The 48,686-nt window shown below is 62.5% G+C and carries 44 protein-coding genes, 1 tRNA gene and 5 pseudogenes; 24 read left to right on the forward strand and 26 right to left on the reverse strand.

What is annotated here, in order from left to right:
* From Q0379_RS13030 to Q0379_RS13050, 5 genes and pseudogenes are all read right to left on the reverse strand, one after another.
* A pseudogene (locus tag Q0379_RS13030) lies at positions 1-262 on the reverse strand (metal ABC transporter permease); the annotation flags it as partial.
* A complete protein-coding gene (locus Q0379_RS13035; RefSeq protein WP_299009321.1) occupies positions 259-1,257 on the reverse strand; it encodes a methionine ABC transporter ATP-binding protein in 999 nt (332 codons plus the stop codon). The pseudogene Q0379_RS13030 and the gene Q0379_RS13035, both read right to left, overlap by 4 nt.
* A 93-nt stretch (positions 1,258-1,350) precedes the next feature.
* On the reverse strand, positions 1,351-3,441 hold the full coding sequence (locus Q0379_RS13040; RefSeq protein ID WP_299009323.1) for an ATP-binding protein: 2,091 nt from the start codon (positions 3,439-3,441) through the stop codon (positions 1,351-1,353).
* Positions 3,442-3,592: 151 nt separating this feature from the next.
* On the reverse strand, positions 3,593-6,052 hold the full coding sequence (locus Q0379_RS13045; RefSeq protein ID WP_299009326.1) for a prolyl oligopeptidase family serine peptidase: 2,460 nt from the start codon (positions 6,050-6,052) through the stop codon (positions 3,593-3,595).
* Positions 6,053-6,247: 195 nt separating this feature from the next.
* On the reverse strand, positions 6,248-7,531 hold the full coding sequence (locus Q0379_RS13050) for an amidohydrolase family protein (protein WP_299009329.1): 1,284 nt from the start codon (positions 7,529-7,531) through the stop codon (positions 6,248-6,250).
* A 224-nt stretch (positions 7,532-7,755) separates the two neighbouring features.
* Between Q0379_RS13050 and Q0379_RS13055 the strand changes: the two genes are divergently transcribed.
* Positions 7,756-7,840 (forward strand) — tRNA-Leu (locus Q0379_RS13055).
* A 311-nt stretch (positions 7,841-8,151) separates the two neighbouring features.
* Positions 8,152-8,550 carry a helix-turn-helix domain-containing protein gene (locus Q0379_RS13060; RefSeq protein ID WP_299009332.1) on the forward strand — a complete coding sequence of 133 codons (399 nt, stop codon included), beginning with the start codon at positions 8,152-8,154 and terminating at the stop codon, positions 8,548-8,550.
* Between the two features lie 6 nt (positions 8,551-8,556).
* Here the strand turns inward: Q0379_RS13060 and Q0379_RS13065 are convergent, their stop codons facing one another.
* Complete coding sequence (locus Q0379_RS13065) at positions 8,557-9,327, reverse strand: competence/damage-inducible protein A (protein WP_299009335.1); 771 nt, start codon at positions 9,325-9,327, stop codon at positions 8,557-8,559.
* Positions 9,328-9,380: 53 nt separating this feature from the next.
* Here Q0379_RS13065 and sfsA point away from each other — a divergent pair, with 53 nt between their 5' ends.
* From sfsA to Q0379_RS13105, 8 genes are all read left to right on the forward strand, one after another.
* Positions 9,381-10,145, forward strand: a complete 765-nt coding sequence (gene sfsA, locus Q0379_RS13070) for a DNA/RNA nuclease SfsA (RefSeq protein WP_299009338.1) — start codon at positions 9,381-9,383, stop codon at positions 10,143-10,145.
* An 82-nt stretch (positions 10,146-10,227) separates the two neighbouring features.
* Complete coding sequence (locus Q0379_RS13075) at positions 10,228-10,680, forward strand: hypothetical protein (RefSeq protein ID WP_299009341.1); 453 nt, start codon at positions 10,228-10,230, stop codon at positions 10,678-10,680.
* A gap of 50 nt (positions 10,681-10,730) precedes the next feature.
* The gene (locus tag Q0379_RS13080; protein ID WP_299009344.1) at positions 10,731-11,135 is read left to right on the forward strand and encodes a hypothetical protein; all 405 of its coding nucleotides are present in this window, start codon (positions 10,731-10,733) and stop codon (positions 11,133-11,135) included.
* A gap of 22 nt (positions 11,136-11,157) precedes the next feature.
* Positions 11,158-12,660 (forward strand): DUF2779 domain-containing protein, encoded by a 1,503-nt coding sequence (locus tag Q0379_RS13085; protein ID WP_299009346.1) that lies wholly within the window; start codon positions 11,158-11,160, stop codon positions 12,658-12,660.
* Positions 12,661-12,894: 234 nt separating this feature from the next.
* Positions 12,895-13,131 (forward strand): hypothetical protein, encoded by a 237-nt coding sequence (locus tag Q0379_RS13090; protein WP_299009348.1) that lies wholly within the window; start codon positions 12,895-12,897, stop codon positions 13,129-13,131.
* A gap of 341 nt (positions 13,132-13,472) precedes the next feature.
* The gene (locus tag Q0379_RS13095) at positions 13,473-14,303 is read left to right on the forward strand and encodes a hypothetical protein (RefSeq protein WP_299009351.1); all 831 of its coding nucleotides are present in this window, start codon (positions 13,473-13,475) and stop codon (positions 14,301-14,303) included.
* Complete coding sequence (locus Q0379_RS13100; protein WP_299009354.1) at positions 14,303-15,073, forward strand: hypothetical protein; 771 nt, start codon at positions 14,303-14,305, stop codon at positions 15,071-15,073. Before Q0379_RS13095 ends, Q0379_RS13100 begins: the two co-directional genes overlap by 1 nt.
* A gap of 639 nt (positions 15,074-15,712) precedes the next feature.
* Positions 15,713-16,294: a hypothetical protein gene (locus Q0379_RS13105; RefSeq protein WP_299009356.1), complete on the forward strand. Its 582-nt coding sequence runs from the start codon at positions 15,713-15,715 to the stop codon at positions 16,292-16,294.
* Here the strand turns inward: Q0379_RS13105 and Q0379_RS13110 are convergent.
* Positions 16,233-16,814 carry a response regulator gene (locus Q0379_RS13110; protein WP_299009359.1) on the reverse strand — a complete coding sequence of 194 codons (582 nt, stop codon included), beginning with the start codon at positions 16,812-16,814 and terminating at the stop codon, positions 16,233-16,235. The two genes, Q0379_RS13105 and Q0379_RS13110, sit on opposite strands and share 62 nt — an antisense overlap.
* The gene (locus Q0379_RS13115) at positions 16,807-18,591 is read right to left on the reverse strand and encodes a HAMP domain-containing sensor histidine kinase (RefSeq protein ID WP_299009362.1); all 1,785 of its coding nucleotides are present in this window, start codon (positions 18,589-18,591) and stop codon (positions 16,807-16,809) included. Before Q0379_RS13115 ends, Q0379_RS13110 begins: the two co-directional genes overlap by 8 nt.
* Here Q0379_RS13115 and Q0379_RS13120 point away from each other — a divergent pair.
* Together Q0379_RS13120 and Q0379_RS24220 are read left to right on the forward strand one after the other, a co-directional pair.
* Positions 18,556-18,915, forward strand: a pseudogene (locus Q0379_RS13120) (flagellin); the annotation flags it as partial. The gene Q0379_RS13115 and the pseudogene Q0379_RS13120 overlap by 36 nt on opposite strands.
* A gap of 582 nt (positions 18,916-19,497) precedes the next feature.
* A complete protein-coding gene (locus Q0379_RS24220) occupies positions 19,498-19,821 on the forward strand; it encodes a flagellin (RefSeq protein WP_366519324.1) in 324 nt (107 codons plus the stop codon).
* On the opposite strand, the gene Q0379_RS13130 is transcribed toward Q0379_RS24220, so the two are convergent.
* Positions 19,811-20,377, reverse strand: a complete 567-nt coding sequence (locus Q0379_RS13130) for a recombinase family protein (RefSeq protein ID WP_299009365.1) — start codon at positions 20,375-20,377, stop codon at positions 19,811-19,813. The genes Q0379_RS24220 and Q0379_RS13130 overlap by 11 nt on opposite strands.
* A gap of 340 nt (positions 20,378-20,717) precedes the next feature.
* On the opposite strand from Q0379_RS13130, the gene Q0379_RS13135 reads away from it, so the two are divergent.
* Positions 20,718-21,230: a hypothetical protein gene (locus tag Q0379_RS13135; protein ID WP_299009368.1), complete on the forward strand. Its 513-nt coding sequence runs from the start codon at positions 20,718-20,720 to the stop codon at positions 21,228-21,230.
* A gap of 313 nt (positions 21,231-21,543) precedes the next feature.
* Here the strand turns inward: Q0379_RS13135 and Q0379_RS13140 are convergent, their stop codons facing one another.
* The 5 genes from Q0379_RS13140 to Q0379_RS13160 form a co-directional block, all read right to left on the reverse strand.
* The gene (locus Q0379_RS13140) at positions 21,544-22,443 is read right to left on the reverse strand and encodes a DUF5677 domain-containing protein (protein WP_299009371.1); all 900 of its coding nucleotides are present in this window, start codon (positions 22,441-22,443) and stop codon (positions 21,544-21,546) included.
* Positions 22,444-23,031: a hypothetical protein gene (locus Q0379_RS13145; protein WP_299009374.1), complete on the reverse strand. Its 588-nt coding sequence runs from the start codon at positions 23,029-23,031 to the stop codon at positions 22,444-22,446.
* 78 nt (positions 23,032-23,109) lie between these two features.
* Positions 23,110-24,282 carry a hypothetical protein gene (locus Q0379_RS13150; RefSeq protein ID WP_299009377.1) on the reverse strand — a complete coding sequence of 391 codons (1,173 nt, stop codon included), beginning with the start codon at positions 24,280-24,282 and terminating at the stop codon, positions 23,110-23,112.
* 341 nt (positions 24,283-24,623) lie between these two features.
* The gene (locus tag Q0379_RS13155; protein ID WP_299009379.1) at positions 24,624-25,769 is read right to left on the reverse strand and encodes a ribonuclease E inhibitor RraB; all 1,146 of its coding nucleotides are present in this window, start codon (positions 25,767-25,769) and stop codon (positions 24,624-24,626) included.
* A 514-nt stretch (positions 25,770-26,283) separates the two neighbouring features.
* Positions 26,284-28,029 (reverse strand): recombinase family protein, encoded by a 1,746-nt coding sequence (locus Q0379_RS13160; protein ID WP_299009382.1) that lies wholly within the window; start codon positions 28,027-28,029, stop codon positions 26,284-26,286.
* Positions 28,030-28,083: 54 nt separating this feature from the next.
* Between Q0379_RS13160 and Q0379_RS13165 the strand changes: the two are divergent.
* A pseudogene (locus Q0379_RS13165) lies at positions 28,084-28,392 on the forward strand (DNA/RNA nuclease SfsA); the annotation flags it as partial.
* Here Q0379_RS13165 and Q0379_RS13170 read toward each other — a convergent pair.
* A complete protein-coding gene (locus tag Q0379_RS13170) occupies positions 28,389-29,003 on the reverse strand; it encodes a Vps62-related protein (protein ID WP_299009385.1) in 615 nt (204 codons plus the stop codon). The pseudogene Q0379_RS13165 and the gene Q0379_RS13170 overlap by 4 nt on opposite strands.
* A 296-nt stretch (positions 29,004-29,299) precedes the next feature.
* Between Q0379_RS13170 and Q0379_RS13175 the strand changes: the two genes are divergently transcribed.
* From Q0379_RS13175 to Q0379_RS13195, 5 genes and pseudogenes are all read left to right on the forward strand, one after another.
* On the forward strand, positions 29,300-29,686 hold the full coding sequence (locus tag Q0379_RS13175) for a hypothetical protein (protein WP_299009388.1): 387 nt from the start codon (positions 29,300-29,302) through the stop codon (positions 29,684-29,686).
* 335 nt (positions 29,687-30,021) lie between these two features.
* Positions 30,022-30,852: a type I methionyl aminopeptidase gene (gene map, locus Q0379_RS13180; protein ID WP_299009391.1), complete on the forward strand. Its 831-nt coding sequence runs from the start codon at positions 30,022-30,024 to the stop codon at positions 30,850-30,852.
* An 81-nt stretch (positions 30,853-30,933) separates the two neighbouring features.
* Positions 30,934-31,179 carry a hypothetical protein gene (locus Q0379_RS13185; protein WP_299009395.1) on the forward strand — a complete coding sequence of 82 codons (246 nt, stop codon included), beginning with the start codon at positions 30,934-30,936 and terminating at the stop codon, positions 31,177-31,179.
* A gap of 8 nt (positions 31,180-31,187) precedes the next feature.
* Positions 31,188-31,664 (forward strand): annotated as a pseudogene (locus Q0379_RS13190) (UPF0758 domain-containing protein); the annotation flags it as partial.
* Positions 31,665-31,699: 35 nt separating this feature from the next.
* A complete protein-coding gene (locus tag Q0379_RS13195; RefSeq protein ID WP_299009397.1) occupies positions 31,700-33,376 on the forward strand; it encodes a recombinase family protein in 1,677 nt (558 codons plus the stop codon).
* A gap of 344 nt (positions 33,377-33,720) precedes the next feature.
* Here Q0379_RS13195 and Q0379_RS13200 read toward each other — a convergent pair whose 3' ends face one another.
* Positions 33,721-34,317 carry a hypothetical protein gene (locus Q0379_RS13200; protein WP_299009399.1) on the reverse strand — a complete coding sequence of 199 codons (597 nt, stop codon included), beginning with the start codon at positions 34,315-34,317 and terminating at the stop codon, positions 33,721-33,723.
* A 162-nt stretch (positions 34,318-34,479) separates the two neighbouring features.
* Between Q0379_RS13200 and Q0379_RS13205 the strand changes: the two genes are divergently transcribed.
* The gene (locus Q0379_RS13205) at positions 34,480-35,175 is read left to right on the forward strand and encodes a hypothetical protein (protein ID WP_299009401.1); all 696 of its coding nucleotides are present in this window, start codon (positions 34,480-34,482) and stop codon (positions 35,173-35,175) included.
* Between the two features lie 128 nt (positions 35,176-35,303).
* Here Q0379_RS13205 and Q0379_RS13210 read toward each other — a convergent pair whose 3' ends face one another.
* Both Q0379_RS13210 and Q0379_RS13215 read right to left on the reverse strand, forming a co-directional pair.
* The gene (locus tag Q0379_RS13210) at positions 35,304-35,906 is read right to left on the reverse strand and encodes a recombinase family protein (RefSeq protein ID WP_299009403.1); all 603 of its coding nucleotides are present in this window, start codon (positions 35,904-35,906) and stop codon (positions 35,304-35,306) included.
* A 1,595-nt stretch (positions 35,907-37,501) separates the two neighbouring features.
* Positions 37,502-37,660 (reverse strand): hypothetical protein, encoded by a 159-nt coding sequence (locus Q0379_RS13215; RefSeq protein ID WP_299009405.1) that lies wholly within the window; start codon positions 37,658-37,660, stop codon positions 37,502-37,504.
* Between the two features lie 453 nt (positions 37,661-38,113).
* Here Q0379_RS13215 and Q0379_RS13220 point away from each other — a divergent pair, with 453 nt between their 5' ends.
* From Q0379_RS13220 to Q0379_RS13235, 4 genes and pseudogenes are all read left to right on the forward strand, one after another.
* On the forward strand, positions 38,114-38,317 hold the full coding sequence (locus tag Q0379_RS13220; RefSeq protein ID WP_299009407.1) for a helix-turn-helix transcriptional regulator: 204 nt from the start codon (positions 38,114-38,116) through the stop codon (positions 38,315-38,317).
* Positions 38,318-38,460: 143 nt separating this feature from the next.
* Positions 38,461-39,564 carry a flagellin gene (locus Q0379_RS13225; protein ID WP_299009410.1) on the forward strand — a complete coding sequence of 368 codons (1,104 nt, stop codon included), beginning with the start codon at positions 38,461-38,463 and terminating at the stop codon, positions 39,562-39,564.
* A 39-nt stretch (positions 39,565-39,603) separates the two neighbouring features.
* Positions 39,604-39,795, forward strand: a pseudogene (locus Q0379_RS13230) (JAB domain-containing protein); the annotation flags it as partial.
* A gap of 146 nt (positions 39,796-39,941) precedes the next feature.
* Complete coding sequence (locus tag Q0379_RS13235) at positions 39,942-41,183, forward strand: site-specific integrase (protein WP_062093984.1); 1,242 nt, start codon at positions 39,942-39,944, stop codon at positions 41,181-41,183.
* On the opposite strand, the gene Q0379_RS13240 is transcribed toward Q0379_RS13235, so the two are convergent.
* From Q0379_RS13240 to Q0379_RS13275, 8 genes are all read right to left on the reverse strand, one after another.
* Positions 41,166-41,546 carry a DUF736 family protein gene (locus Q0379_RS13240; RefSeq protein ID WP_062093985.1) on the reverse strand — a complete coding sequence of 127 codons (381 nt, stop codon included), beginning with the start codon at positions 41,544-41,546 and terminating at the stop codon, positions 41,166-41,168. The genes Q0379_RS13235 and Q0379_RS13240 overlap by 18 nt on opposite strands.
* Positions 41,543-41,821 (reverse strand): DUF2274 domain-containing protein, encoded by a 279-nt coding sequence (locus Q0379_RS13245; protein WP_062093986.1) that lies wholly within the window; start codon positions 41,819-41,821, stop codon positions 41,543-41,545. The genes Q0379_RS13240 and Q0379_RS13245 overlap by 4 nt, the downstream gene beginning before the upstream one ends.
* An 11-nt stretch (positions 41,822-41,832) precedes the next feature.
* On the reverse strand, positions 41,833-42,966 hold the full coding sequence (locus Q0379_RS13250; protein ID WP_299009427.1) for a TrbI/VirB10 family protein: 1,134 nt from the start codon (positions 42,964-42,966) through the stop codon (positions 41,833-41,835).
* 119 nt (positions 42,967-43,085) lie between these two features.
* Positions 43,086-44,069 (reverse strand): P-type conjugative transfer protein TrbG, encoded by a 984-nt coding sequence (trbG, locus tag Q0379_RS13255; protein WP_062093988.1) that lies wholly within the window; start codon positions 44,067-44,069, stop codon positions 43,086-43,088.
* Positions 44,066-44,839 carry a conjugal transfer protein TrbF gene (gene trbF, locus Q0379_RS13260; protein WP_062093989.1) on the reverse strand — a complete coding sequence of 258 codons (774 nt, stop codon included), beginning with the start codon at positions 44,837-44,839 and terminating at the stop codon, positions 44,066-44,068. The genes trbG and trbF overlap by 4 nt, the downstream gene beginning before the upstream one ends.
* A 3-nt stretch (positions 44,840-44,842) precedes the next feature.
* Positions 44,843-46,180: a P-type conjugative transfer protein TrbL gene (gene trbL / locus Q0379_RS13265; RefSeq protein ID WP_255357738.1), complete on the reverse strand. Its 1,338-nt coding sequence runs from the start codon at positions 46,178-46,180 to the stop codon at positions 44,843-44,845.
* A gap of 58 nt (positions 46,181-46,238) precedes the next feature.
* Positions 46,239-47,009, reverse strand: a complete 771-nt coding sequence (gene trbJ / locus Q0379_RS13270) for a P-type conjugative transfer protein TrbJ (protein WP_062093990.1) — start codon at positions 47,007-47,009, stop codon at positions 46,239-46,241.
* Positions 47,006-48,686: conjugal transfer protein TrbE (locus Q0379_RS13275; protein WP_299009435.1), on the reverse strand; the 1,681-nt coding region annotated here is incomplete at its 5' end. The genes trbJ and Q0379_RS13275, both read right to left, overlap by 4 nt.

Here is a 48,686-nt window from a genome sequence, read left to right on the forward strand (position 1 = left end):
CCACGGTCAGCGGGATCATCACGATCAGCAGGATCACGAACGGCACCGAGCGCAGGATGTTGACCAGCAGCGACAGCGCTCCGTTGGCCAGGCGGTTCTCCAGCATCTGGCCCTTGCCGGTCAGGAACAGGATCACGCCCAGCGGCAGGCCGAGCACGATGGTCAGCGCCATGGAGCCGCCCAGCATGGCCAGGGTGTCCAGCGTGGCCTGCCCGATCTCGGCCCAGTCCACGTTCGAGAAGTCGAAGGTTCCGGCGCTCATCGGGCGGCCTCCTCGGTCAGCTCGTCGACCCGCACGCCCGACGCCTCGAAGGTCTTGATCGCCGCCGCCACGTCGCCGCCGGTCAGGGCCAGGGTCAGTTGGCCGTAAGGCGTTTCGCGAAGGCGATGGATGCGACCGCCCAGGATCGAATAATCGACGCCGGTGGCGCGGGCGACCTCGCCCAGCACCGGCTTGTAGGTCGCCTCGCCCTTGAAAGTCAGGCGCGCCAGGCGGCCGCCGACGCCGGGCGCGGCGGCGGCTTCGCCGTCGGCCTCGCGCACGAAGCGACGGGCGGTGTCGCTGGCCGGATGCAGGAAGACGTCCTCGACGGCGCCCTCCTCCACGACCCGGCCGGCCTCCAGCACGGCGACGCGATCGCAGACGCGGCGGACCACGTCCATCTCGTGGGTGATCAGCACGATGGTCAGGCCCAGCTCGCGGTTCAGGCCCGAGATCAGGTCGAGGATCTGCTCGGTGGTCTCCGGATCAAGCGCGCTGGTGGCTTCGTCGCAGAGCAGCACCTTGGGCCCTGTCGCCAGGGCGCGCGCGATGCCGACGCGCTGCTTCTGGCCGCCCGACAGCTGGGCCGGATACTTGCCGGCATGGGCGGTGAGGCCCACGCGCTCCAGCAGCTCGGCCGTGCGCGCCTTGACTTCGGCGGCGGGGCGACCGGCCAGCTTCAGCGGGAAGGCCACGTTCTGGGCGACCGTCTTGCCCGACAGCAGGTTGAAGTGCTGGAAGATCATCCCAACCCGGCGGCGCAGGGCGCGCAGGCCTTCGACGCCCAGGGCCGCGACGTCGTCGCCGTCGACGATCACCCGGCCGCCGGTCGGCGTCTCCAGGCCGTTGATCAGGCGGATCAAGGTGGACTTGCCCGCGCCCGAAGCGCCGATGACCCCGAACACCTCGCCGGCGGCGACGGACAGGGTCACCCCGCTCAGCGCGGCGTGCCCGCCCTGGGCATAGGTTTTCGAGACGTCCTGGAAGGTGATCACGCGGCCAAGTCCAACGGGGTTTCGGGCGGCCCAGGGCCGCAAGCCGCCCGATTTAGGCGTTTGGCCAGCAAAGGTGAAGGGAAACCGCCGTCATCAGCCCGCGCAGCGCGTGTCGGCCGCGATCACCTGGCCGATTCCGTCCAGCAGCGCCGCGATCGTCACCGGCTTGGCGAGATGCAGATCCGCGCCGGCGGTCAACGCGTCCTGCCGGTGGCCGGCCATGGCGTTGGCGCTGAGCATGATGATCGGGGTGCGCCGCCCGCCCGCCTCCTGGGCCCGGATCGCGCGGGTGGCCGCCAAGCCGTCCATCACCGGCATCTGCATGTCCATCAGCACCACGTCGTAGCGCTTGGCGGCCACGGCCTCGACCGCCTGGGCGCCGTTCTCCACCACCGTGACGGCCGCCCCGCAGGGCTCGAGCATCAGCTGCACGACGCGCTGATTGATCGGATGGTCTTCGGCCAGCAGGACCCTTAGCCCCTCGGCCTGCACGCACGGCAGGAGCGGGGCGGCTTCGGCGCCAGACCCGGCCTCCGTCCGGTGCACGGGCAGGACCACCCGGAACAGGCTGCCCGCGCCCGGATTGGACCGCGCGGTGATCTCGCCGCCCATCATCTCGACCAGGGTCTTGCTGATCGAAAGGCCCAGGCCCGACCCGCCGAAGCGGCGCGTGATCGTGCTGTCGGCCTGGCTGAAGCGCTGAAAGATCATCTCGACCTTCGTCGCGTCAAAGCCCACGCCGGTGTCCTCGACCTCGACGCACAGACGCGGGGTCTGGCCATCGCCCGGGTCCTCGACATCGACGCGCACCGTGACCTCGCCGCGATCGGTGAATTTGACGGCGTTGGACAGCAGATTGCTCAGCACTTGGCCGATCCGCACGCTGTCGCCCAGGAAGCCGCCCCGGGCCGCGGCGCCACGCTCCACCCGGAAACCGATTCCCTTTTCCTTGGCCCTGAGGCGGGTGACGTCCAGCAGGCCGTCCAGCACCGCGCCCAGATCGAAGGCCTCTGACTGGATCGTCATCTGCCCGGCTTCGATCTTCGAGACGTCCAGGATGTCCGAAACCAGCCGCTCCAGGGTCTCGCCGGATCGCCGGATCAGTTCCACCATCTCGGCCTGTTTCGGCGAGAGGTCCGTCTCGCCCAGCGCCGCGGCGACGCCCAGGACGCCGTTCAGAGGCGTACGGATCTCGTGGCTCATATTGGCCAGGAAGTCGTTCTTGGCCTTGTTGGCCGCCTCGGCCGCGTGACGGGCTTCGGCCATCTCGGCCTCGATCCGCAGACGCTCGGTGACGTCTCTCGCCACGCCGAACACCAGGTCGCCGCGGCGGCGCGCCCGCCATTCCAGCTGACAATAGGAGCCGTCCGCGCGCCGATAGCGATTGACGAGGCCGTTGACGTCGCCTTCGCTCTCGGCGCGGTTCATGTTGCGGCGCGTGATCGCGATATCGTCGGGATGCAGCAGCGACAGCAACGGCGTTCCCTGCAACGTCTCGGGCGGATAGCCCAGCACGGTCTCCCAGGCGCGATTGACCCGGACGAAGCGCCCGTCCATGTCGCGGATGCACATCAGGTCCGCCGAGACGTCGAAAAAGCTCGACAAGTTCTGCGCCGTCTCGAGAGCCTGCTGGGCCGAAAGCCGCGCGCGCGCCTCGCTGGCCGCCAGCTCCTCCTCGGCGCGGCGCCGGTCGATGGCGATCGCCGCCAGCTGCGCGGCCTCCTCGATGAAGGCGATGTCCTCCTTGTTCGGCTTGCTGATCTGGCGATGGTAGATCGCGAAGGTGCCCACCACCGTGCCGTCCAGCGCCCGGATCGGCTCGGACCAGCACGCCGCCAGCCCCGCCTCCGCCGCGAGATCTCGGTAGTCCGCCCAGAGCGGGCTCGACTGGATATCGTCGACGGTCACCCGCCGCCCCAGATAGGCCGCCGTGCCGCAGGAGCCGACCGAGGGGCCGATCTCAATGCCCTCTATGGCCTTGTTGTAGACATCGGGCAGGCTGGGCGCGGCGCCCATGGTCAAGCGACGGCGCTCGGCGTCGAGCAGCAGAATGCTGCAGAGGATTTCGGGGTCCTCGGCCTCGACGGCCTGGACGATGGCCTTCAACGCCAGCGCCAGGGGTTTGCCCCCGGCGATCAGGTTCATCGTTCGCCGGAAGGCGCGATGCGCGGTTGTTCGGCTCATGGTACTGTCTCCGACCGCCGACATTGCCATCAGCCGCCAAGGCGGGCGATCCGGTCGAACCACACCAAGGCGCAGAAAACAGCGTGGCATATTGGCGCGGAGGCGGTCCCGGGGAGCTCTCGCATCGCCAAGCCGCCGCCGACCACCACGCCTACTTCGCGTCGCGTTTAGGCGCGTTCTTCACGTACTTGTTCATCCACTCGACCATTTCCCAGAGGGTGTGCTTGGTCGACTCCATCGCTCGGTAGCCGTGCGGTTCGTTGGGCAAGGTCACGTAGCGGACAGTGGCGCCCGCGCCCTTCAGCGCCGCGTAGAAGCGCTCGCTCTGGATCGGGAAGGTGCCCTGGTTGTCGTCCGCCTCGCCGTGGATCAGCAGGATCGGGTCCTTGATGTTCGGCGCGTAGGTGAACGGGCTCATCTTCGTATAGGTGTCGGTCGCCTCCCAGTAGGTGCGCTGCTCGGCCTGGAAGCCGAACGGCGTCAGGGTGCGGTTGTAGGCGCCCGAGCGGGCGATGCCGGCTCGGAACAGGCGCGTGTGGGCCAGCAGGTTGGCGGTCATGAACGCGCCATAGCTGTGGCCGCCCACGGCGATCCGGTCGCGATCGGCCACGCCCATGGCGACCACAGCGTCGACCGCGGCCTGGGCGTCGGCGACCAGTTGCTCGACATAGGTGTCGTTCGGCTCGGCGCCGTTGCGGCCGATGATCGGGAAGGCCGGATTGTCGAGGATCGCGTAGCCCTGGGTCAGCAGGAACAGGTGGCTGACGCCGCCCGGACGGGTGAAGCGGTTGCCCTCGTCCACCGTCTGGCTGGCGACGCTCGCATCGGTGAACTCGGCCGGATAGGCCCACATCAGAAGCGGCAGCGGACCGTCCTTGGCCTTGTCGTAGCCGGCCGGCAGGTAGAGCACGCCCGACAGGGTCACGCCGTCGGCCCGCTTATAGGTGATGGTCTGCTTGCTGACGCCGGCGAACTGCGGCGCGCGGTCGGCGAAGCTGGTCAAGGCCTTGGCCTTGGATCCCTTGGCGGCCGCGCGCACGAAATAGTTCGGCGCGTCCTTGGCGCTTTCGCGGCGCGTAATCACCGTCTTGCCGGCCTCGTCGGCGAGGGCGACCGGGGCTTCGTAGTACGGCGCCTGGGCTTCCCACAGCTTGGTGGTCTTGCCGTCGGCCAGCGCCATGCGGCCCACGAACGGGAACTCGCCCTTGGCCGAGGCGCCGTCGCCGAACACGAAGACGGCCTTTCCGTCAGGCGTGAAGTGCAGCAGGTCCTCGCCTCGCGCGTCGCGACGGGTCACGGGGCGGCCCGGATCGTTGTAGCGGTCCTGGTAGTTGCGCTCGACCAGCACGCGCCCAGCGCCGGGCTTGCTGGGGTCGATGGCGATGCGCTTTTCCTTGCGGGTCTGCCACCAGCGGCTGGTCAGCAGAGCAAAGTCGCTCCTGCCCCAGGTGACGCCGCGATAGCGCTGGTCAAGGTCGATCAGCTTGGTTGGCGTAGCCGAGAACGGGGCGGCCAGCATGAAGACGCTGTCGTGCACGGCGAGTTTCTTGCGCGGGTCGCCGCCGTCCTGGGCCTCGGCCCAGACCAGGGTCGCCGGGGCGTCGGCGCGCCAATCCACCGAGCGCGGGCCCGGCGAGGTCGCGTCGAACGCCGGCGGCAAGGTGTCGGCCAGCGGACGATCGACCAGGGTCTTCACCGGCTGGCCGTCGATCGTGGAGACGGCGATCTCGGTCGGGAACAGGCTGGCCGGGACCAGATAGCTATAGGGACGCTTCAGGCGCGTGGTCAGCAGATATTGGCCATCCGGCGAGATCGACGCGCCGGCGATGACGCCAGGCTGGCCCACCGGCGTGGTCTTGCCGTCGGCCAGGCTGACGCGGGTCAGCTGCGAGGTGAAGTAGTAGTCGAACAGCGCCTCGTCATGGGCGTTGGCCAGCAGGTCCTGGTAGGTGCGGATCGCAGAAGAGCGCCCCTTGGACTCCTGGATGGTCGGACCGGTGGGCGTCTCGTCCGCGACAGGCGGCGCGCCGCGGCCGGCGATGATCGTCTGGACCAGCAGGCCCGAGCCGTCCGGCAGCCAGTCGTAGCCGCCGCCGAAGACGGCGTTGACCACCGGTTCGGTCACCTTGCGGGCGGTGGCGGTCTTCACGTCGGCGACCCACAGCTCCAGGCCGGTCTTGGCGTCCAGCACGAAAGCGACCTTGGAACCGTCGGGCGACCAGCTGGGCGCGATGAAGCGCGCGCCGGCCGGGAGGCTCACGGACCGGACCTTGGCGGTCGCGACGTCCTCGAACGCCAGACTGTTCAGCCAGTTGGCGCGGGCCTCGATCGGGCCATTGGTGCGCGGATTGATCCGATAGCCGCCCAGCCGCAGGATCGGCTCGGAGACCGCCGCGATCGACGGCAGGTTCTCGCGGCCCAACTGGGCCAGCACCTTGCGGTCGGGGCTGACGGCGACGCTGGGCGTCTGGGGGGACTCGAGGATTTGGGCGATCGGGGCCGGCGGGGTCCGATAGCCGTCGGCCGCGAGGGTCGCGCCCGCCGACAAGGCCATGAAAGCCGCCGAAGCGGCCAAGGCGATCGCCCGCCGCCGGAACGAAGTGTGCAACATCGAGAGCCCCTCCCCTGGAAAGCGCCGCCCCAGCAGACGCGCTTTCAGAGAGGCACGATTATGCACAAAGCACGGCCATAAGAACCCATTTTCACCGCCATCGCCCCGCGACGGGGGCGATGGCGCACTTATCTTCGAAGAAATCGCGAGATTTGATGTCAGCGACGAAACTTCGTTTCTCGCAAGAAACCTTTCTCAGGGCCGCCGTATCACCGCGCCGCCTTTCATCACGAAGACCGGCTTTTCCAGCACGGTGACGTCCGTCAAAGGGTCACCCGCCACGGCGATCATGTCGCCGTAGTGGCCGGCCGAGACCTGGCCCACATCCTTGCTCTGGCCAAGGGCCTCGGCGGCGGTGATCGTAGCGGCTTGGATCGCCTGCAGGGGCGTGGCGCCATAGCGGACCATCACGGCGAACTGCTTGGCGTTGTCGCCGTGCGGATAGATGCCGGCGTCCGTGCCGTAGACCATCTTCACCCCAGCCTTGAGCGCCTTCTTGAAGTTCTGCCGTTGGATCTCGCCGATGTCGCGGTCCTTGCGCAGATTGTCCTCCAGCACGCCGTTCTTCTTGCCCTCGGCCTGGGTGTAGTCGGTGTTGTAGATGTCCATCGAGAAGTAGGCGCCCTTCTGGACCGCCAGCTTGACGCCCTCGTCGTCGACGAGGCTGGCGTGCTCGATGGTGTCCACCCCGGCCCGGACGGCCTCGCGAATGCCCGAAGCCCCATGGGCGTGCGCGGCGACCTTGAGGCCGGCCATGTGGGCCTCGTCGACCACCGCCTTCATCTCTTCGTAGGTCAGCTGCTGCTGGCCGGGCTCGTTGCCACGCGAAAAGACCCCGCCCGTGGCGCAGATCTTGATCACCTGGGCGCCGTACTTCTTGAGCGTCCGCACAACCTTGCGCGCCTCGTCGGGGCTGTCGCTGTTGAAAGGACTCTTCTCGTCCATCGATGGCGGGAAGAAGGTCGAGTCGCAATGGCCGCCAGTGGCGCCGAACGAGATGGCGGCGGTCACCACGCGCGGCCCAAGCACATAGCCGGCGTCGATCGCCTCGCGCAGGCCCACGTCGTCATAGTCGGCCGCGCCGACGTTGCGGACCGTCGTGAAACCCGCCTCCAGCGTCTTCCGCGCGTTGGCGGTCTGCACCACGCTCCAGAAGCGGTCGCTGTACTGCAAGCTGTTGTAGCCGCCGATCTCCGCCAGGCTGTCGAGGTGCACGTGCATGTCGATCAGGCCCGGCAGCAGGGTCGCGCCCGGCAGGTCGACCACCTTCGCTCCGGCCGGAACGGCGTCGCCCTTCTTGCCGACCGCCGTGATCCGCCCGTCGGTGACGATGACCAGCGGATTGTCGACATACTTGCCCGAGGCCACGTCCAGCAGACGCGCGGCGCTGACCGCCGTCACCTCGGCCGCGCTGGCCGCGCCGCCGACCAAAAGTCCCATGGCGACCGCCAGAGCCGCAGCCTCACTCATTCCACGCATCTAAGAACGTCCCCTCCGATAAACGGAGGGGACGCTAGCACGCCAAAACCTGGCGTCGAGACTCAGTTGGGGATGGTCGGCGACGGCGCCTGCATCGTCTCCGGGGCGCGGCGCTCTGCGCCTTCCTCTGCCCGGCGGTCGTGCAGACCTCCAAGGACAACCAAGCCCCATCTCGCCCCCCTTCTCGACCCCGAAGCCGGGATGGCTTAAGGGGTCGGGAAGACGGGGACGTGGCGGAATCGGTAGACGCGCCGGACTTAAAATCCGTTGGAGCAATCCGTGTGGGTTCGAGTCCCACCGTCCCTACCAGTCGCGGCCGACGCAAGTCTCTGCAAGAAAACGATTTCTCGGCGCAAAAGCAGCTACCCCCGGCAGAGTTGACAACCCGACTTCTCGCGTCGGCTGAATCGACAGCCTAGACTGTAATAGTCATTTCTAGATCGCTCGACTCCCGCCAGAATTGCGCCGGTTTCTGGGAGAGGCGGCGACAAGCGCGACAAGGCGGGCTCTGGCCCGGTCCGTTCGCGCATGTCCTTAAGCGCTCCTGGCGCGACGAACGGCTTGCCCGATCGTCGGGCACGACTATCGTCCGTCCTCTGTTGCGTTCGAGTGCTTGACCCATGGCTGAAGACAAAACCCCCGATCCCGTCGACGTCCACGTCGGGCGCCGGCTGCGTATGAGACGCAAGGATCTCGGTTACTCCCAGCAAGCGCTGGCCGACGCCCTGGGACTGACGTTCCAGCAGGTGCAGAAGTACGAGGGCGGCGCCAACCGCATCAGCGCCAGCAAGCTGCACGCCACGGCGATGTTCCTGAAGACGCCGATCGGCTTCTTCTTCGAGGGCCTGGACGATCCGGAAGGCGCCGACACCACCGCCGCCGACCTCGCCAACGAGATGGCCGAGTTCTGGTCGACGCCCGGCGGTCCCGAACTGGCCCGCGCCTATGTGGCGATCGAATCCGCCGGCATGCGCCGCCACCTCGCCGACCTCGCCAAGGCCATCGCCGACGACGAATAGATCCCGCTAGGCGGGGTTCGCCACGCGCTCGATGTTGTTCGCCCCGGCCTCCTCCAGCGCCGCGACCAGTTCGCGCTCGGCGGCGTCCAGCTCGGCGGCGTCGCGTCCGCGCAGCACCAGGTTCGCGCCGTAGACATCCGGCGGGCTAAAGAACGGATAGCTGCCCAACGACATGTCCGGATGGGCCTTGGCCACCCCCTCCAGCGGCGCGGCGATGACGCCCTCGCCCGTGCCGGTCACCCGCACGGTCTTGCTCAGCACCACCGCCCCGGTCCGCAGGCGCGGGCCGACGTCCTCGAGCATGCCGCGCATGATCGCCGGCACGCCCGCCAGGACGAAGACATTCTCCTTCTGGAAGCCCGGCGGCCCCTGCACCGGGTTCTTCACCAGGCTGCCGCCTTCGGGCACGTGAGCCATCCGACGGCGGGCGGCGTTGGGTTCGCCCCAGCGCTCACGCAGCATGGTCATGATCTCGGGATGCTCGGGCGCCGTCACGCCAAAGGCCTTGGCGATCGAGTCGGCGGTGATGTCGTCGTGGGTGGGGCCGATGCCGCCGGTGGTGATCACGTAGTCGTACCTGGTCCGCAGGGCGTTGACCGCGTCGATGATCTCCTGCTCGACGTCGGGGACCACGCGGGCCTCGCAGAGGTCGACGCCGTAGGTCGCCAGATACTTGGCGATGGCCGCGAGGTTGGTGTCCTGGGTGCGGCCCGAGAGGATCTCGTCGCCGATGATCATCACCGCCGCCGTCACGCGCTCGCTTTTGATGGCCGTCATCGTCTCGATCCCCTACATCGCCGTTGTTCTTCGAGGATCGACTTAGGCTTCGCATGCTGCTCCCGCAACCGCTCGTTCGCGGCCGCCTGGTGTCGCGCTACAAGCGCTTCTTCGCCGATCTCGTCCTGGACGACGGGCAGGCGGTCACGGCCCACTGCCCCAACCCCGGCGCCATGCTGGGCCTAAAGGACCCCGGCCTCGTCGCCTGGGCGTCGTGGTCGGACGATCCCAAGCGCAAGCTGGCCTATACCCTGCAGATGGTCGAGCAGGGAAATTCCCTGGTCGGGATCAACACCCTGCTGCCCAACAAACTGGTGGCCGAGGCCCTGGCGGCCGGCGCGATCCCCGAGCTGACGGGCTACGACACGATCCGGCCCGAGGTGAAGTACGGCGAGGCCAGCCGCGTTGACTTCCTGCTGACCCATCCCGACCGCCCGCCATGCTGGCTGGAGGTCAACAACCAGTTAGATCATTTACAACCCCGCATCTCGAACAGAGAGCGACTTTGGCTGGAAGTAAAAAACTGCCATTTTTCAAGGGCTAAGGGACTCGCCGAGTTCCCCGACTGCAAGGCTGAACGCTCCACAAGGCACTTGGGCGACCTTGCCGCTCAAGTTGCGCTCGGAGACCGGGCTGCAGTGTTGTTTGTTGTCCAGCGGCAGGACTGTGGTGCCTTTAGCGCCTGCGCCGATTACGATCCTTCGTTCGCCCATGCCTTGACCAAGGCCGCCGACGCAGGCGTCGAGGTTCTGGTCTATGCCTGTGAGATGGGAACGGAGACGATAAGGCTCGCTCATCGGATCGAATGGCGACGATAGGCGTGACCGCCGAACCTTTCGGTCGCTCTCCTGGAAGACGGCGTTAGAGCCGCGACACCGCAACCCCGGAGAGGAGTTCCCGATGTCGATGCTCAAGACGCTGAAGTTGGTCGCCGCGAAGCCCGCCCCGGCGAACGCCACGGCCCGCAACCGCGAGAAGTTGGTCCGCTATCTCACCGAACAGAAGGCGCTGGTCGCCGCGCACCTGTCTGGCGAGACCTTCAACGCCACGCGCGTCGTCACCCGCAAGGACGAGGCGGGCAATCGCACCCGTGTCGAAGCTCCGCGCCATGTTCGGCGCGGCTGGTTCAGCGACGCCAATGGCGCTCTGTTCTTCACCCTTCGCTACGGGGCCAAGCCCCTTGAGCTGGCAAAGGGCATGACCGCCATTTCGGTGGACAAGCTGGAAGCCCTGCCCGCCGTCATCGACACCCTGACGAAGGCGGTCGAAGCCGGTGAACTCGACGCCGTGACAGCCGCTGCTGCGGTCGAACGGCAGCGCAACTTCAAGGGCAAGGCCAAGGCCAACGCCTAGAAGCTGAGCGGCATAGAGCGCCCAGACGCTCTATGCCCACTTAGCCTAGAATGCGCCCACGCGCTTACACCTCCGCGACCATCCGCAAGGCGGTATCGCTACTCGCGATCAGCGTGCGCCCAACCGCCGGTAATCCGTTCCGTCCGCGCATCTTCGTTTCATCGCTACCTAGATATGAGCTGCTCGATCAGCACGATCTAGACGCGCCGCATCCGCCAGCCGGGCTTACCCACGCCGACTACGACTGGATGAGGCCGGTTGCTCGGGTGATACGTGAAGCCAGGAAGCGACACCTGCTTTTCCGCACCCTCGGAATATTTCCCCGCCTACAAGATCGCCTTCGCGCCCGCATTGGCCGCATGCCGACCGAGAACGAGATCGCCGAAAGCTACCGTGCCTTTCTGTTGGACGATCTCCTCGCACTCCAAGGCGCGACAGATCCATTTTCCGGTTAAGCTCCGCCCAGCTGGAGGTTTGATGCGAGCACTCTCGAAGTCCAAGCTGCTGTCGTTCGGGCAATGCCGCCGCCGTCTTTGGTTGGAGGTTCATCGCCCGGAGGAGCGAAGCGCATCCGATGCAAGCGTCCAGTTGATCGCCGCTGGAAATCGGGTCGGCGAGATAGCCCGAGAAATCTACGATCCGGAAGGCCGGGGCGTCCTGTTGAATGCCCAATCGGATGGCTACGAGGCGACGTTCTATCGAACCAACGAACTCCTTGCCGACGACCGACCGATCTTCGAAGCGGGCTTCTCCGCCAGTGGTGCGCTATTTTTCGCGGACATCCTCACGCCCGTCAGTTCCAACAATCGCCGCGCATGGCGCCTGATCGAGGTGAAGTCGACGGGCAGCCTCAAGAACTACCACCTCGACGATGTTGGGGTTCAGGTGTTCGTAGCCGCATCGACCGGCTTGGAGCTGGATGCTGTGTCAGTCGCGCACATCGACACGACCTGGATTTATGCTGGCGATGGCGATTACCGTGGCCTGCTAGTCGAGCGGGACGTAACGACCGCTGTTAAGGAGCGCGCGGCGCAAGTGGCTGGATGGGTCGCTGAAGCTGAAAAGGTCCTTACCGGCGACATGCCCGAGGTGCGGCGTGGCCGCCATTGCAAAGACCCCTTCGAATGCGGCTTCGCTGAGTTCTGCGCCAAGCTGGACCCAGATCCGGAATTTCCGTCATCGTGGCTACCCCGCGTCACATCTCGTCCGCTCAAGGCATTGATCGAGGACGACGGGGTCCGTGCGCTCGCGGAAATCCCGGATAACCTCCTCAATCCCAGCCAATTGCGGGTAAAGCGGCACACGCTGTCGCAGACCACATACTTCGACGCCGCTGGCGCGGCAGCGGCGCTGGAGCCCTACACGCTTCCGGCCTACTTCCTCAACTTTGAGACCATCCAGTTCGCCGTTCCGATCTGGGCGGGGACAAAGCCGTTCCAGCAAATACCCTTCCAGTTCAGCCTGCATGTCGTGTGCGCCGATGGTCCACGCCACGTCGGCATCTTGGACACCACAGGCGACAACCCCTCGGAACGCCTAGCTCAAGCCTTGGTCGTCGCGTGTGGCAGCGAGGGCGTAATCTTCGCCTACAACGCGGGTTTCGAGCGCGGGGTTATCCTAGCGCTAGCGGAACAGCTTCCTGCCCTAGCAGGGGCTCTAAGGGGCATCGCGGGGCGCTTGGTGGACTTACTGCCCGTCGCGCGGGAGCATTTCTATCATCCGACCCAAAAGGGAAGCTGGAGCATCAAGGCCGTGCTGCCAGCAATCGCGCCTGACTTACGCTACCAGGACCTGGAAGGCGTGCAGCATGGCGGCATGGCGCAAGAAGCCTATCTTGATGCGATCCGACCGGACACCACGCCGGAGCGGCAAACGATGCTTCGTCAGCAGCTTGAGCGTTACTGCGAGCTAGACACCTGGGCGATGGTGCGCCTGTGGCAGTTCCTCACCGGCCAGACCGGAAATCCTGATCATAAATAATTCTTCCGCCACAGCCACAGATTTTAGCGATTTCAGGGAGCGATTAGATCGGTATTCTCTCCCCTTGCACGAGCGCATCTCGACCTTCGCGCTTTGTCGCGCTACCGGAAAGGCCATGAGACGACGGGGTTCTGAATTGTTCCGTAGCCTGACGAGTTGGGGCTGGGCCGCAGTCCTGTTCAGCGCGGCGCTTTTCGCGCTCGCGATCTTCGTGACCTTCAAGGGCCAGTATTGATGCTCCAGGCTGGTCCGCTGCTCTCGCGCCTTCTCCGCTTCTTCGACGACTACGACCGGAGACGGGTCGATGACGGGGTTCGTCGCGACTACCGGGAGCTTCAGGCTCGCGTCGAGATCGCGACAGCTAACATGGATACGGCCGCGAGTGAGGAAGAGGCGCAGCAGCATTGGGAGCGTGCCGCGAACGACATCCTGCGCTTCCTCCAGCGACTTGATGCGCCGACGCTGCACTAGCAGCATTGATAAGCACGGGCTTATCACCATCGTTAAGTGTTACTCTGGTTTAGTTCAGAAATTAAGCATAGAGATAAAATAGTTTTGGCATTTCGCCAAATTGTACTTGCCACTCCGGATAAGCTGGACCATAAAGGCACCGTTCGCTGTTGACAGGCGCAACGAACGCGGCCCTGACGCAATGGCCGTTCTTTTCTGCGGGCAGGTTGCCACGCTCAGGTCTGGGGTTCGATCTCCAGCGCAGAGCCGATGCCGAATTTCTCCGATCATCTTCGGAGGGCGTGACGTGCTTGAACTAGCCGTCATGTGGATTTCCCCGATTTGGCATCGGGGTCCACGACATGATTCCGATTTCCGTAATCGACACGAGCGCTCCGTTCGCTAACCAGCTTGCTGGTGTCCAAAAGCTAGGCGCGCAAGCAGACCGCGACCACCTGCGTGGCTTGGCTCGCTGCTACGCCGCTTCCTACGGCTTCGGCTGGTATCACTACCAGCACGACCCGGCCGCGCTCACCATCGAACTGACCAAGCGCCAGGTCCCCATAGCCGAGCAGGGGGCCAACCAGTGGCTTCCCATCGCTCGCGTCTGTTTCGGCGACTTCGACCCGAAAGGTACGAAGGTGTCCTACATGGGCGTGTCTGGCCTGACGAAATGGAATTGGGACACCAGCAAGCAGCGCGGTGCTGGCGTGATGCGCCACCTCTTTGAAGAGGACATCCACCCCGACGAAGCCGAAGAGTACATCTTCAACTTCAAGGGAGGCGTGACCGGCATCATCAAGGCCGACACCGAAAAGAACGGCCAGAAGCGCTCTTCGCGCAAGCCGGTGACCAAGCAGCGCAAGACGGAGCTGACGCAGCGCGCCAAGGCGTTGCCGAAACTCCCCGAAGCGCTCATCGACACCTTGCCCGTCACCGGTGCGGCGGGTCACTTTGCCCAAGCCTGGGTCTACATCGAGAACGGTCAAGTCTTCCTTGGCGGCATCGTGCCCAACTCCGAGAACGAAGCGCTGAAGGCTGCGGACACGCACATGACTGCGCTCGACGAGGCGCCGGTCTCGGATACGCTGGAAGGTGTGTTCGAGCATACGCCGGAGATGGCGCGGGCTAGCGCGAAGATGCAGCGCAACTTCTTGGCCAGTACGTCGAGCAAGCGTCGGGGGGATGCGTAATGACCTTTGTCATCCCGAACCTCGCCGATCACCGCAACGCCTTGCTCATGGCCAACCTGACGCGCGATGCGAACTCTTGCCTTCCTGACAAGCAGATGGCGCTGGTCCTTCCTGCCGATAAGCTGGCTGCCTATCAACTCGCTGTGGAGGCCGCGAAGGCACGAGCCGAGGCGGCGAAGCAGGTTCCTGCGACTGTAGGCTCCGAGGCAGCCTACTACTGGTCGGCGGCCGAGAAGTTCATCCGCAAGGTCGTCACAGTGGCTAAGATGGGCGAGCGGACGGCTGAGCAGAAGTCGGCCAAGCGCGGCGCTTCCGCCAAGCTCCAGGGCGAGGCCGACGACTTAGCCGATCTCTGGCGTACCGTCCCAGCGGAAGACCGACCGAGCTTTCGCAAGCTGGCGCTGGACGGAACTCAGGATACCGCGATCATTCCGGGCATCGTGATCACCGGGACGACCAAGGCTGGCAAGAAGGGCAAGGAGCGGCGGGTCAAAGCCAGCCTGGTCCAGCAGTACGCCATCTGGGTCATCCAGTCAGAGTTCGAACAGGACCCGGAGCTGATCCTCATCCCTTGGTTCGAGCAGCTTGCAGCGCTGGAAGAGCACCTTGGCAAGGACATCGCCGACACGGCTCCGTGCTTGCTCGACGACGCCGACCAGTTCATCGCCGAGGACTACAAGCCCGATGCTGACCGGAAGCCCCGCCCTGACGACGTAGACGTGACCGCGATGGTTCGCCAGATCGTGGCCCGCACCAAGCCGTCTGCATAGCGGGACTGCCCCCGGCTTCTGCCGGGGGCAGCCTACACGAGCCCCTAGAAGGGCTCACATAGAGCCGAGAAAGCCACGGCGCTGCTTGGTGTCGTTCCGGTCAGCTTCTGCCTTGGGCGAGCCCGAAGAGGCTGGTCGCGCCGTTATTTCTCGACTGGCGTCGCAGACAGATGGCTGTCCGCAGGACGGAGCCGAAGGCGACCCAGTGGAGCGACAGCGACGGCCGAAGGCATCCACCCCGATGAAGGCGAAAGCCTTTGACCAATGGATTTCGCAGAGCGAGCGCTTTAGCGCGGAGCGACAGCGAAATCCGCAGGTCCGATTAACTGGTTAGGTCTTCGTGGTGGAAGGGAAGCTGGGGAGTAATAATCTACTTCGTAGATTGTTCCTATCTAACTACCGCTTTCATCATGAAGGCATAGCCGTTTTTTCGTTAACCTCACATAGATCCTATCTAACTTCGCCTGAATATAGAGGCGATCGGCGATCCTTCATTACACTTCAGCTAAATAGATTTGATGCAGAGCACCCACCTAACGGCATCAACGTAATTCGGTTGGCGATACTGCTAGGTCTCAACCGCAGGACCCTTGGGATTGTGTGGTGCTCTCCCAAGGGTCAATCACTTCGGAGCACCACATGGAATACGACGAATTCATCAACGGCTGGTTTGAGCGCGTTCGCGCCTATCAACTCTCCAAGGGCCGCCAGTTCGAACTCACCGCAGCGCAGTTCGCAGGCATCATCACCCCGCACCAGCAAAAAACGATCAAGAAGCACCTAGCAGCAGGAACCATCGACGGGTTCATGCGCCACCGGGAATTCGGCTACGTCTTATCTTGGGTGTCGAAACAGGCCTGTATCGAGGGTGTCATGAACCGGGACACCGCCAGAGTTATGATCCGCCGCTCCAGCGAGAAGATGAATGGCCTTCGCCTCGGTGATAAGCACTCCGAAAAGGCAAAGGCTAAGATCAGCGCGAAGCTCAAGGGGCGCCGTCAGGACAAGGCGCACGTAGAGGCCCGCGCGGATGCCATGAGAGGCCAAAAGCGCCCACCGCGATCCGAAGATACAAAAGCACAAATAAGGGCGACCATGCTCGCCCGTGCCGAGGCAAGGCGCGCGGCGGCAGCAGGAAGCAGGCCGGATCAATCCGTCGCTACAAGGCCCTCCAGAGCCGCACGTAGTCCTCAAGGAGATGAGCGCCGGTCTTGGCTCTGATCGCCGCCCTATGGTCCTCCACGGTCTTCAAGGACAGGCCAAGCACATTGGCGATGGCCTTGCTGCTCTTGCCGTCGGCGACCAGCCCCAGCACCTCGCGTTCGCGAGCGGACAGCCGCTCAATAGCTCGGGCGGCAAGGGTCCGCTCCCGGCTCCAGACCAAACCTTCGGAAACCGACCGCAGAAGCCTCTCCTCGTCGATCGGCTTCTCAAGATAGTCGATGCCCCCATGCCGCCGGATCGCGTCCACCGCGTCGGCGGTGTGGGGCCAAGCCGTCATGAACAGGACCGCCGCGCTCGGAGCCCAGGCGCGTATGCTTTGGGCGACGTCAAAGCCGTTGTCGTCGCCGAGCATGATGTCCGTAACGATGCAGAGCCCGCCTTCACCGCCCCTTTGCACACTAGGGAGCCCTGCCGGATCCGCGAAAGCGTGCGCTTCCAGTCCGTGACGCCCAAACAGGCGCGCGAGGCTCTGCGCCAGGTCAAGGTCATCGTCGATAACGTAGATGGCGTCAGCCATGCTCGAACGCCTTAATCGGAAAATCGGCGCGATAGATCACCCTTGGGCCGATGTCGCTTCGCCTCAGCTCGCCCCCGGACGCCTCTACGATCGTCCGCGCGATGATGAGCCCGACGCCCATGCCATCAGCCGCGGTGGCTGTTGGCGTATTCTCGACGGCGAAAAACGCCCTCGCAGGCGTGGAGCCCAGACGGACCATCACGCTCGCTCCGGGCGAGGCGGACATCGCGTTGCGCAGCAGATTGACCAAGGCCTGCTGTAGCTCCAGCGCGTTGCCCACGATCTGCTCGCGGGACGCGCCTTCGACTTCTAGCCTGACCTTCAGGGCCTTGGCCTCCGATTGAACAACCGTCACGGCCTCGCTGGCGACCTCCGAAAGCGCGACTAGCGTGGCGGGTTCGGTCGTCCGCGCGCCAAAGCGCCGTAGCGTGCGCACCAGTTCGGCAAGGCCACTGCTCTTGCGCTCGATTAGCTGCGCCGTGAACTTGAGATCTTCGTCCCCGATAGACCCGGCTTGACTGGCTTCCCGCAGATGCTTGGCCTCGACAGCCAGCGTCGAGAGCGGCTGGCTGATCTCGTGGATGATCGCCACGGACATGGCGCGCAGGGTCTTCAGCCGTTCGGCCTGGAACAGCAACCGATCACGCTGGGTGATCTCGGCGGCGTGGCGGATTTCGGCGTCGGAGTAGCCTCCCGCCAGATAGCCCGCGACAGCGATACAGGCGGCCAGGAGGTGCAGTTCCACCCGATCAGCGGTCGGCGTCGCGGCGGGAAGACCAAACAGCACGTAGAGCGCCGTGGACGCCGCCACGCTCCAAGCGGCCCAGGGCCCAAGACGGAGACCAATCCACACGGTCGCCAGAACAAAGGGCTCCAGGCGCACACCCAACTCGGCGCTGTAGGCCACCCATGAGACGAGGAAGGCCAGCACGACCGCCGCCGCCCCCTCGAACACCCGAGGCGTCGTCAGGCGCTTTGGCGCATGACGGCTCTTCGCGCTTCGCAGCGCCAACGCCCAGAGCAACGGCGGCGCGAGCAGAAGAACGCCCAGCACGTCACCGATCAGGAAGGTAAGAATGGCCGCCAGCCGATCCACGACATGCGCGATCAGGGATGCGCGCTGATCGAGGAAGGCCCAAGGCAGACTGAAACTCGCCGCCACCGCTGGCGCGACCGCCATGGCGATCGCCATCGACAAGGCAGTTTCCTTCTCGGGCTTTTCCTTGCGCGCCGCCCGCACCAAACGGATGCCGAGCCCGTAACCCAGCGGCGGCAACACCACGCTCAAACCGAAAACCAGCGCCTCCATCGGCGGCTTGTCCAGACGCCCCCAGAAGGCTTGGACCAGCAGCTCGGCGAGCGCGAACGGCCATGCGAACTTCGCGCCATAGCGCCAAAGGAACGCGAAGCGGACGCCGGCGATCGGATACCAGAGGCTGTAGATCGTGATGCCCCAGGTCCTCGCCAGCGAATGCAGGACCGCGAACAGAACAGCGTAGGTCGCGATCAGGACCATGCCGAACGGAGATAGGACGTAAGTCTTCGGGGGCTGAGCGCGGTCCAAATCCATATTCGGCTTTACTGTAGGGCGGTCAACGAGAGCGCTATCCGGGTTCAGCCCGGATAGCAGAGGTTGTGCGGCGCTGTTTAGCCATGGGGTGTGTTTTTCCCCTCGCGAAGCGCACTTGCCCATCGGCAGGCTGCCGCCTCGCTTAGCCGCTGCGCGCGGTCGAGTTCTTAGATGGCGTCTATCAATACCAACGCCGCCGCGAACCAAGCACGGCAGGCACTCGCCGCATCGCAAAAGGAACTGGCGACGAGCCGCAACCGGATCGCCACCGGAAAGGTTGTCGCCTCGGCCAAAGACAATGGTGCGATCAACTCGATCGCCACCATGATGTCGGCGGAGCGAAGTGGCTGGACCGTCGCCAATGACAGCCTCGCGCGAGGTCAGTCCCTCATCGCGACAGCTTCGGCGGGCTTGGACGCAATTACAGATCTTTTGCAGAAAGCGCGGGAGAAGGCGGTCGCGTATCGGGACACCTCGTTGAGCGCGCAAGCCAAGGCTTCGATCCGCGCAGACATTGAAGCTCTGCTTCGTCAGGTAGATCGCACGGCGATGTTGGCTGAGTTCGACGGCAAGAAGCCGTTGGCGGATATACTGACGCCCACCACGGTGACGCAGACCAGCACCACCTACACCACGGTGACTTCACCCTACACCCCGCCCGCGATGTCCAGCCTGGTCGGTTACACGTCCGGTTCGGGCAGTCGAACCTTTGCGGTGAACGGCGGCGCAGCGCCCGGCCGGATCGACCTTGATATCGACACCTACAGCGCCTTGGATGTCGTCGAGGTCTGGCAGGGGACGCGACGCGTGGCAGCGACCGGTCAGCCTTACGCGCCTGGCGGGGTAGCGGTCGCGCCCGGGACGCCGGTCACATTCCAGAATGTTCTCAGCTTCGATTATGATCCTGCGAACGGCCAGTCATTGGAGTTCCGTTTTAACGAGCATTTCGGCGGTTCCGGGTGGCAGATCAATAACGTCGTTCTGACACCTACCGATCCACTCCCCACGCCGACCACGACGACCACCACCACATCGGTTCTGGCATCGGTCGCGACCAACTATGAGTTCGTCAGGTCTTCGAGCGGCGACCTCGAAGGCGTCGCTGCGCGCCCCATGACGCTGAACGCCTTGAAGCTCGACGCGATCGACTGGAATGAGCCCGCCCAACTGTTCGGCAGTCTCGACGCTGCCCTCGGACAGGCCGTGGACGCCGCAACCTACTACGGCGAGCGCGCGAGTTCGTTCGATCGCCTTATCGAACAAAACGGACGCCTCGCCGACGCCTTGGAGACCGGTGTGGGAAACCTCGTTGACGCCGATCTGGGCAAGGAGAGCGCGAAGCTTCAAGCTGGGCAGATCAAGGAGAGCCTCGCGACCAAAGCGCTCGCGATCGCAAACGCGGCACCTCAGTGGATCTTGGCCCTTTTTAAAGGCTGAAGGCATCGACAGCGGGCCTTCCAGCTAACCGGTAGATGCTGGCTGGCGAACAGCCCAGGCGCTCCGCGATCGACCGCGCCGACATCCCATCCAAGCTCATGCGCTTCACCGCGTTCCTATCTATGGAAGCTTTCCGTCCGCGATAGACGCCCTTTGCTTTGGCGTTCTGGATGCCCTCCCGTTGCCGTTCCTGGCGAATGTCCAGCTCGAACTCAGCGACGGCGGCCAAGATGCCGAGCATCAGTTTGCCGTGGGTGGTCGTGGTGTCGATCCCGCCCTGTTGGAGGCATCGGAAGCCGACACCCTTGGCGGTCAGTTGCTCGACGGTGCGGTGAAGGTCGGCGGCGCTTCGGGCGAAGCGGTCGAGGCGCGTGACCACGAACGTGTCGCCCTCGCGGCAGAAATCCAGAGCCCGTTGCAGCTCCGGCCGATTGGCCGCCCTCCTGCCGCTACGCTGTTCGCTGAAGACCTTCTCGACCCCGGCTTGGGCGAGCTGATCAAGCTGAACCTCAAGGGACTGCTCGGTGGTACTGACGCGGGCGTAACCGACGAGCATGGCCTTCTCCTTTGGGTCTAAGGCCATTCGCGATTGTGTCTTACAGGGCGGAAATCAACCCAATTAAGACGCCTGACAGGGCTTCGGCGCGCGTCGCATAAGGGTGTACCCATAAGTGACACGGGGTTGGGCTGTCGCCCCGCGTCGTGCGCTATCCTCAATTAATTCTTCTACTGTAATATTGGCGCGCGTCTTACGTTAAAATTTCCGCGCCGGATTTGGCGCACCGCATCCAAATATCATCACTTAAACCGACTCCCAGGTTCACGATCAGTCATTCATATATACTTAACCGCATCCTCTTATGATAAACTACATTTTATCGCGGAGGGGGGGGGCTATGAATTGGAATAAGGTAGTCTTCGCAGGTTTGCTCTTGGGACTGGCGCTGACTTCGGCCCCGGTTAGAGCAGAGGTGGTTTACAAATTTACGCGTGAGAAGGGTTTGTATGACGGCCCAATGGCCGTTCTCAACACCGCGCAATGGGACGAAAGCCGCTTCAAGTCGCCCCAAGACAATTTGTATGCTTCCGTACGAATGGATAAGTGGTCACTCTTCGCCTTCGGGTGCGAACAAAAGACCGGAAAGATCTACTATTATAGGGACAGCTTCCCGGCCTTGGGAAATATAGGGCTCAGGTATTGGGCAAATACGACCTGGACGAAGATCGACGACAATGCTTTCATCCTTGAGGGAGAGCAGGGCTCGCCAGAAGCTGACCTCATTTGGAAGCTAATGGTAGACGTTTATCAGACGAAACGGATCTTCGTGGGAGGGCTTCAGGAGCAAGTCACCGATCCGGATGATGCGATCGGCGAAGTTGGCCGCTGCGCGTCAGATAGGCCCAAATAGCACCTTGCAAAGCTTGGCAAATAAACGCGCGCGAACTCGCTAACTGCCTCCCCCCTCCAGTAGCAGCAACGATGTGAGCGACCGATAGCTTGCCGTCAGATTATGATGTGCCGGCTGCGGCTTAGTCCGCCCTCAGGGCGACCGACGCATCCGATATAGTAGCGCGCCAACGTGCCTCATCTGTGTCCAGCATGTCCCAGTCCCACCCAAGAGTCCATCGCAACGCTAACAACTCGCCATTCAGCATCCCCCGCCAAAAGTCGCTCCGAGAAGCCCCGTTACTCAACGAGACACACGGATCCTGAATTTCAGGTCAAGTGGTTGGCCAAGGTCTCCGCTGAAGATAGGCTTCATGGGCTTCATCCACTGCTATAACACGCTCTTGTAGGTCCGCCACGGGTGCCCAAAGACCTTCCATGTTCTCCTCTCCCACCTTGAACGCATAGTAGTCGTACAGGCCCTCGGTAATCAGCCAGCACATGGAGTATATCGGCTGCGGTCTGGGTCGGGTGAATTCGAGCTTGGGAGTGAAGCGTCCGTTGCCATCCCATTCCAGGTGGCTCGCGTACAGCTCTTGCCAGCTTCCGTGGATGTTGTGCGATGGCCCCGAAAAGGCTCCTAGGTAGGCCTCGTTCCAGTCCAGGGCTTTCGCCTTCTCGTAGGTGTTCTTCCCGCCCCAATTCTTCTGCTTCATGTCCACCTGATCGTAGGAGACCCCTGAGGCGTTGGCCGTGCGTTCTAGGGAGCGCTTCATGCGATCCTCAATGTGACGCGCTTCCCCTCCATTGGCGGCAACGTTCCGTTCGATGGTCTCAAGCAGCTTGCGCTCGTGCTTCATCGAATAGGTGACGTAGCTATTCACCAATTCGGGGGAGAAGTGGTGGATCATGAAACGCAGATTTACGACCGTCTCGAACCCAAGTCGAACCATCATCATCATGAGTTCGCCTCGATCTTGGGAGGCCTGATCCAAGATCGCGTGGGTGAGCTTGTAGAGACGGATCATGTTGCCGCCCACGGCTGCTTCGCCCCTGCTCCACGTTCCCGTTTCGTCGGTCATCGACCCCGCATAGCAGGCGTAGGCTCCAGTCTCGGCCAATAGGTCGAGTGCCAGATTGGTGAACTGACGCTCCCGAGTGAATGCGGCCATCGCTTCAGGATCGACGGCCACTCGTTCGATGGGCGGTATCTCGGATATCGGTCGGAGGGCCATTCAGAAGTCCAGCTTGCCCGCCCCGTCGTTCCGAGGCCCCTTGTTCTGGGCTGCTTGGTCCTTCCACATGACGCTGAAGTCCATGAGTTTCATGTTCACCTGAACCTCACCGTTCGGCCCGCCCCCCAGGTACTCCGATAGGCTCTCGACTTCCCTGGGGAGTATCTGCCCGCTGTCCATCCGCACCTTGGCGTAGCCCCTCCAACTCGCCGCGCCGCCAGGGAGGCTGTTCTCGTGCGGAGGGCCGTACTTCTCGGTCAGTTTCGCAGCGAGCTGCTGTCCAAACTGATAGTCGGGGGCGAACCTGCCGAGCGTTTGCGTGTAGTCGATGCGGTAGAGGTGCCCGAGCGACGTGAAGCCCAGATCGAATTCCTTGTTGCCGTTGCGGCCCTGGAACTGGCCAGCACCGATAGAGCGCAGTCGCATCCGTTGAGAGGCTTCTTGGAGGGTCATTCCAAGCTGGAGACCGTCGATATCGCGCGCCTTCAGGACGGAGACGTAGGGCTTCGGGGCTGGCTGGGTTTGCGCGAACGCTTCCGGCGCGCAGATCAGGATGAGGGCCGCAATCGCGCAAGCTATCGGGTTCAACTCGCCCTCCCGTGCTCGTCTGGGGTGCAGACTAGCTTAACAGCACCGCTTAGGGCGAGGCCTCTGGATTGCTTCCATCTACGCCTTACCCTTCTCGATCATTCGAACCACCGCATGGATAGTCGAGAGGTAAAAGTAGAACATCCAGCTCAGCCAGATCGCCGGGTCGTAGTTGGTCATTTGCCCCTGCTTGTGGTGACGGATGCCGAAGTTGTTCGCGATGTTGAACAGCGCATTCTCGTCGTCCTTGACGAGCAGCGTCTTGATTTGCGGTCGCAGCCACTCAAGCACGTCTGCAAGGTCGCGAACCGCGTCTCGCCGGTCGTCCATTGTGGATCGACGCTGGCGGAATTTCTTGATTGCCGCCTCGACCCGGCCCGAGACGTTGCGATCGGCAATAGGCACTTCAGTCTGGAGCAGGTTTGCAGTTCCAGGCGGACCAAGTTCCATCACCTCGCCCGTTGGCGACAGCTCGTAGCCGTTCGCGTAGCGAGCCAACAGGGTGTTCACGCTGGCCCGGTATTCCGCTTGTCCGGTCTCCGCGTCGAATTCGGTCCAGTGCATCCCACAATGGCCGTAGGTGTGGTTTTTGCCTGCGGTCGGCTTGGAGACGTGGTCGAACATGAACTCGATGATGCTGAAGAGGTCGTCTTCGCTGTAGCCGTCAAGCTGATCGCGTATCGGCCAGAGGTCGTCCTTGTTGAGGAGGAAGAGGATTTTGGAGCTGATATCCCGACCCAGCTTCCCAGCGACAAAATCCTCGTCCACGCAGAACATGCCAAAGTGTTCTTGGAGGTAGCCGTCGAGGTCCCATCGATCGTATTCCGACCGATAGAGCGCCTTCAGGGTCTTCAGATCGATCTTCCCGCCCGAAGGGTTCTTCCCCATCCGTTCTGAGTAATAGGGGCGCGAGGGGGCACCGAAACCGGGTAGAGGCGGTGCGGGTGGAGGCTGAGGAGCTTTAGGCTCGACGCTGGCCAGTAGAGCGATCAACTCTTGGTCGCCCTCCTCGCTAGCGACGTTGCGAGCAATTTCGAGCACCCGGTCGTTCGTTAGTTCCAAGAGCCGTGCCGTGGCGTACTTTGCCTTGCCAGAGAACGCTTCGGCCGCTGTACCGTCGCCCAAACCGTATCGGCGGCATAGGCTTGGCACCTCATTGGCGTTGTATCTTGCGATTACGACGGCGACTTGATCGCGCAGCCGTTTGAAGAAGCCTGGAGGGAACGACTGCGCATCAGGAGCGGAACTCAAATCAGCCTCTCAGTGCCCATAGAAGGCGCAGAATAGCTTAACGGCACCGCTAAGCGCGAGAGTTCATTCCGTCCCTGCGTGACCCTTCAAGGGTGGCAGCTTGTTCGAACCTGGAGGACGCCAACCACTTGGACGCCCAGGTAGGCTGGACAGTTCGCGCCATCTAACTGGTTGCGTTGAGAGTCCGCTTCCGGAGCGGGCGCCATTTCCGCCTCCGCCCCGTTTGCCACGTTGAAAGGGTCTACTTTGCGGAAACGGGGAGCGCTGGCTTAAATAGATTATGCTTTGTTTTTCTAGGCACCCAAGCGCACCGGCCTTGAAGTAAGCGCTCATAGGTTCGATCAATGACCTCTATAGATTTCGAACAGCCTCCGAAAGAACTGATCAAATTTTGGCGATCGCGGATCTCGCCGCACCGAGGACCTCAGACAGATTATTCTTTTGCCTGGGACAATTCCCCGGCGACCGCCGCCGGACGATCGAGTCCACCTTTCGCCCCACACCTCACCGATCACAGTAATCTCGTCCATTAATGCTAGATTTTCAATATGTGAGTAGCACCAGAGCTGCGCCCATATATTCGGCCAGAGGTTTTTCGGAATGGGCATTTGCGAGTATTTTATCTCGACAATCGCAGCTCGCGACTCCTGCCTATTGAGAAAGACCAAGTCAGGAGAAACCCGCAACGCCTCCCCTTGAACTCGTAACTGTGGCAGTTCGAAGTGCGTGGGCCGCGCTCCACCTACGTCGTGGAGACCGTTGTGAAGAAGACGCCATGGCGAGCCCACGTCGCGCAGGAACCCGTTGTCAACGCATCCGGGGGTCATCCGCCGACGCTCTGCAACTCGGGCATCCCATATGACGGCCTCAGCGGTCTTGCCCTGATCCCGATCCTCTTGGTTCCCGTGCGCGTCGGCATAGAGAGAGTAAACCCATTGGGAAAACGCTGATGCGGTCGGTTCTGGTCCCGAAGGCTGCATGGATTTGGCTCGGCGCAGAAACTCCGCCGGGACCAGTCTAAACGAAGAACTGCTCGGATTTACAGAATCCGAAACTGGCGCAACGCCGAACAAAACATCAGATCTCGCCTGAACCGCCCTCCCATTTGAACGCGCATCAGGCCCAAACTCCACCTTTCGACTAGGCGGATAGAACCAGCCATCCAGGTACCCGCTCTCGCTCGAGCAGAATGCGTCGAATTGCTCCTCGATCTCTGTGATGATCTCAGCGGTTGGTACAAAGCGCTTCGAGACGTGGACGGTCCAGTCGCCATACTGATCGCCATAGCTATTGCCACCAAAGCCAAGCGTTTGGGCCAAGGCCATGAAGCTGGCCGCACGCTCTTCCGGCGGCGGCCAGCAACCCGGCACTTCATCCTCGCGATCGAGAAACCTGGCGTGAAATGTGACTTGTCGGACCGTCCCTAGGTCGCGCCAATCGCGCTCTAAGACAGCAAGTTTCTCCTGATTTTTCTCGAGACGGGTCATCACGACCCTGTTCGCAGGCGCCGTTCTAAGGTCGATCATCTTGAATGGTTTTACCCCTTAGCCCACAAGCTCCACCAACAGCGTTCAATATTGCTCGCACGTCAAATCGAGACACCCAAAATAGGACAGACAAACCTGGATCTAAATTTCTTCCAGTGGCCCGCCGCTGGAAATTTGAGCCTTATCGGTCCGAAGACCGCCGCGCGTGAGGCCAGTATCAATGGCCGCTATCCACCGAGGCTGTGTGAAAACGCAGGACTGAAGTGTCTCGCGAAAGAAATTTCGTGTCCCGACCGGTTTCCACGAGCACAGAGCGCCTAATCGGCAACTTTGGATATGTGGCTACGGGTGTTTTGTGCCCCCGCAGGAGCTTTCACACAGACTCCACCCTTCTCTGAAGTTGGCGATGTCCGGTCCAAGGTGTCCAGCTCGATGGCGTTGATCACCCAGGTTCGTGGCGCTGGGCGTCCAAGTGGTTGGCGTCGTGCATTCGAACCGAGCCATAACTGCTCCGTTAGTCCCCGTTCAGCACCCGGCGCAGACGTTCTTGAGCCTGCTCGTCGTTGCCCACTACCGCGCTCCGCAGGTCCATCGCGCGTTGCCGATCACCGCCAACATCGCCCTTACGGGCGCGCATCGCTTCTTCGAAGAGCATATCACCCGTGAGGTCCACGTAATCGACGAGGTCCCCATCCCGGAACCGGAAAGCGCGCAACCCGCCAGCCAAGACGAAGTGAACGTCCCCGTTGGGGTAGAAGTCGATCTGGTCCACCACGTCTCGCAAGGCCTGAGCAGTCGCGGCCCGGAGATCATAGAGCCCCTTCCCCTCGGCTGCCGCCAGCTTTCCGACAAGCTCCTCTAGCGCCCTGTGCCGAGCCTCTAGAGGTGCCCTCACCGCGCCCTGCTCGACAGCCGATCTTAGGCGTGAGACCTCAATCTGCTTGGCCTCTAACTGCGCCACCCGCTGGTCATAGCGAGCGCGGATCCGGACATCACCGTTCTCAAGGAGGTCGAGCAGCGCCTCGACCTTCCGCTCCAAGTCCTTTGCGTCGGCCAGAGCAGCTTCAAGCGCGGTTGTGGACCGGACATCCTGACGCGCAGTTGGAATTTGGAAGCTGCTGACATGCGCTAACGCCGCCGCCTCAAGCTTGGGATAGTTGTATCGGACCTTGTTCGTGCAGGGACGGTTGGGGTCCAGAGGACCAGGCGCGTGTCTTGCGCTGTTACCGCACCTCAGCGCGGCACTCTTTCCGGGCCGTCCCTTGTGAGCAACGTGGATGCCGATCGTGCCCCGGCACTCCGCGCATCTTCCAATCCCGACGAAGAGGTTCGTGAACTCGCGAACACCTGCATGGGCGCCACGCGGCTTACGGTTTCGCTCCTCGATGATCGCTTGGACCCGATGGAACTGGCCAACGTCGATGATCGCTGGATAGTAGCCGGAAATCGCCTCTCCGTCGTTTGGGCGGCGGCTGCCTCGCAAACCGGCGGGAGCGAACTTCGGCTGATACTCCCCGATCACCGATCGTGCCCGCGCGATCCCTAGGACCGCCGAGTGCTGCCAAGAGGCTCCATGGCGGAACGTCGGCACCCTCTCTTCGTTGAAGCGCTGCGCGATTATCGTCGTGCCCAGACCTGCTTCCACCATGTCGAAGATGCGCTGCACTACGGCCACGCGAGCAGGGATTGGGGTGAACTCGACCCTACGGGCTTCCTTCTCGCCAATCACCACGCCCTCAAGCCACGCGGGTCCGGTCTTGTGCCAGCGCTGACCGTTGCGAGCTCTCTCCTTGTTGCGCTCGCGAGCCTCCCGGACCTTCCGGCCCTTCTCCTTGCTCTCCTGGTTTGATCGCGCCGCCTGGACGAGGACACGCATGTAGTCGATGACTTCAGCGTTCTCGTCGAGGATGTGGCCTTCAGCGAGATTGACGACCTTGATCCCGGCCCGGGTCAGCCCGGTCAGCAGATAGAGAACTTCTGTTTCGCTCTCCCGACTAAGCCGGTCCATGCTGTCGACAAGCAGAAAGCTGCCACGCTCGATCTCGCCTCTTTCGACCGAAGCGACGAAGCTGCCCAAAGCGCCTTTTACGCGGTTCGCGCCCGTGTAAGCGGAAACGCCAAGGTCGCGGTGGCGAGTATCCAGCTCCAACCCATGCTTGTCAGCGAACTCCTGCGAGGCCTTAAGCTGGCGCTTGAGGCTATCGCCCGAAGCTTGGGCTGCTGACGAGTATCGCGAATAGGCGTAGGCCTTGGCCGGCACGGATTTCACCCCTCTGGGTGCAAGCTACGCCGCTGTTGTAAATGGTCCGTGCATTTGAAGAACTGCCACTTCTCGCGCATCCCAGGCCTCGCCGAATTCCCTGACTGCAAGGCCGAACGCTCGACGCGGCACCTCTCCGAACTCGCCGCCCGCGTGGCGTTGGGCGAGCGGGCCGTCGTGCTGTTCGTGGTGCAACGCGAGGACTGCGAAGCGTTCTGCGCCTGCGCCGATCTCGATCCCGCCTTCGCGCGCGGCCTGGAAGCAGCGGCGAAGGCGGGCGTGGAGGTGCTGGTCTATGCGTGCGGGATGGGGACGGCTCGCATCACGCTAAACGCCCGCATACCCTGGGTGAGGTTGGCTTAGACAGCCTCCTCGCTCTGGAGATCGCCAACGTAAGCGACCTTGTCGGGATCCAGATCCCAGACCGTCGCGGAACCAGGATACCCATTCGCCACGAATGCGGCGGCTATTTGAGCCGTGGGCAGCATGAACACGGTGACGTCGAGCGGAGCGCCAGAGCCTTGGTCGTTCCAAACGACGGTGCTGACCGAGACTTGCTTACACAGGTCTTGGCGCACGCACATAAGGTTTGGGTAGTTGCCAAGCATTGGCGGACTGTTGAAGTCAGGCACGGCGATTGTTCCGAGCCCGATGTAGCCGGGAGGGGCCTGCAGCGAATAGATTCCAAGATTGCTTGGTTGGCCGTCGCCGACGCAAGTCCACACCTGGTTGAACCCCACGGGCGGCGCAAGTAAGGGCCTTGAATAGGCGCCGGCGCTTTTCTCGAGGAAAGTGGCGCCCGATGGAGCAGGATTGTAGTTAGGCACGGCGAACATCCCTAACCAGGAAAATCCTTGAATAGGTTGCGGCGTCCAGAAGGAAACGTCGTCTTTCGCGCGCGACCCTTTGTCAGTCACGGGGTTAAGAAGGAAAGTGCTCTGGCTTTCCAACTGCAGGATTGCACCGGTATTCATCGCCTTCTCCTTAGCTGCGAGCCTTGGCCTCACTCCACCCTCGGGGCGCAACCAGGAATACTCGCATAACGACGTTATGCTAATTTCATCTCGCATTAAGTGCATTTCCTCACGCCGCTTCGACGCGAGGGAGGCGCACGGCATCCGCGGCGACTCGGGCGCAAGGGCCTCGCCCAAACGGGCTGCCGTATTCGTCGCGCCAACGCTCACCTAACAGCGATTTAAGCTGCAATCGCCACGGCTTCGGGTACCCCTTCACACACCCGCGCGAGAGGGGCGCGGATGTGGGGGAGCGTATGAAGAGGACCGTCCTGGCTCTGACCGTCCTGGCCCTGGCCTTGACTGGGTGCGGCCGCTCCGACCCGAGCAAGCCCGAGAGCGGCATGATGACCGGCCTGCGCGCGATCTTCGCGTTCAAGGCCTGCACCTCCGAGCTGGAGCAACGCTTCGGCCTCAAGGAGATCGAGGGCGTCAACTCCAACGACATGGACCCCCAACCCACCGGCCGTCCGGGCGAGTGGGACGTGCGGTTCACCGCCGATGTCACCGAGAAGGGCTCGGGCCGGGTCACGCGCTACAAGGGCGTCTGCCACGTGCGGCGCGACAAGCCAACGACGCTGGACGCGACCTTCGTCAAGGAGGTTCGCGCCGGCGCCGGCGTCGTGCGCCGCGTGGCTCCGTAGCGCGAGCGCTGAACGATCGTGTGAGATCAGATCACGGCGTAAGCTCAAAACCCGCCTTCCTGGGCCTTGTGCCCAGGACCCATGCACAAGGCAGGTTATGACCGTCGCTTTCGCACGGCCGAAAGGCCCTAAGCGTTCACTCCCCCAGCGAGAGCGGCGCCATGGGTCCTGGGCACAAGGCCCAGGAAGGCGTGATATTTTTGGTCTTTGTCATCCCGATGCCGGGCCTGTGACACTCCGGGCGGGCCAAAGGCTTGAAATCCGTGCTAGGATGTCGAGATACGCCTTTTCCAGACAGGATCGCCGCCATGCGCGGCGGTGACGCCGAGTAGAGCATGACCTTGGACAACACCCTCGAGATCGAAGCCGAAACCCGCACCGGCCAGATCAAGATTCACAAGCCGGAAGACTTCGAGGGCATGCGCCGCGCCGGCAAGCTGGCCGCCGAGTGCCTGGACATGCTGGTCCCCCACGTCCAGCCCGGCGTCTCGTCGGACGAGCTGGACCGGCTGGCCCGCGAGTTCATCCTGGACCACAAGGCCCTGCCGGCCTGCCTCTACTATCGCGGCTATCCCAAGACGGTCTGCATCTCGCGCAACCACGTGGTCTGCCACGGCATTCCGGGCGACTGGGCCCTGCGCGAGGGCGACATCGTCAATATCGACGTGACCGTGATCGTCGACGGCTGGCACGGGGACACCTCGCGCATGTACGGCGTCGGCGAGGTGGGCCCGCGCGCCCGCCGCCTGGTCGAGATCACCTATGAAGGCATGAAGCGCGGTCTGGAGGCCGTGAAGCCGGGCGCCACCCTGGGCGACATCGGCTACGCCATCCAGTCGTATGTCGAGGCCCAGCGCTGCAGCGTCGTCCGGGACTTCTGCGGCCACGGCCTGGGCCGCGTGTTCCACGACGCGCCGAACATCCTGCATTTCGGCCGCCCCGGCCAGGGCGCGGTGCTGAAGCCGGGCATGTTCTTCACCGTCGAGCCGATGGTGAACCTGGGCAAGCCGGCCGTGAAGGTGCTGCAGGACGGCTGGACGGCCGTGACCCGCGACAAATCGCTGTCGGCCCAGTGCGAGCATTCGATCGGCGTGACAGAAGACGGCTACGAGATCTTCACCGCCTCGCCGGCCGGGCTGTTCCAGCCGGCCATCCTGGGCGGGTGATCGCGTAAAACGCGTATTTCCGCGATAGACAATCCCAAGGAACTTGGCGAAGCTTCGGCCATGACAGAAGCCGAAAAACGCATGCGTTTTCGCAAGACCCTGGGCCAAATGGTTATGCCCATGATCGTGCTGCCGTTTCTGGTCCTGAAGGCCTTCAGGCTGCACGACGGCGCGATCTCGGCCTCGGACTTCCTTTGGTATGCGGCGATCGTGGTCCCAGCCCTGTTTCTGACAGCCTTCTCGCCGTGGCTTGAAGACCGCCGCCTGCGCCGCCTTAAGCAAGAGCGGCGAGAACAGCGCCGTCCGTTCCTGAACCTGGAAGGCTAGGCCGGCGCATGGTTCAGGCGGTCTCGCTCAGCATCTCGGATCCCGATCCGGAGGCTTCCGCCTCTCCCAAGCCCGCCCGCAGGTCCGCCCACGCCCACCACCTCGGCCACCGCGACCGTTTGCGGCAACGCGCCAAGGCCGGCGGCTTCGTCGCTCTGCCCGACTACGAGCTTCTGGAGCTCTATCTCTTCCGCACCTATCCGCGCGGCGACGTCAAACCCCTGGCCAAGGCGCTGCTGACCCGGTTCGGCTCGTTCGGCGGCGTGCTAGGCGCGACGGTCGAGGAGCTTTGCACGGTGCGCGGCGTCGGCGAAACCGCCGCCATGGACCTCAAGCTCCTGCACGAGGCCACCCTGCGCGCGGGCCGCGACAAGATCGTCAAGCGGCCGGTCATCTCGTCGTGGAGCGCCCTGCTCGGCTATGTCCGCGTGGCGCTCGCCAACGAGTCCCGGGAGCAGTTCCGCGTGCTCTTTCTCGATAGAAAGTGGTGGATAACCGGAGAAAGTGCTATGCGGCTTCCATGACCGCTAATGCCTTGCCCTACTTCCGTTTTTCGACCGACGAACAGGAAGATGGCGACTCCATCGAGCGCCAACGTCGCGTCTGCGAAGCCTTCATTCGCTCTAGAGGTTGGACGCTCGAACCGGCGTTAATCGACCGTGGCAAATCTGCTTTCAAAAACGAGCACCTGAATAGCGGTCAGCTTGGAGTTTTTGCCCGGAAAGCCGAGCGTGGCGAAGTTTCCGCCAAGACCGTTCTCGTCGTGGAAAAGCTCGACCGACTTTCCCGCCGACCGGTCGCCGAAGTTATGACGTGGATTTACAATCTGACACTTCAGGGCGTTCAGATCGCCGTTGCCGACACGAATACGGTCTACGACGCCAATCCCGATCTCGGCACCTTTCTCACGACGGCGATCAACGCCGCGCAAAGCAATATCGAGAGTCAAAAGAAATCCGAGCGTATCACGAGCGCAAAGGAGCGCCTCTGGCGCCTAGCGAAGACTAAGGAAGGTAAATGGACCAATCTCGCCGCTCGCCCGCCCTTATGGCTTAGCCGAAAGCCCTCATCTGACGGCTGGACGGTCAATCAGCCCCGCGCGGACCTCATCCGCCAAATCTACGAATGGTCCGCTGACGGGCTTGGATCGCAGGCTATTTGCCGGCGCCTCAATGACCGTGGCGAAAAGCCCTTTGGTGTCTGGCGGCATCGCGCCGAAGCCATGTGGGGCATCAGCGCAATCAACGCCCTACTGGCGAACCCCGCCGTTGAAGGTGACTTCGTTCCCGAGAAGGGCATGTTCCTCGGCAAGCGCATCACCGGCTTCTATCCCCGGATCGTAGACGCCGACCTCGTTGCCAGGGCGCGAGCCGAAAAGACCAGCCGCACGAAGGTGAAGGACCAGCGCGCCCGTAACGGCACGACCAACTTGTTTTCGGGTCTGACGTTCTGCGGAAACTGCGGTTCCAAAGCCTTCATGACGACCCACAATAAGAAAGGTCGCACCTATCGCTACATCCGGTGCGAGGCATCCCGTGAAGGTCGGAAATGCGAGAACAGCGGCTATTTTGCCTACGATCCCTTCGAGAAAGTCGCCCTGGACACCTTCATTGACCTCGCCCTGGACGATCGCTTTTTCCGCGTTGACGGCGAGCTTCACGAGCTTCGGGTCCGTAAGGCAGAAATCGAGAAAGCCATTGCCGATCAGCGTCAGGCGCGCTCGCGTCTGGTCGCCCTTTTTGAGAACGGTGACGACCAGATTGCCGACCGCATCCGTGCGCTGAAGGTCGAGATTGACGCCCAGGTCTCGACGCTGGCGACAATCGAACAAGAGATTGAAACCGCCACCGGCAAGGTCGGAGCCGCCGAGCATCTGAAGCGCGTGAACGACATTCGGTTTGCCGCTGAAAGCGATGATGCAGACGTTGCCGAACAAGCTCGCGCCAAGCTTGCCAGCGCGTTCAGCGCAGTCGTCCAAGGCGTGGAAATCGAAGAGACCACCACCGGGCGCATTTGGACGCTGATCTTCAAGGGCGGTGCCCTGGCGGTCAGGATCGACCCGAAAGGTCAGGTCCAAAAGGTACTGACGGAAAGCCTCGGCGTTCCGCTACATGCTCAGCTTCCCGACGATCAACAAGAGCAAATTGCACCGCTCATCGAGCGTATCGCCTCACGTATCGCCAAAGGCGCGGCGTAATTTTTGAGGAGTCTCTGAGGGCTAGCGCGTTGTACCGCACGCTTTGCACAACAGAACAAACACAGAATATCCCCGTTGTTCCACAACTAGCCCCCTTGACCCGAATCTTCAAATCCGGGTCACTACCCGAAGGGATTTCTTCTTCTCATCAATGAAGGAATCCGCCCGTGTCCCCGAAAAAGCCGAAGCCGCCAAAGCCCCGAAAGGGCGGACATCACATGTCCGTCGAGTGGGGAAAATTTCGCGCTACCGGTGACGGCTTGGGCGTCGTCGGCATCGTTCTTCTTTACGCCTTGCCGGGGCTCATTGCCCTGCTGGTGAAGGTTCTGGCGAGCTAATGTGACTCAGTCCCCGAATTCATCGGGGCTGCTCTCAAGCCTCTTCCGCAACGCCGCCTTGCGAGCTTCCTGCGCCGCCAGCCCCTTATGCAGATAGTCGCGCAACGACCATTCACCGGTCATCTGCATCGCGTTGAGTCTGAACGCGCGCCGTAGGTCTTCAGCCGTATTAAGCGCCTGTACGCCGACCTCTAGGCATTTCGCCCCCGTGGTGTCGGCAGCGGTGATGTTCCCGCCCATTTCCCAATCCCCACTTATCTCGTTGGAGGCGTTGGCGATGTGGACCTTGATTTGAAGCACCTTCTCCGTCAGCGACGCGCCTAGCGATCGCCAATTGGTCTTTTCCGAAAAATCTGACAGCACGGGCATGTTGGTATGCGCTTGATCGGGATCGGCTCCCCGGTCAGCTAAGTTCTCATTCTCGATGACGTAGCTGGCACACCGCGAGGCGTATTCCTCAAGCGTCAACGCCAGCAACAGGGCGGTAATTTGCCCCTCCTTTTGCAAGGTCGCCTTCGAAAGCCGCCATGTCACGAACTGCGTAAAACCGGACCCCAAGACAGCCCCCGCCACCGGAGCGACCCACTTCACAAAATCGTCCATAAGCCCCCCCTACGCGAGCTTGCTCAGATCGTTTTCACGCGTGGTTCCGTGGACGCTACGCCAAACGCTGGCATGAGCGTTGAAGATGGAAGTCTTCTGACCGCCCAAGAACGCTAGATCAAATGGCGCGTCCCCTGCCCTACACGGCACTAAGACGCCAGCATGAGCGCAGAAATTCAAATACCCACGATCAACACAAGCCATCAAGCAAGCAAATGGCTGTCTTCGCTGACGCCAAAACAGCGATACTCAAAGGCTAAAGATCGGCTCACGCATATAAAGCCGATCCTGAAAGACCTAATAATCCATGAGGGAAACCATCAGCGCGTCGCTTACAGCACTAATCATGCACTAAACATACTCAATCTTCCCGAAGCGATTTCCTTCTCGGCTCTCCAATTGAGCCTTGTCAGCTACAGCGTCGTTCGGATTACCGCGCTCTGGGATAAAGCCAAGGAGGACCGGGCAAGCATCCCGACCATCCTCGCGCTGATCCTGCACGAGCCGACGCTTGAGCTTATCCGAGCGGCGCGAGGCTTCGCCGATATCGCCGATACGGTCACCAAGGTCAGCACCATCCACACCGACTACAAAAAGACGGCAGACAGTAGCTCGCTTGAACGCTTCGTCGCCTACCGCGACCGGTTCGTTGCCCACAACCTGATAGACCTCCCGCAAAAGGGCTCCCCGCTCTACGGCGAAGAAACCATCCTGATGCGCGAGACCGTCAACACGATCGCCGCCCTGGAGGAATTCGTACTCGGGACCACGAACATGGAAGAATACCAACTGACCCACGACGAGGCGTGGATGGCTTCCGAGACGCTGTGGAAAGGCGTCTATTCCAAGAAGGGCTGACTTCCCATCATTCTATACAAAGAGCCTGATGCTGCACCGCTTTGACCCAGCGCACCGGCAGGCGAACTAGGTAGGTCCAATTGGCGCTTTTAATGCCTACGTAGAGCGAACCAAATTCGCCTCCTACGCTAAGGCGCGACGGACACGAGTTCGCTGCAAGCGTTCGATCGGCGATGATCCGCCACAATCCGATAGACGCTAGCGCGGCTTACGCCGGTCTCCCGCTGAATATCGGCAACGCGCTTGCCGGAGTTCAGGAGCGCGATGACTGCGCCAGACTGAGCCTTAGCAGTAGGCTTTCGCCCCTTATACCGCCCCGCTGCTTTCGCCGCAGCGATCCCGGCGCGCTGCCGTTCCAGCATAAGTTCGCGCTCGAAGGCGGCAACGCCTGCCATCATGGTCAGGAACAGCGTACCCGTTGCCGTCGCTGTATCGACGCCCATGGAGAGCAACTTCACGATCACGCCTCGGCTAGTCAGTTCGTTGACCAGCTTGAGCAACTCGATGGTGTTGCGCGCCAAACGATCGGGACGCGTGACCACAAATTGATCGCCCTCCCGCAGAAAGCTCAACGCCGCGCTCAACTGCGCACGGTTGGCATCCAAGCTGGAAACCTGCTCGGCGTAGACGCGACTGCATCCAGCCGCTTTCAATTCCTCGATCTGAGCCGCAAGCCCCGCCTTCTGATCCGAGGTGGAAGTTCTGGCATAACCAACGATTTCGCCAACCATTAAATTATCTCAAATTCTCGTTTAAATCTTAGATTATGAGAGACGCTTCGTCTCAAAATTCAAAATCAATTTAACTGATACAAAATTGTACCGTCAATAAATATCTCACAAGACTATGATCATTTGAGACGTAAATCTACTTCGACAGAATATCTGTTATCCTATCGTGGCACTTGTTTTGTTTGTCGTTGAAGACCCGCTTGGCGTCCTGCTGACTTCTCTCTGCCGCCGCCAAGCGTCGAGCCCTCTCCGGTCCAGGCGCCAATGCTCTCGCAGTCGCAGCCCTATCAGACGCATCCGCCTGACGAGAGCGAAGACGCCTAAGCGCTTCCGCATTCTTAGAGTTCTGATCTATGACCAGTTTCGCTTTGCTCTGATGCTCTATTAATTTTACAATCTCAAAGTACCTCATAATGCCAATCAATCCACCCATAGCTTACGCAATGCGGATCAATTTCGATCCACATTTCTGCATATTTACAAGTCAATATATTGGCGTCGGCTCAACAGCCAATTTTAATTGAGATGATTTTATTACTTAGAATGGAATTCATCCAGCCAAAGGGTGTGTTCAGAATTTGAGTTCTGATGCACGCCTTTTGAGCAATATGCTGCAGCATTCCTTGGGGAAGAATTTTCATTTAAACGATACGATCCGGATTTCCGCACCCTACCCCAAAGCCCGCCCCGATCTTCAGGAAATAGGGCTCTAAATTTTAAATGATATCCGGGCGGCACCCGCAGAAGACCGTGGCAATGCATGTTTGAGCTTATGTGTTCGAAGAAAAATACGCCATGCACACGGCGATCAATGCTCATTTCGTTAAATCGACGACCAAATAACTTTCGTTCAACCCTAAAGAATAGGTTTCCAACTTGCTCACGAGCCGACTTTAGAGAAACGCATCCATGTGAATATAGATCACGCCCTTGGCAAACTTCACCCCGATCCTTTGCGGGGTTCCAATTCAATGTTAGGCAAAAGTTGAAGTTTTGAAAAACCAAGAAATCAATATACGACTCTCTGAATTTATTATATTCTAAATTACTCATAAAATACTCTGGTATATATTTGTACCATATTTATAATAAATACAATTTATGATCAATATTATTATTGGAGCCAAGTTGATAGTAGGAGATTTATTTTGGGAAATGCATAATCGCGGACTAACAAACTCAATGAGGAATTGGTCTGAAGTCTGGTTGCAAAAGTCTCACAATTTTGCGTCTATAAATTGGTATAGACCGTTACCAGCGGATATTCTTGTAAATATTCGCAAGAAATTACTTCAAAGCGGCGCGCATGATATTGCAGCGCGCGTACTGATCGCGCTCTTAGATGAGACGCCCGAATCCTCAAGATGAACGACGAGGAAAGCCCGCCTCTCTTTCGCGAACGGGCACTACCGCCCGGCTTTCTCGATGCATATCTTGAGGGGCAACGCCTGCGCTTTGCAGCGATCCGGCGCGAACTGGAACGATCCTGCGCACCTTCAGCATTGCCGCTAAGGGAATTGCACTCAGTTCCAATAGAAAAGTTGGGGCACCCGACAGCAAGTCGTGGCACCCCAGATGTTAGCTAGCATTGTCGCCTAAATCTCGACTTCGACGAGCCCTTGGTTCAGCAGGGCATTGGCTAGGATGGGCATCAACCGAGCAATATCCACGGTTCCGACGCCATTCTTCTGCTCGAAGCTCCGCTGAAAATCGCCTGGAAATTCCACGCCGTACTGAGCCCGCAGGAAAGCCATGAGTTGCCTTACGGTCGGGCGCCGAATTTCATTCCGCCCAGCATAACGCTTCCAATGCCTCATCAACTCGTCGGAGACCGTTCGGCGAGCAATCCGTCCCGCTGCCCGCTGACTCCCAAGGAAGTACAAGAATCGATCGAATATTCTGCTGAAGATACTCACGATCGCTTGCCTAGTACGAGCGATACCGCCCCACGCTGTTACAGCGAAGGCAGCGACCAGAGTAATTGATCAAAATATTCGAGCACTTTTCGTCTCGACATCCTACGACGCCACAGTCTGTGCAGCGATAGAGATTGCCGCCGTGCTGGCGCCCCTCTTTCTTACCTGGGCACATCGACATGTACACCTCCGTGAATGCGGTTGATGCTTACATACTATAGTTGATGGGTTAATACATATTTTAGTTGATAAACCGCGACGAGCGAACCGGCGAGTTTCCTGCGTATGGATATGCGCGGGCTGGTTGGTAGAAATGTGCGGAAAGCCCGCCTTGCACTTGGATTGACCCAAGAGCAGCTAGCGGACCTCTCCGGCTTCTCGCAGCAATACATCAGCGACCTGGAGCGTGGGCTAAGGAACCCAACAGTCGTGTCTTTGTGGGAGCTATCCCTGGCACTGAAAAGCACACCCACAGACCCGATAAAGCCGGACTGATCCTCCACCGCCCTAGGCAGTCTGTTAGCGGGAATTTGCCGCCATCTAGGAATATCAATTAAAATATGTATGCCTGAGCGCGACGATTCACCTATGTAAGGTGGAGCTAGTGGCTTGCGCTTACTTATGAGGGGAGGGACGCGGTGGCGTCCATCAATACCAACGCATCCGCCAATCAGGCGAGGCAAGCTCTCGCTGCCGTCCAACGCGATCTCGCGACGACCCAAGCGCGCGTCGCGACGGGCAAGAAAATCGCCTCTGCAAAGGACAACGGGTCAACGTGGTCCATCGCCAAGCGAATGGACTCTGACGGCAACAGTTGGACGGCGGTTCGTGATAGTTTGAATCGCGGTCAATCCATCCTAGATGTCGCGGCAAACGGTGCCTCGGATGCGGAAGGAATTTTGGAGAAACTTAAAGAAAAAGCGCTTGCCTATAGCGATACATCCATATCGGACGATAGCCGCAAATCTATTCAATCCGATATGGAGAGCTTAGTTGGTCTTTTAGATCGCTCAATCAATTCCGCGAACTTCGACGGTATAAACATCTTAAATTCCTCCGGTCCTTCCGGCGGGGTTCAGGTTTCTTCATCCTCTGCGGCGACTCTAAGCATCCACTACGCCGGGACGATTGGCGTCATGGGCGTATGGGCTCCCCTCGGGTCGAGCGTAACTGGCGCCTACCACGTCGCGGACTCGAACGGTGCGATCACAAATGTCTCCGTCCCGGCGATGTACCCCGCACCCGCAGGCGATCAACACGCCGATTGGACGCTCGCCACACCATTACCAGCCGGTACCACGTACTTCACCTTCAGCCCTCCAACGGGTTACCACGGCTTCGACGTGGTAGGCACAGGCGCCAAACCTGTGGACGTCCTTTCCGATACGTCGGGCAACACCATCAGCCTCGGCGCCTGGGACCTAAGGTCCACCGCGCTCGGCATCAACCCGCTGGACTGGTCGAACCCGAAAGGCATCGTTGGAGCCATCCAGAACGCCCATCAAACCGTGACCAACGTGGCGACCCGGATAGGGACCCAACAGAACGCCGTCGAGGCGAATTTGACGACGGCTCAGGTCCAGCAGGACAGCCTCTCTACCGGTGTGGGAAATCTTGTAGACGCCGACATGGCGAAGGAGCGCGCGAAGCTTCAAGCTGATCAGGTGAAGGAAAGTTTGGCGACTAAAGCTCTAGCCATCGCCAACGCCGCGCCTCAATGGATCGCCAGCCTGTTTAAGTAAGAAGTCACATTATCGTCGCGCACGGTTCCGGTAATCGACCTCTTTCTGGACAAGAAGAACCAGCTGATCGCCGACGAGGTGATGAACCGCGGCACGGTCGACCACGCCCCGGTCTATCCGCGCGAAGTGATGCGCCGGGCGCTGGAGCTCTCCAGCAGCAACATCATCATCGTCCACAACCATCCCACTCGCGATTTTTCGGTCACGCGCACCCCCATACAACCACGTTGATTTTGCTACATATTTTGCTTTTCAGAGCCGTCAGAATTCGGCATGCTGAGGCCGTTAAGAAGGGTTGATCCAGTCGCTTACGCCACCAATTACCGACCCCAGTAAGTGGCGACGACACCCGACTTACCAGCCATCGGGAGAGTCTCATGCCGAGCCTCACAGACGGCGCGCTCCGTCGCGCGCTCAAGGAAGTTGAACAGTCCCAGAAGGCGGTCGCGCTGGCTGATGGAGAGGGGCGTGGCACCGGCCGGTTGATCATCATGATTAGGCCGATGCCAACTCGCGTCACCGCCGATTGGATGGCGCAACAGTGGCGCGATGGCAGGCGTACTCGGCGAAAGATCGGCACTTATCCGTCGATGTCTCTGCGCGAAGCCAGGGAGGTCTACGAGCGTGACTTTGCCGACAGCATCCAAAAAGGACGCAGCATCAAAGTGGTGGGCGACACGCGCGCCGGCACCGTCGCTGACCTCTTCGAGGCCTATACGGGCCACCTTAAGTCATCGGGGAAGGCATCTTGGAAGGAGACGGAAAAGGGATTGAACAAGATTGCTGACACGCTGGGCCGCCATCGCCCCGCGCGCGACATCACGCCGGTCGAGATCGTCGATGTCATCCGTCCGATATATGATCGTGGGGCCCGTTCGATGGCCGACCACGTCAGAGGATATATCCGGTCGGCGTTCAGTTGGGGCCTCAAGTCAGAACACGACTACCGAAGCACAACGCCGCGGCGCTTCGGTCTAGTGCATAATCCTGCCGCCAGCATTCCAACTGAGCCTTATGTTCCCAGCAACCGATGGCTCGACGAAGAGGAGTTCCGTCGCCTCTATCGTTGGCTGGAATGCCCGGACACGCCGGTGCACCCGCCGTACACGCGTGCAGTTCGCCTGATCATGTTGACAGGTCAGCGCGTCGACGAGATCGCGCGCCTACACGTCGACCAATGGGACGCCAAGGAAAGGATCCTCGATTGGTCGAAGACCAAGAATGGCAAGCCACACGCTATTCCCGTACCCAATGTTGCGGCTGAACTCTTGGACGCGATTAAGCCGAACAGTTACGGCTGGCTCTTTCCCTCGGCGATGGACCCTAGCCGACCTGTCAGCCACCAGACGCTCTACAGCTTCATCTGGCGCCAGCGGGAGCGCGAGGTCATCCCCATAGTGACCAATCGGGACCTACGGCGGACCTGGAAGACGCTTGCCGGGAAAGCGGGTTTATCAAAGGAAATCCGCGATCGCATTCAGAACCACACGCTCCAGGATGTGAGTTCGAAAGCGTACGATCGGTGGAGCTACATGCCTGAGAAACGTGCCGCGATGAAGCAATGGGACAACTTCGTCCGCGGTATTATCAACCCTAAGCGTTCAAAACTGGTCGTGTGACGGGGGCTCGGTCGTGCGCGGGGCCTGGTCCTTGTCTTCGCCCTTCGGCGGCCTCGTCCATACCAACTGTGCGCTGACGCCGTCCTCATCCGGGAACAGCGCGGCCGACACGGGCGCGGGCAAGAACGGGTCGTCCAGACTCACCCTGAAGAAGCTGCGCGCGCGATCGGTGCCCCAGCGGGCTTCCCAGGCGTCGCCGACTCGGGAGCTTCCCACCATGACGCGAAACGCGGGGGCGTTGGGGCTGGCTCGATCGTCATTCGGAACGAACCGCACCTTGGCGTTGGCGACTAGCGTCCGGACTTCTCCTTCCCAGCCACCGCCGCGCGATGGTTTGAAGTTGCCGATGACCAGCTTGATCATGACTTCGCCTCCGGCGCCTTTGCACCGGCCGGTCTTGGGTCGAGCCCTTGGCGCTCGGCTAGCAAGGTCTTTCGGGCGGCGACGAACTCTCGATCGTTCAGCAGGAAGTGCTCGATCATCGAAGCGCCGAGATCCGCCGGGCTGGCCTCGACGCCGTTGCGGGTATTGTAGATGGTCGCGTAGTCCCCCAGAGCGTCTTCGACGTCCGGCATGATGCTGAGCGTGAGCTTGACCGGAGTGCGGTTGGGCAACTTGCCTAGCTTCAGATCGGCCATGATGAACTCCTCTACAAAGCCCGCCAGGGGCGCAGGATCAGGTCCTTGTGGACGATGACGCGTAACGGCCAGCCGGGCCGGATGCGCAGGGTGGGTTGAACGTCGAGCTGTTTGCCGACGATCTGTTGGCCGGCTTGAGAGGCGCTTTGCTGGGTCGACTGCCGGATGGCGCGAACCAGATCGCTCTCGCCGTCACCAAGGTTCAGTTCCGTGCCGACGCCGAGCAAGGTCGAGAGCGCGACGCCCTTGAGAAGCTGCCAGGTGTGGAAATCCACTTGGTCGGCGAGCCCGGCATAACCCGCGGCATCCGTGGCCGGCAGGTTGTCCAGCTGGATCGAGGCGCCGTCGGGCAGAATGATCCTTTGCCAGACGAGCAAGGCGCGCCTCTGGCCGAAAGCGACCACGCTGTCGTAGCTGCCGATCAACCGCGCGCCCTGGGGGATCAGCAAGAAACGGCCCGTGGCGCTGTCGAACACGTTCTCTGTGACCTGCGCGATCACCAAGCCTGGTAGGTCGGAATTGAGACCCGTGATCAGGCTGGCGGCTATGACGCCGCCGGCCATCAGCTGATAGGGCGAGCGCGACGTCTCCAGTTGGTGCGGATTGTAGACGTCGCCGGCGCGCGGAGTGGCCTCCATGAACGCCGCCTTCTGGTCTTGGCCGTTGGGATCTCGGATCGCGGCCGCCGACGGGACCGGCACCGTCGGCACGGCGGAGGGGCCGACGAGATCGCCGGGCGCGATCGCCGCGTCGGTGCGACTGGCGACCTGCACCATGACGCCCGCCTCGCGAGCTTGACGGGCTTGACCAGCCCGTCGCTGACGCTCGGCTTCGACGGCTTGCTGAGCGGCGGTTGGCCGAGCCGATGAAGCGTTCGCGCGATCGCTGCTAACTACAAAACTGTCACGGCGCTGCTGGTCGATCACGGCCCGCCCCAGATCGCCGGGCAATGGCGGCCCCAGGCGAGGCGCCGCGCCAGATTGGGCATAGTCGCTCGGAAGCTGGCGGACGACCTCTGCCGGCGTCCCCCGATCCGCGGCCTGCGGCTCGTCGGCCGCTTTGGTCATCTGAAAGGTGCGCGGGCTAAGAGCGAACCACGCCAGACCCGACAGACCGATCGCGCCGATGGCCGCAGCTCCGATCATCAGCCCGCGCCGAAAGCGAACCACGCGTGGCGGCCGCGCGCGCAAACTCAGGGTGTCGGTCGCCACCTTAGACGGCGACATCGCTTCCGGCGACCCGCCGGGCGAGTCAGGATCCTGGGTCATCGCGCGCCTCCCCGGGACTGGCCGTCTGTCCGGGTAACCCGGACGACTTGCTGAGGCGCCTCGCCCATCCGCAGTTCGGCGGCGGCGAAAAGCCGATCGACGATGTAGCGGTTACCTCGGACGCGATAGTTGACCAGTTGGCTGTCGCCGAGCGGGCCCACGACGAAAAGCGGCGGGGCCTCGCCCTGGTCGAGACGATCGGGGAACTCGATGTAGACCTTCGAGCCATCGTCCCAGGCGCGCAGGGGTCGCCATGCTGGGCTGTCGCCGCTGATCGCATACCGGAAGTGCAGCGAGTCGATCGCGACGTGGTCCGCGACAGGTTCCGCTGCTGAGGCTTCCGCGTTTAGGCGTCGCAAGGCTAGGAGTCGGTCCTGGGGGTAGATCCAGGAAATCGCCGCCATGGCCGTGGCGTCGGTGCTTTCCAGCGCCAGGTGATAGGCGCGACGGTCGGTCGTGACGACCATGTTCGTGGAAAGCCCCGAGGCGAAGGGCTTGATCAGCACGTGCACCCGCTTGGACTGCCCGTCCCCGCTGGTCGTGTCTCCGATCACCCAGCGCACCGTGTCGCCGGCCGACACGGCGGTCAGTTGCTCGCCAGGTTCCAAGACGACATCGCTGACGCGTTCTGGAGCGGTGTAGAGGCGATAGAGCGCGCCCTCGGTCCAGGGATAGACCTGAACGGCGTTGATATAGCCGGCTGCGCTGGGCTCGCGCGTCGCGGCGCGATTGGCGGCCTCGACCCGCGCGCGCGGCGGCTGGGCCTCCGGCCGCGTGCTGGGCGCCGGCAGCAGCTGACCCGGAAGGGGCAGCGGCTTGGGGATCTCAACGATCTCGACAGGCTTCGGCGGTTCGGCCGCGACCTGGGCCGGTTTGAAGTCGGCGGCGTCGAAGGCGATGGTCGGCGGCGGGGTCTTGCCATTGGCGCAGCCGGCGAGCGTGGCGGCGCAGGCCAGCAGGATGGGGGTCCGGACATTCATGGCTGAAGGTCTCCTTGAACGGGTCCAACGATGGGCGGGGAAGGCATCGAAGGCGCAGCGGTCGGCGCCGGCGCCGCGGCCGGACGGGTCTCGGCCTCCTGCGCCCAATCGACGGCGTCGACGAACAGGCCGAGGGGGTTGCGCTCGAGTTCGGCGCGGGTCTTGGGCTTTTGCCGAACCAGGGTCAGGATCGCTGTCCAGCGCTCCGACTTGGCCAAGCTCCCGCGCTCGAATGTCCTCTCTTCCCATTTCACCTGGAACGACGTGGGCGAGGCGCGGACCACGCTGATCACCTGAACCGACACGCTGCGCGATCCGATCTGGGTGAAGGGGTCATTGGCGCGCGCGTGGGCGTCCAAGAAGGCGTCGCCGCGCCCAGACGCCAGGTCGTAGGCCTCAAGCCAGCGCTGGCGCACAATGACCGGATCCGTCGATAAGGACCGGACATCGGTGATGAACCGGCGCAGCTGGCCGGCCAAGACGGTGTCGTCCGGCCGATAGTCTTGCTCAGCCGGACCGACGGCCCTTGCTTGGCCGAGGCGATCGACTTCGACCACATAGGGTTCGATACGGCTTTGAGCCGACTGCCAGATCGCGCCGCCGGCCAGGATCGACGCCAGAGCGAGACTGCCGAAGAACGCCAGGCGCCAGCTGTGCGCCTGGGCGCGGGCCGAGCCGATGCGCTCGTCCCAGAGCTGGCCGGCCTTCTGGTAGGGCGTCACGGGATCCGGCGTCTGGCCGTAGCGCTGAGGCGTGCGAGTAAAGCGCATGGCTTAATCCTCCTTACTGCTGAGATCGGGGTTGGCCGAGCCGCCGGGCCGATCGCCGTCCTTGATGGTCTGCAACACGGCGTGGCGGCGGACATGAGCGGACTGGGCCGATTGCAGCTGGCGCGCCCACGCCGGCGGCGCGGTGCCCTGCCCGCCGGTGGCCTCGGCGCCCGAGGCGGCCGGCGACGGCGCACCCGCCACGGGACTCGAGCCGCCCGTGGCCCGCCAGGCGCCGGCGCGGCCGCGCTGCGCGCTGTCGGAAAGCGAGCTGGCGGCGCGGCCAGCCATGTCTCGGAACGGCTGACTCGCGGCGCCGGCGGCCGCGCGCGCCACGCCGCTCAGGCCTGACGCGACGCCCGCCGCGCTGCTGGCGCCCGATGTGGCCTGACGCAGCTGGTAGGCGGCGCTGGCCGCCGAACCCATCGCGGTCCCGGCGCGAACCGCCGCGAGACCGCCGGCTCCCGCCGCGCCCAGAGCCCGAGCGCCCAACATCGCGCCGCCGCCCACGAGCATGGCCGCGCCGGCCGCCGTTCCCACCGCCGCGCCGGCGCCCAGTTGTGGAGCGCCGGACACCAGGCCTGAAGCGATGCCGGGACCGAAGATCGAAAGGCCGGCCAGCGTCAGGGCGCCGAGCACTAGGGTCATGGCGTCGCCGAGATCCGGATCCGGACCGAGCGTGGCGACGAAGGCGTCGAAGAAGCCCGCGCCGATGCCGACGATCACCGCCAACACCATCACCTTCACGCCGCTGGAAATGACATTGCCCAGCACGCGCTCGGCCAGGAAGCTGGTCTTGTTCCAGAAGGCGAACGGGACAAGCACGAAGCCCGCCAGGCTGGTCAGCTTGAACTCCAGCACCGTGACGAAAAGCTGAATGGCCATCACGAAGAACGCCAGGACCACCAGCACCCAGGACAGGGCGAGCAGCGCGATGGTCACCGCGTTGGCGACGACTTCGGGCCAGCCGGTCAGTTCGCTGGCCTTGGCGATCAAGGGGTGGGCGGCGGTGAAGCCGATGCTGGCCAGCTTGCCCGGCCGCAGTAAATCCTCGGCGCTGACCCCGCCTCCTCCGGCGGTCAGGCCAAGGCCCGCGAACGACCGGAAGATGATCTCGCTGAGCGTCTTGAAGTTGCCGAGGATGAACGCGAAGGCGCCGACATAGAGCACCTTCTTGATCAGCCGGCCCAGGACGTTGTCGTCGCCTTCCAGCGCCCACCATAGCCCCGCCAGCGTGACGTCGATGGCGATCAGGGTCGTGGTCAGGAACCCGACATCGGGACCCAGCAGGCCAAAGCCGCTGTCGATGTAGGCGCTGAAGGCCGCCATGAAGCGGTCGATGATGTTGAGGTCCGGTGCGGGGTCCACGGGCGTGGCCTTTCGCTGCCTGGTCGCTGGGCGATCAGGGCCGAGGGGTATAGGCGGAGGCCTCGCCGATGAACCGGCGGGCGGCGAGCTTACCGGCCTCCAGGACCTGGGCCTGACGCGCGCTTTCCAGCGCCTGCGCCCGATACTGAGCGGCCATCAGGCTCTGGATTTGCTGGTCCTGCTTGATGGCCAGGGCCTGGAGCTGGTTGGCGGCTTGCTGGGCCTCCAGGGCGCCGGCCGCGCCCTGGCTGCGCTGGACGAGCTGGTCGATCAGGCTGGCGTCGGCCTGGACGTTCTCGACGACCTTGGCCTGCACCTTCAGGGTCTGGCGGTAGCCGTCCATCGCCGCCCTGGCTTGAGCGCGGGCGCGGTCGAGCAGTTGGCTGGTCGTGGCGTTGGGATCCAGGGTCGTCGGATAGGAGTCGGCAAGCACCGCCTCGGTCGAGGCCAGGGTGAAGGCCATGCCCTTGGCCTGCGCCATTAGGGCGTCGAGCTGTTGCAGCGCGTCCCTGATCGGCGCCAGGGCCGTGTAGTCGAGCGACTTCAGGTTCCGGGCCATGTTCTGCAACATGGTCAGCTCGTTCTGCAGCGAGCTGATTTGGTTGTTGACCTGCTGCAGCGACCGGGCGGCCGTCAGCAGGTTCTGAGCGTAGTTCGTCGGGTCGAACACGGTGAACTGCGCGGCGGCGGGCGTGACGAGGCCCGGCAACGGCGCCAGCACTAGCGAGGCGGCGGCGAGGCTGGCGATAACCAGACGCGCGTGGTGGGAGGTGCGTAGGCGCAGGGATTTGAGACGCGGGGTCATGGCGTGGCGTCCTTCTCGATGGGGGTGGATGCGAAATTCGCGGCCAGGGGAGCGGCCCAATCGAGACCGCGGGCGGTGAGGAAGGCGGCCGCGAAACCGGCCTCGCCGTGTTCCGCCAAGACCTTGTCGATCAGGGCCTGGGTCACCGGATCGGAGGCCCCGCACAGCGCCATGGCGACGGGCCCCAGACCAAGCTCGAACAGTCGGTTGCCCAGCCGAGATTGCAGGTAATAGTGGCGCTTGGGCGTGGCCCGGGCGATCAGCTCGATCTGGCGGTCGTTAAGGCCGAACCCTTGGTAGACCTTGCGCGATAGCGGCTCGGCGGCGCGGTCGTTGGCCAGGAAGATGCGCTGGGCGCAGCCGTCGATGATTGCCGGGGCGATCGTGCTGTCGGCGATGTCCGATAGCGACTGGGTGGCGAACACCACGCTGACGTTGCGCTTGCGCAGTTCCTTCAGCCATTCGCGGATGCGCGCCGCGAAGAGCGGGTTGTCGAGAAACTTCCAGGCCTCGTCGAGCACGAGTAGGGTCGGCCGCCCGTCGAACCGCGCTTCCAGCCGGTGGAAGAGATAGGTCAGGACCGGCGCGACGACAGACGGCGTCGAGGCCAGCGCTTCGGTCTCGAAACACAGCACATCGCCGACCGACAACCCGTCCTCGGCCGCGTCCAGCAGACGGCCGAACGGCCCATCCAGCGTGTAGGGCGCCAACGCCGCCTTCAGCGGGTTGGACTGGAGCAGCATCGAAAGCCCGGTCAGCGTCCGTTCGGCTGGCGGCGCGCCCGAAAGGCTGACCAGCGCCGACCACAGCGCGTCCTTGATTTCTGGGGTGACCGGGACGCGCTCGTTGGCCAACAGGTCCGCCAGCCATTCGCTGGCCCAGGCCCGCGCGCCGGGACGGTCGATGTCACGCAAGGGCTGGAACGCCAGGCCGCTGTCGCTGGCCAGACCGTAGTGCCTGCCGCCCATCGCCAGGGTGACAGCTCGCGCCGAGAACCGCTTGTCGAAAACATAGACCTGGGCGCCGGGATAGCGGCGAAACTGCAGGGCCAGGAAGGCCAAGGCCACCGACTTGCCCGCGCCGGTGGGGCCGACCAGGAGCATATGGCCGACATCGTCGACATGGGTCGAGAAGCGGAAAGGCGTCGCGCCACTGGTCAGGGCGTGGAAGGTCGGCGGTCCGGCGAGATGCCGGTTGGCTTCCTGGCCCGCCCAGACCGAGGATAGCGGCATCAGGTGCGCCAAGTTGAGGCTATGGACCAGCGGCTGGCGAACGTTGGCGTAGACCTGACCCGGCAATGAGCCAAGCCAGGCCTCGACGGCGTTGACCTGCTCACGGATGCAGGTGAACCCCAGGCCGTTGACGATGCGCTCGACCAGCCGGACCTTCTCGTCGGCCGCCAAGGCATCGCTGTCCGAGACGGTGATGGTGGTGGTCAGATAGCCGAAGCTGACGTGATCGCCGCCCAAGGTCTGGAGCGCCAGATCGGCGTCCGCGAGCTTGTTGTCGGCGTCGCTGTCGGTCAGGGGGACCGGCTCGTTGCTGATCACCTCGCGCAGGATCTGCACGACCGACTTGCGCTTGTTGAACCACTGCCTGCGGATGCGGGCCAGCGCCTTGGTGGCGTCGGCCTTGTCCAGGCAGATGAACCGGGTCGTCCAGCGATAGCTGAACGCC

It is taken from the genome of uncultured Caulobacter sp., from assembly GCF_937900395.1.
GTDB lineage: Bacteria > Pseudomonadota > Alphaproteobacteria > Caulobacterales > Caulobacteraceae > Caulobacter.

Excerpts from the sequence above, each read along its gene's own strand:
- Q0379_RS13220 (WP_299009407.1), top strand. The coding sequence starts at position 38,114 with ATGCGCGGGCTGGTTGGTAGAAATGTGCGGAAAGCCCGCCTTGCACTT.
- Q0379_RS13195 (WP_299009397.1), top strand. The coding sequence starts at position 31,700 with ATGACCGCTAATGCCTTGCCCTACTTCCGTTTTTCGACCGACGAACAG.
- Q0379_RS13235 (WP_062093984.1), top strand. The coding sequence starts at position 39,942 with ATGCCGAGCCTCACAGACGGCGCGCTCCGTCGCGCGCTCAAGGAAGTT.
- Q0379_RS24220 (WP_366519324.1), top strand. The coding sequence starts at position 19,498 with ATGACGCTGAACGCCTTGAAGCTCGACGCGATCGACTGGAATGAGCCC.
- sfsA (WP_299009338.1), top strand. The coding sequence starts at position 9,381 with ATGCTGCTCCCGCAACCGCTCGTTCGCGGCCGCCTGGTGTCGCGCTAC.
- trbG (WP_062093988.1), bottom strand. The coding sequence starts at position 44,069 with ATGAATGTCCGGACCCCCATCCTGCTGGCCTGCGCCGCCACGCTCGCC.
- Q0379_RS13250 (WP_299009427.1), bottom strand. The coding sequence starts at position 42,966 with ATGATCGGAGCTGCGGCCATCGGCGCGATCGGTCTGTCGGGTCTGGCG.
- Q0379_RS13085 (WP_299009346.1), top strand. The coding sequence starts at position 11,158 with ATGCGAGCACTCTCGAAGTCCAAGCTGCTGTCGTTCGGGCAATGCCGC.
- trbJ (WP_062093990.1), bottom strand. The coding sequence starts at position 47,009 with ATGACCCCGCGTCTCAAATCCCTGCGCCTACGCACCTCCCACCACGCG.
- Q0379_RS13080 (WP_299009344.1), top strand. The coding sequence starts at position 10,731 with ATGCGCCCACGCGCTTACACCTCCGCGACCATCCGCAAGGCGGTATCG.
- Q0379_RS13170 (WP_299009385.1), bottom strand. The coding sequence starts at position 29,003 with ATGAATACCGGTGCAATCCTGCAGTTGGAAAGCCAGAGCACTTTCCTT.
- Q0379_RS13200 (WP_299009399.1), bottom strand. The coding sequence starts at position 34,317 with ATGGACGATTTTGTGAAGTGGGTCGCTCCGGTGGCGGGGGCTGTCTTG.
- Q0379_RS13110 (WP_299009359.1), bottom strand. The coding sequence starts at position 16,814 with ATGGCTGACGCCATCTACGTTATCGACGATGACCTTGACCTGGCGCAG.
- Q0379_RS13175 (WP_299009388.1), top strand. The coding sequence starts at position 29,300 with ATGAAGAGGACCGTCCTGGCTCTGACCGTCCTGGCCCTGGCCTTGACT.
- map (WP_299009391.1), top strand. The coding sequence starts at position 30,022 with ATGACCTTGGACAACACCCTCGAGATCGAAGCCGAAACCCGCACCGGC.
- Q0379_RS13215 (WP_299009405.1), bottom strand. The coding sequence starts at position 37,660 with ATGGCTTTCCTGCGGGCTCAGTACGGCGTGGAATTTCCAGGCGATTTT.
- Q0379_RS13135 (WP_299009368.1), top strand. The coding sequence starts at position 20,718 with ATGAATTGGAATAAGGTAGTCTTCGCAGGTTTGCTCTTGGGACTGGCG.
- Q0379_RS13095 (WP_299009351.1), top strand. The coding sequence starts at position 13,473 with ATGATTCCGATTTCCGTAATCGACACGAGCGCTCCGTTCGCTAACCAG.
- Q0379_RS13240 (WP_062093985.1), bottom strand. The coding sequence starts at position 41,546 with ATGATCAAGCTGGTCATCGGCAACTTCAAACCATCGCGCGGCGGTGGC.
- Q0379_RS13050 (WP_299009329.1), bottom strand. The coding sequence starts at position 7,531 with ATGCGTGGAATGAGTGAGGCTGCGGCTCTGGCGGTCGCCATGGGACTT.
- Q0379_RS13040 (WP_299009323.1), bottom strand. The coding sequence starts at position 3,441 with ATGAGCCGAACAACCGCGCATCGCGCCTTCCGGCGAACGATGAACCTG.
- Q0379_RS13130 (WP_299009365.1), bottom strand. The coding sequence starts at position 20,377 with ATGCTCGTCGGTTACGCCCGCGTCAGTACCACCGAGCAGTCCCTTGAG.
- Q0379_RS13090 (WP_299009348.1), top strand. The coding sequence starts at position 12,895 with ATGCTCCAGGCTGGTCCGCTGCTCTCGCGCCTTCTCCGCTTCTTCGAC.
- Q0379_RS13155 (WP_299009379.1), bottom strand. The coding sequence starts at position 25,769 with ATGACCCGTCTCGAGAAAAATCAGGAGAAACTTGCTGTCTTAGAGCGC.
- Q0379_RS13185 (WP_299009395.1), top strand. The coding sequence starts at position 30,934 with ATGCGTTTTCGCAAGACCCTGGGCCAAATGGTTATGCCCATGATCGTG.
- Q0379_RS13075 (WP_299009341.1), top strand. The coding sequence starts at position 10,228 with ATGTCGATGCTCAAGACGCTGAAGTTGGTCGCCGCGAAGCCCGCCCCG.
- Q0379_RS13140 (WP_299009371.1), bottom strand. The coding sequence starts at position 22,443 with ATGGCCCTCCGACCGATATCCGAGATACCGCCCATCGAACGAGTGGCC.
- trbF (WP_062093989.1), bottom strand. The coding sequence starts at position 44,839 with ATGCGCTTTACTCGCACGCCTCAGCGCTACGGCCAGACGCCGGATCCC.
- Q0379_RS13210 (WP_299009403.1), bottom strand. The coding sequence starts at position 35,906 with ATGGTTGGCGAAATCGTTGGTTATGCCAGAACTTCCACCTCGGATCAG.
- Q0379_RS13065 (WP_299009335.1), bottom strand. The coding sequence starts at position 9,327 with ATGACGGCCATCAAAAGCGAGCGCGTGACGGCGGCGGTGATGATCATC.
- Q0379_RS13060 (WP_299009332.1), top strand. The coding sequence starts at position 8,152 with ATGGCTGAAGACAAAACCCCCGATCCCGTCGACGTCCACGTCGGGCGC.
- Q0379_RS13105 (WP_299009356.1), top strand. The coding sequence starts at position 15,713 with ATGGAATACGACGAATTCATCAACGGCTGGTTTGAGCGCGTTCGCGCC.
- Q0379_RS13100 (WP_299009354.1), top strand. The coding sequence starts at position 14,303 with ATGACCTTTGTCATCCCGAACCTCGCCGATCACCGCAACGCCTTGCTC.
- Q0379_RS13045 (WP_299009326.1), bottom strand. The coding sequence starts at position 6,052 with ATGTTGCACACTTCGTTCCGGCGGCGGGCGATCGCCTTGGCCGCTTCG.
- Q0379_RS13245 (WP_062093986.1), bottom strand. The coding sequence starts at position 41,821 with ATGGCCGATCTGAAGCTAGGCAAGTTGCCCAACCGCACTCCGGTCAAG.
- Q0379_RS13205 (WP_299009401.1), top strand. The coding sequence starts at position 34,480 with ATGAGCGCAGAAATTCAAATACCCACGATCAACACAAGCCATCAAGCA.